General features: G+C 63.4%; 52 protein-coding genes, 1 other RNA gene and 1 riboswitch (2 of these 54 cut by a window edge). Of the genes, 27 read left to right on the top strand and 26 right to left on the bottom strand.

Annotation, left to right across the window (positions count from 1 at the left end; genetic code table 11):
• From AC1L34_RS02910 to AC1L34_RS02890, 5 genes are all read right to left on the bottom strand, one after another.
• Window positions 1-848, bottom strand: the 5' portion of a protein-coding gene (locus AC1L34_RS02910; protein ID WP_424297206.1) for a glycosyltransferase family 4 protein. The gene continues 271 nt to the left of window position 1, outside the view; only the first 848 of its 1,119 coding nucleotides appear in the window; the start codon lies at window positions 846-848; its stop codon lies off the left edge, out of view.
• Window positions 845-2,275, bottom strand: coding sequence for a peptidase MA family metallohydrolase (locus AC1L34_RS02905; RefSeq protein WP_424297205.1), 1,431 nt, complete (start codon window positions 2,273-2,275; stop codon window positions 845-847). The genes AC1L34_RS02910 and AC1L34_RS02905 overlap by 4 nt, the downstream gene beginning before the upstream one ends.
• Window positions 2,276-3,304 (bottom strand): C40 family peptidase, encoded by a 1,029-nt coding sequence (locus AC1L34_RS02900; RefSeq protein WP_424297240.1) that lies wholly within the window; start codon window positions 3,302-3,304, stop codon window positions 2,276-2,278. It abuts the gene before it with no gap.
• 108 nt (window positions 3,305-3,412) lie between these two features.
• Window positions 3,413-3,982 carry a C40 family peptidase gene (locus AC1L34_RS02895; protein ID WP_424297204.1) on the bottom strand — a complete coding sequence of 190 codons (570 nt, stop codon included), beginning with the start codon at window positions 3,980-3,982 and terminating at the stop codon, window positions 3,413-3,415.
• A gap of 18 nt (window positions 3,983-4,000) precedes the next feature.
• A riboswitch (cyclic di-AMP (ydaO/yuaA leader) is annotated at window positions 4,001-4,203 on the bottom strand.
• Between the two features lie 109 nt (window positions 4,204-4,312).
• On the bottom strand, window positions 4,313-4,522 hold the full coding sequence (locus AC1L34_RS02890; RefSeq protein ID WP_424322241.1) for a hypothetical protein: 210 nt from the start codon (window positions 4,520-4,522) through the stop codon (window positions 4,313-4,315).
• 300 nt (window positions 4,523-4,822) lie between these two features.
• On the opposite strand from AC1L34_RS02890, the gene AC1L34_RS02885 reads away from it, so the two are divergent.
• Together AC1L34_RS02885 and AC1L34_RS02880 are read left to right on the top strand one after the other, a co-directional pair.
• On the top strand, window positions 4,823-6,592 hold the full coding sequence (locus AC1L34_RS02885; protein ID WP_424322242.1) for a DEDD exonuclease domain-containing protein: 1,770 nt from the start codon (window positions 4,823-4,825) through the stop codon (window positions 6,590-6,592).
• A gap of 49 nt (window positions 6,593-6,641) precedes the next feature.
• On the top strand, window positions 6,642-6,920 hold the full coding sequence (locus tag AC1L34_RS02880; protein ID WP_424322243.1) for an Lrp/AsnC family transcriptional regulator: 279 nt from the start codon (window positions 6,642-6,644) through the stop codon (window positions 6,918-6,920).
• A gap of 20 nt (window positions 6,921-6,940) precedes the next feature.
• On the opposite strand, the gene trpD is transcribed toward AC1L34_RS02880, so the two are convergent.
• Together trpD and AC1L34_RS02870 are read right to left on the bottom strand one after the other, a co-directional pair.
• Window positions 6,941-8,029: an anthranilate phosphoribosyltransferase gene (gene trpD / locus AC1L34_RS02875; RefSeq protein ID WP_424323690.1), complete on the bottom strand. Its 1,089-nt coding sequence runs from the start codon at window positions 8,027-8,029 to the stop codon at window positions 6,941-6,943.
• Window positions 8,030-8,039: 10 nt separating this feature from the next.
• Window positions 8,040-8,519, bottom strand: coding sequence for a hypothetical protein (locus AC1L34_RS02870; RefSeq protein ID WP_424297041.1), 480 nt, complete (start codon window positions 8,517-8,519; stop codon window positions 8,040-8,042).
• 170 nt (window positions 8,520-8,689) lie between these two features.
• Between AC1L34_RS02870 and ctaE the strand changes: the two genes are divergently transcribed.
• The 5 genes from ctaE (at window position 8,690) to AC1L34_RS02845 (ending at window position 14,266) form a co-directional block, all read left to right on the top strand.
• Window positions 8,690-9,301 (top strand): aa3-type cytochrome oxidase subunit III, encoded by a 612-nt coding sequence (gene ctaE, locus AC1L34_RS02865; protein ID WP_424297040.1) that lies wholly within the window; start codon window positions 8,690-8,692, stop codon window positions 9,299-9,301.
• A gap of 78 nt (window positions 9,302-9,379) precedes the next feature.
• The gene (gene qcrC, locus AC1L34_RS02860) at window positions 9,380-10,315 is read left to right on the top strand and encodes a cytochrome bc1 complex diheme cytochrome c subunit (protein WP_424297037.1); all 936 of its coding nucleotides are present in this window, start codon (window positions 9,380-9,382) and stop codon (window positions 10,313-10,315) included.
• On the top strand, window positions 10,312-11,463 hold the full coding sequence (gene qcrA / locus AC1L34_RS02855; RefSeq protein ID WP_424297036.1) for a cytochrome bc1 complex Rieske iron-sulfur subunit: 1,152 nt from the start codon (window positions 10,312-10,314) through the stop codon (window positions 11,461-11,463). The genes qcrC and qcrA overlap by 4 nt, the downstream gene beginning before the upstream one ends.
• Complete coding sequence (gene qcrB / locus AC1L34_RS02850; RefSeq protein ID WP_424297034.1) at window positions 11,460-13,079, top strand: cytochrome bc1 complex cytochrome b subunit; 1,620 nt, start codon at window positions 11,460-11,462, stop codon at window positions 13,077-13,079. The genes qcrA and qcrB overlap by 4 nt, the downstream gene beginning before the upstream one ends.
• 239 nt (window positions 13,080-13,318) lie before the next feature.
• The gene (locus tag AC1L34_RS02845; RefSeq protein ID WP_424297032.1) at window positions 13,319-14,266 is read left to right on the top strand and encodes a poly(ethylene terephthalate) hydrolase family protein; all 948 of its coding nucleotides are present in this window, start codon (window positions 13,319-13,321) and stop codon (window positions 14,264-14,266) included.
• Between the two features lie 253 nt (window positions 14,267-14,519).
• On the opposite strand, the gene AC1L34_RS02840 is transcribed toward AC1L34_RS02845, so the two are convergent.
• Window positions 14,520-14,936, bottom strand: coding sequence for a cytochrome c oxidase subunit 4 (locus AC1L34_RS02840; protein WP_424297031.1), 417 nt, complete (start codon window positions 14,934-14,936; stop codon window positions 14,520-14,522).
• Between the two features lie 6 nt (window positions 14,937-14,942).
• Entirely contained in the window at window positions 14,943-16,028 is a 1,086-nt protein-coding gene (gene ctaC / locus AC1L34_RS02835; RefSeq protein ID WP_424297030.1) for an aa3-type cytochrome oxidase subunit II, read from the bottom strand.
• 355 nt (window positions 16,029-16,383) lie between these two features.
• On the opposite strand from ctaC, the gene asnB reads away from it, so the two are divergent.
• A complete protein-coding gene (gene asnB, locus AC1L34_RS02830) occupies window positions 16,384-18,309 on the top strand; it encodes an asparagine synthase (glutamine-hydrolyzing) (RefSeq protein WP_424297029.1) in 1,926 nt (641 codons plus the stop codon).
• A 94-nt stretch (window positions 18,310-18,403) separates the two neighbouring features.
• Here the strand turns inward: asnB and AC1L34_RS02825 are convergent, their stop codons facing one another.
• The 3 genes from AC1L34_RS02825 to AC1L34_RS02815 form a co-directional block, all read right to left on the bottom strand.
• Window positions 18,404-19,375: a carbohydrate kinase family protein gene (locus AC1L34_RS02825; protein WP_424297028.1), complete on the bottom strand. Its 972-nt coding sequence runs from the start codon at window positions 19,373-19,375 to the stop codon at window positions 18,404-18,406.
• Window positions 19,376-19,473: 98 nt separating this feature from the next.
• Entirely contained in the window at window positions 19,474-19,821 is a 348-nt protein-coding gene (locus AC1L34_RS02820; RefSeq protein WP_424297027.1) for a HesB/IscA family protein, read from the bottom strand.
• Between the two features lie 122 nt (window positions 19,822-19,943).
• Window positions 19,944-21,023, bottom strand: coding sequence for a glycerate kinase family protein (locus AC1L34_RS02815; RefSeq protein WP_424321821.1), 1,080 nt, complete (start codon window positions 21,021-21,023; stop codon window positions 19,944-19,946).
• A gap of 84 nt (window positions 21,024-21,107) precedes the next feature.
• Here AC1L34_RS02815 and AC1L34_RS02810 point away from each other — a divergent pair, with 84 nt between their 5' ends.
• From AC1L34_RS02810 to AC1L34_RS02800, 3 genes are read left to right on the top strand one after another with little or no spacing between them, the layout of a single operon-like run.
• The gene (locus AC1L34_RS02810; RefSeq protein WP_424321820.1) at window positions 21,108-21,797 is read left to right on the top strand and encodes a DUF3043 domain-containing protein; all 690 of its coding nucleotides are present in this window, start codon (window positions 21,108-21,110) and stop codon (window positions 21,795-21,797) included.
• A gap of 3 nt (window positions 21,798-21,800) precedes the next feature.
• Window positions 21,801-23,552 carry a nicotinate-nucleotide--dimethylbenzimidazole phosphoribosyltransferase gene (cobT, locus tag AC1L34_RS02805; protein ID WP_480035089.1) on the top strand — a complete coding sequence of 584 codons (1,752 nt, stop codon included), beginning with the start codon at window positions 21,801-21,803 and terminating at the stop codon, window positions 23,550-23,552.
• Between the two features lie 7 nt (window positions 23,553-23,559).
• Window positions 23,560-24,366: an adenosylcobinamide-GDP ribazoletransferase gene (locus tag AC1L34_RS02800; protein WP_424293109.1), complete on the top strand. Its 807-nt coding sequence runs from the start codon at window positions 23,560-23,562 to the stop codon at window positions 24,364-24,366.
• Between the two features lie 68 nt (window positions 24,367-24,434).
• Here AC1L34_RS02800 and AC1L34_RS02795 read toward each other — a convergent pair whose 3' ends face one another.
• Together AC1L34_RS02795 and gcvT are read right to left on the bottom strand one after the other, a co-directional pair.
• A complete protein-coding gene (locus tag AC1L34_RS02795; protein ID WP_424293110.1) occupies window positions 24,435-25,541 on the bottom strand; it encodes a branched-chain amino acid aminotransferase in 1,107 nt (368 codons plus the stop codon).
• Between the two features lie 70 nt (window positions 25,542-25,611).
• Complete coding sequence (gcvT, locus tag AC1L34_RS02790; RefSeq protein ID WP_480035088.1) at window positions 25,612-26,721, bottom strand: glycine cleavage system aminomethyltransferase GcvT; 1,110 nt, start codon at window positions 26,719-26,721, stop codon at window positions 25,612-25,614.
• Between the two features lie 96 nt (window positions 26,722-26,817).
• Between gcvT and AC1L34_RS02785 the strand changes: the two genes are divergently transcribed.
• The 9 genes from AC1L34_RS02785 to AC1L34_RS02745 all read left to right on the top strand — a co-directional run bounded on the left by AC1L34_RS02785 (window position 26,818) and on the right by AC1L34_RS02745 (window position 36,059).
• Complete coding sequence (locus AC1L34_RS02785) at window positions 26,818-28,380, top strand: leucyl aminopeptidase (protein ID WP_424293113.1); 1,563 nt, start codon at window positions 26,818-26,820, stop codon at window positions 28,378-28,380.
• A gap of 243 nt (window positions 28,381-28,623) precedes the next feature.
• Window positions 28,624-30,378, top strand: a complete 1,755-nt coding sequence (gene sucB, locus AC1L34_RS02780; protein WP_480035087.1) for a 2-oxoglutarate dehydrogenase, E2 component, dihydrolipoamide succinyltransferase — start codon at window positions 28,624-28,626, stop codon at window positions 30,376-30,378.
• A gap of 10 nt (window positions 30,379-30,388) precedes the next feature.
• Entirely contained in the window at window positions 30,389-31,273 is an 885-nt protein-coding gene (locus AC1L34_RS02775) for a TIGR01777 family oxidoreductase (RefSeq protein WP_424322512.1), read from the top strand.
• Complete coding sequence (gene lipB / locus AC1L34_RS02770; protein WP_424293395.1) at window positions 31,266-32,003, top strand: lipoyl(octanoyl) transferase LipB; 738 nt, start codon at window positions 31,266-31,268, stop codon at window positions 32,001-32,003. Before AC1L34_RS02775 ends, lipB begins: the two co-directional genes overlap by 8 nt.
• Window positions 32,000-33,055: a lipoyl synthase gene (lipA, locus tag AC1L34_RS02765; RefSeq protein WP_424293396.1), complete on the top strand. Its 1,056-nt coding sequence runs from the start codon at window positions 32,000-32,002 to the stop codon at window positions 33,053-33,055. The genes lipB and lipA overlap by 4 nt, the downstream gene beginning before the upstream one ends.
• A 56-nt stretch (window positions 33,056-33,111) precedes the next feature.
• On the top strand, window positions 33,112-33,870 hold the full coding sequence (locus tag AC1L34_RS02760; RefSeq protein ID WP_424293397.1) for a DUF4191 domain-containing protein: 759 nt from the start codon (window positions 33,112-33,114) through the stop codon (window positions 33,868-33,870).
• A 3-nt stretch (window positions 33,871-33,873) separates the two neighbouring features.
• Window positions 33,874-34,662: an SDR family NAD(P)-dependent oxidoreductase gene (locus AC1L34_RS02755; RefSeq protein ID WP_480035086.1), complete on the top strand. Its 789-nt coding sequence runs from the start codon at window positions 33,874-33,876 to the stop codon at window positions 34,660-34,662.
• Window positions 34,663-35,544: an LLM class F420-dependent oxidoreductase gene (locus AC1L34_RS02750; RefSeq protein WP_424293399.1), complete on the top strand. Its 882-nt coding sequence runs from the start codon at window positions 34,663-34,665 to the stop codon at window positions 35,542-35,544.
• Window positions 35,541-36,059, top strand: a complete 519-nt coding sequence (locus tag AC1L34_RS02745; protein WP_424322513.1) for a nuclear transport factor 2 family protein — start codon at window positions 35,541-35,543, stop codon at window positions 36,057-36,059. The genes AC1L34_RS02750 and AC1L34_RS02745 overlap by 4 nt, the downstream gene beginning before the upstream one ends.
• Here AC1L34_RS02745 and AC1L34_RS02740 read toward each other — a convergent pair.
• The 4 genes from AC1L34_RS02740 to AC1L34_RS02725 form a co-directional block, all read right to left on the bottom strand.
• Window positions 36,048-37,541 carry a flavin-containing monooxygenase gene (locus AC1L34_RS02740; RefSeq protein WP_424322514.1) on the bottom strand — a complete coding sequence of 498 codons (1,494 nt, stop codon included), beginning with the start codon at window positions 37,539-37,541 and terminating at the stop codon, window positions 36,048-36,050. The two genes, AC1L34_RS02745 and AC1L34_RS02740, sit on opposite strands and share 12 nt — an antisense overlap.
• Window positions 37,538-38,470 carry a patatin-like phospholipase family protein gene (locus AC1L34_RS02735; protein WP_424322515.1) on the bottom strand — a complete coding sequence of 311 codons (933 nt, stop codon included), beginning with the start codon at window positions 38,468-38,470 and terminating at the stop codon, window positions 37,538-37,540. Before AC1L34_RS02735 ends, AC1L34_RS02740 begins: the two co-directional genes overlap by 4 nt.
• Window positions 38,467-39,423 carry an SDR family oxidoreductase gene (locus AC1L34_RS02730; protein ID WP_424322516.1) on the bottom strand — a complete coding sequence of 319 codons (957 nt, stop codon included), beginning with the start codon at window positions 39,421-39,423 and terminating at the stop codon, window positions 38,467-38,469. Before AC1L34_RS02730 ends, AC1L34_RS02735 begins: the two co-directional genes overlap by 4 nt.
• Before the next feature lie 198 nt (window positions 39,424-39,621).
• On the bottom strand, window positions 39,622-40,170 hold the full coding sequence (locus tag AC1L34_RS02725; RefSeq protein ID WP_424322517.1) for an RDD family protein: 549 nt from the start codon (window positions 40,168-40,170) through the stop codon (window positions 39,622-39,624).
• 274 nt (window positions 40,171-40,444) lie between these two features.
• On the opposite strand from AC1L34_RS02725, the gene glnA (AC1L34_RS02720) reads away from it, so the two are divergent.
• The 4 genes from glnA (AC1L34_RS02720) to AC1L34_RS02705 all read left to right on the top strand — a co-directional run bounded on the left by glnA (AC1L34_RS02720) (window position 40,445) and on the right by AC1L34_RS02705 (window position 44,651).
• Window positions 40,445-41,878: a type I glutamate--ammonia ligase gene (glnA, locus tag AC1L34_RS02720; RefSeq protein WP_424295286.1), complete on the top strand. Its 1,434-nt coding sequence runs from the start codon at window positions 40,445-40,447 to the stop codon at window positions 41,876-41,878.
• 397 nt (window positions 41,879-42,275) lie between these two features.
• The gene (locus AC1L34_RS02715) at window positions 42,276-43,286 is read left to right on the top strand and encodes an alpha/beta hydrolase (protein ID WP_424295284.1); all 1,011 of its coding nucleotides are present in this window, start codon (window positions 42,276-42,278) and stop codon (window positions 43,284-43,286) included.
• 94 nt (window positions 43,287-43,380) lie between these two features.
• On the top strand, window positions 43,381-43,977 hold the full coding sequence (locus AC1L34_RS02710) for an FKBP-type peptidyl-prolyl cis-trans isomerase (RefSeq protein WP_424322519.1): 597 nt from the start codon (window positions 43,381-43,383) through the stop codon (window positions 43,975-43,977).
• Between the two features lie 26 nt (window positions 43,978-44,003).
• On the top strand, window positions 44,004-44,651 hold the full coding sequence (locus tag AC1L34_RS02705) for an FKBP-type peptidyl-prolyl cis-trans isomerase (RefSeq protein WP_424296719.1): 648 nt from the start codon (window positions 44,004-44,006) through the stop codon (window positions 44,649-44,651).
• 44 nt (window positions 44,652-44,695) lie between these two features.
• Here AC1L34_RS02705 and AC1L34_RS02700 read toward each other — a convergent pair whose 3' ends face one another.
• The 3 genes from AC1L34_RS02700 to glnA (AC1L34_RS02690) all read right to left on the bottom strand — a co-directional run bounded on the left by AC1L34_RS02700 (window position 44,696) and on the right by glnA (AC1L34_RS02690) (window position 50,359).
• Window positions 44,696-45,868: an esterase/lipase family protein gene (locus tag AC1L34_RS02700; protein ID WP_480035085.1), complete on the bottom strand. Its 1,173-nt coding sequence runs from the start codon at window positions 45,866-45,868 to the stop codon at window positions 44,696-44,698.
• A 130-nt stretch (window positions 45,869-45,998) separates the two neighbouring features.
• The gene (locus AC1L34_RS02695; RefSeq protein ID WP_424296722.1) at window positions 45,999-49,010 is read right to left on the bottom strand and encodes a bifunctional [glutamine synthetase] adenylyltransferase/[glutamine synthetase]-adenylyl-L-tyrosine phosphorylase; all 3,012 of its coding nucleotides are present in this window, start codon (window positions 49,008-49,010) and stop codon (window positions 45,999-46,001) included.
• Window positions 49,011-49,021: 11 nt separating this feature from the next.
• Window positions 49,022-50,359, bottom strand: a complete 1,338-nt coding sequence (gene glnA, locus AC1L34_RS02690) for a type I glutamate--ammonia ligase (RefSeq protein ID WP_424296724.1) — start codon at window positions 50,357-50,359, stop codon at window positions 49,022-49,024.
• A 216-nt stretch (window positions 50,360-50,575) separates the two neighbouring features.
• Between glnA (AC1L34_RS02690) and panB the strand changes: the two genes are divergently transcribed.
• From panB to AC1L34_RS02675, 3 genes are read left to right on the top strand one after another with little or no spacing between them, the layout of a single operon-like run.
• Entirely contained in the window at window positions 50,576-51,427 is an 852-nt protein-coding gene (gene panB, locus AC1L34_RS02685) for a 3-methyl-2-oxobutanoate hydroxymethyltransferase (protein WP_424296726.1), read from the top strand.
• A 52-nt stretch (window positions 51,428-51,479) separates the two neighbouring features.
• On the top strand, window positions 51,480-52,430 hold the full coding sequence (gene pip, locus AC1L34_RS02680) for a prolyl aminopeptidase (protein WP_424296728.1): 951 nt from the start codon (window positions 51,480-51,482) through the stop codon (window positions 52,428-52,430).
• Between the two features lie 28 nt (window positions 52,431-52,458).
• On the top strand, window positions 52,459-54,015 hold the full coding sequence (locus AC1L34_RS02675; RefSeq protein WP_424325913.1) for a CYTH and CHAD domain-containing protein: 1,557 nt from the start codon (window positions 52,459-52,461) through the stop codon (window positions 54,013-54,015).
• A gap of 26 nt (window positions 54,016-54,041) precedes the next feature.
• Here the strand turns inward: AC1L34_RS02675 and AC1L34_RS02670 are convergent, their stop codons facing one another.
• The 5 genes from AC1L34_RS02670 to AC1L34_RS02650 form a co-directional block, all read right to left on the bottom strand.
• Window positions 54,042-55,484: an RNB domain-containing ribonuclease gene (locus AC1L34_RS02670; protein ID WP_424324163.1), complete on the bottom strand. Its 1,443-nt coding sequence runs from the start codon at window positions 55,482-55,484 to the stop codon at window positions 54,042-54,044.
• Between the two features lie 53 nt (window positions 55,485-55,537).
• Window positions 55,538-55,955: RNase P RNA component class A (rnpB, locus tag AC1L34_RS02665), an RNA gene on the bottom strand.
• 122 nt (window positions 55,956-56,077) lie between these two features.
• Window positions 56,078-56,737, bottom strand: a complete 660-nt coding sequence (locus tag AC1L34_RS02660; RefSeq protein ID WP_424325914.1) for a histidine phosphatase family protein — start codon at window positions 56,735-56,737, stop codon at window positions 56,078-56,080.
• 9 nt (window positions 56,738-56,746) lie between these two features.
• Window positions 56,747-57,505: a zinc ribbon domain-containing protein gene (locus AC1L34_RS02655; protein ID WP_424296733.1), complete on the bottom strand. Its 759-nt coding sequence runs from the start codon at window positions 57,503-57,505 to the stop codon at window positions 56,747-56,749.
• Window positions 57,502-57,671: the end of a Nif3-like dinuclear metal center hexameric protein gene (locus AC1L34_RS02650; RefSeq protein WP_424325915.1), read on the bottom strand. The gene runs 961 nt beyond the window's last position; the window shows 170 of its 1,131 coding nt (coding positions 962-1,131); its start codon lies beyond the right edge, outside the window; its stop codon occupies window positions 57,502-57,504. Before AC1L34_RS02650 ends, AC1L34_RS02655 begins: the two co-directional genes overlap by 4 nt.

The following is a 57,671-nucleotide window of genomic DNA, read 5'->3' as shown; positions in this document are numbered from 1 at the left end:
TCAAGGCCCCCACCGCGCGTCCGGGTCGGCATCGCGAAGACGTCAGCCATCGCGTGATGCATCGGAAGTTCTTCAGCGGGGACACTCCCGGTGAAGGTCACCGAGTCTGTCACCTCGTACTTTTCCGCCAGGGCGTGCAGTGTATCCGCGTAGGGTCCGCCGCCAACGATCATCAGTCGCGCCCCCGGGACGGCTTCCCGGATCCTCGGCCACGACTCGATCAGCACGTCTTGCCCCTTGCGCGGCACCAACCGGGATAGGCACAGAACTGTCGGTGCGTCGCCCAAACCGTAGCGATCGCGGAGCATGGCTCGTGCGCTCGGGTCTGGCGCAAAGCGGTCGACGTCAACCCCGCACGACACGTACTCGAGGGCCGCTTCCCGGCCGAATGCCGCCGAGAATCGTCGCCGAGTGAAGCGACTGACGTAGGTGATGACATCGGTGTTGTTGCCGATAAACCGCAAGACCTGTCGAGCCCCCGGCAGCATCGACCATCCCACTTCGTGTCCGTGGGTGCTCGCAACGATATGTCGCGCTCCCGCACTACGCATGGCGGGCGCCAAGACTGCCAGGGGTGCTGCTGCCCCAAACCAAACGGTACGAATGTCGTTGTCACGCACCAATTTCGCTGCACGTCGGGCCACAGCGGGAGTGGGTAGCATCAGGCTGGTCGGATGCCGCACAATCTCGAAGGGCGCGGCCGCATCGTAGGCTTCACTACCTTTCCACTTCGGTGCGTAGACGATCACCTCGTCGGCCGGTAAGTACCGAATCAGATTTTCCAAGTACGACTGGATCCCACCGGGCCGCGGCGGAAAGTCATTGGTGATCAGGAGGGTACGCCTCACTTACCGACCTCCTTCTTGAGCCATGCGCGCCAATCGGCAACGACTTTGGCTTTCTCGACGCCCAACGACGCCTTCATTGCCGCATCCGTGGTGGCGGTGTCGCCGCCCTTACCGACGCCGACATACATCTTCTTCAGTTTCTCGTCGCCGTAGGTCTTGCCAACGTACGCCGCGAACGACCAAGCACTCTGATAGGCCACCCGCGCCGCATCGGTCTCCACGGAGAATGATCCGTCCGACGGCAGCGCCTTCGGCACGCTGCCTCCGGCGACGGCAGCCGCGAGTTCTGGTGCCGCATCGATCAGGTCACCGTACGTCCCTTTGCGACCCACATACTCTGGGACGCCTTCGGTGAGCCACAAGGGGGCGCTTGACGCGGTCGTCAGACGGGACGCCACGTGAGTGAGCTCGTGCCGAAGTACCACAGCAAGGGCCTCGCTTGAGAGTCCTCGGGCGGCGGGCGTCAACACGATTCGCTGGCCGACCACCTGCCCCGCCCTGGTGTCGATCATGGTGAACACGGTGGCCGCAGCGGCTGCGGCGGTGTCACCCGGACGGGTGCGGGTAAGGGCCGCAAACTGCTCGTTGGTTGCGGTGGCGATGACCGCGACTCGCTTCACCCAGTCTTTACCCCAGAACGCGGTCACTTCGTCCACTGCTGCGGGCAGGAGCTGCCGGACCTTCGCGGCCTCATTCTCGGCACCACGGTAGAACAGCACTGTTGACGTGCCGCCGCTGGTTTTGACGTCGGTCGCCGCGAGCCCCGGGAACTCCCAGGCACCCACATCCGGCGCTTTGGGGTTCTCCCGAGAGGCCTGCGTCGGATCGGGGGCCAACCCGCCTTCCCCAACAACCTTCCAGTCGTCGCCATAACGAGCGAACGTGAGGCTGCCATGCAAGGTGACAGTCGGCTCGTCGAGCCCCGGCTCAGCTTCGCCACCGAGTGCGTAGTCGAGGTCGACCGGCGTCACCCAAGTGTCTGTCGCGCCCTCGGCCTCCAGCTTTGCGACAAAGTCGTCTGCAAGCAGGTGCTCCGGGCCGTTCTGCGGTGCCACCCGGTAACGGAACTCTTTTACCTTGAGCGGACCAGCGGCCACGGGCGAGTGCTGGGGCTTGCGCCCCGCAGGCTTCTCGACGTCGGCAAAGTTGTCAGCAATCACTTCCAGGTGCTGACGAAACTCGGGACGTGCGGCCCCGTCTACCAACTCCGCCAACCCGCTTCGGTCACCGTTGCGGAGTGTCGATGAGAGTTGATCGAGGAGCGCGGTCACCCCGTCGTACCGCTGCTGCTCAAACGGATTCAGTTGGGTGGTCGCTACCGTCTCTGAGGACGATGATTCCGGAGTGGCATCGGAGCCGCAGGCTGCGAGCGGGAACGCGAAGGCCAGCAGCACCGGCACCACGCAGGCAACGCGACGTGTTCGCACTCAGTACCGTCGCGCGGAGTTGTACGGGCCCGCCTTATCGAGCGGAACAACGGCCACGGGGACTCCGAATGTCGACGCGTGGACCACATAGCCCTCACCGACATACATGCCAACGTGGGTTGCACCCGGGTAGTAAATCACGAGGTCGCCGGGCTTCAACTGGTCTCGTCCCACGGGGGTTCCGCCTGCGAGCTGTGCCTCGCTGGTTCGCGGAATAGTGCGGCCAGCCTGCTGGTATGCCCACAACATGAGGCCCGAGCAGTCGAATTGGTTGGGTCCGGTTGCACCCCACACGTAGGGGTCACCGATTCGCGAGATCGCCGCCTGAACCGCCACCAGTTGGGGCGAGGTCCCCTTCGGTACCGACTTGGGGTCAAATTTGTAGCGGGGACCACGGAGCGCCGCAAGCTGCTTGCCGGTCATCGACTGGTAGATCGCGCGGATCTGGACGGCTTCAATCTGCAGATCAGCCTGCTTGGCTTGCAGTTCGCCCCGCTTCTTCTCTGAGTCGTTGATGGCCCGGGTCGCGGTGTTTGCGGTCTTTTCGGCAGTAGCTTTAGCTACCTTGGCGGTCTGGGCGGTCTTGATGACACTGCGGATATCTGCCGCGCTCTGGCGCGACATCACTTCCAGTCCCGACATATTGTCGAGCAGGCTTTGCGGGGAGTCACTAACGAGCATCGCGTACAGGCGGTTAACGCGGGCGCCGCGGTAGCTAACACGTGCGAGCGCATCGACCTTGCGCTGGGCGGCATCAATCTGCCCCTGCATTGAAGCCAACTGCTTCGCGGCGACGGACGCCTTCTTGCGCTCGACGGACACGATCTTGCGCTGCTTGTCGTACTCGACCTGTGCGGCGTTCATCGCCTCGGCCGTCTTCTCCGCATTTTCCGACAGTGATTTGTACTTGACGAGCAGCTGATCCGCGGATCGGGTGGCCGGATCCGCGGTGGCAGGCGGGCTGACGATGACTGTCAACGCCGCCACCACGGCGACGAACAGTGCTGCGGCTCGCCTTAACGTCCGCATTGGTGCACTTGTTGAGCTCACTCGTACTCGGTCCTTAATACAGGCGAGGGCGGGTCGGCGATAAACGCCGTCCCGCCCTCGGTAAAAATCAGTTAGCAGTCGTCATGCTCAGTAGCGACGGATGCTCAGGAGGTTCCACTCCTTGACGCGGTCCTTCTTCACCGGGACGCCTTCGGTGGACGAGTGGACGAACATGCCGTTACCCGCGTAGATGCCGACGTGGCCGCCACCGTTGAAGACGAGGATATCGCCGGGCTTGGCGTTGCCGAGGCCCGCAACCGGGGTACCGCCGCCGAGCTGACCGTAGCTGTCACGCGGAATGGTCTTGCCAGCCTGACGGAAAGCCCACGAGGTGAGACCGGAGCAGTCAAAGGCATTGGGGCCAGCGGCACCGTAGACGTAGGGCGAACCAATCTTCGACTCAGCTGCGCGCAGCGCCTTCTCAGCGCGCGCCTGCTGCGAGTTACCGAGATTCAGGTTCGGAGCCTTGGGGGTTGCCTGCGGAGGCAGACCCGGAATGTCAAACGTGCCGACATTCGGAATGGTGATCGGCGCGGCGTCTGCTGCGGGGGCAGCTGCGAAAGCCAGCGATCCGCCAATGGCAATCGAGCCGGCGAGGACTGCGGACTTGGCGGCCTTGCGACCGACACTAGGCTGCTCCAAACGATGCTTAGCCACGAAAACACGTACTCCTTGTTGTTCTCCCTCATCGCCGACCGGGTTAGCTGTCGGGTTCGAGCCGGAAGAGATGGCCCTACGCACGCCAGCAAAAGCCGCGAGCGGCTTCACGTTGGTGCGATTCACCCCAATCCGCGTTCCGACTGAACTCGTCGGCCACACGGAGGAAGTGGGTCCCCGGTTCGCCCTCTTTGGTAAGGGCGATTAGGCGCGTCCTTCCGGGTCTCTCGGATTACTCCAAGAAGCCCTAACTGGAAGGTCTCGAAAAGATTACGAAACCCCACCCGCGATGTCTAGCCGTTCGTCACCGGCGTGCCATCGGCGCCCAAATCAGACGGCGCGAAGGGTGCGACCACTTTGGCCCAACAAATCGGCTTCACCTGCGAAAACTTCTTGCTTTGCGGCTTCCGCGACGTCTCCACTGATCAAATCTGTGTCAGCGAACACATCGATGGCATCGGCCAACTCGAGGCCGTTACCTTCGCATGGGCCGAACGACCCATACTCGCTGGTAGTACCAGCAAAGAAGATCTGCATCATGCAGTCATCACAGGCCCTCGCCCGCATCGGACAACGCCCACAATCAATCTTCATGTGATCTGCCTCTCATTTCCGTTCGGTGACCCTGATTCCCGGCCATACCGTCGTTTTGTCCGTCACCTCGTCGCGGATTCAACTTGGAGTGCAGACTACGAGCGCCCCCTGACAAAAGCGCCGTGGAGTGCGCGGGTCCTTGCGTAAGAACGCTCGTGGCGTTTTCCATGCCACCGCTATCTGGAATGCCACCTCATCTGTTTGTCGCTTCATCTGAGTGTCGGAGGGTCGTCGTACGGTGCCCACATGACTGTCGAACAGATGTCGTTCGCCGACCTCCCCGAGTCGGCCGAGTTTGCTACCGCGGCCCTCGCCCAAACCACGTTCGTCGTTGTCGACTTAGAAACCACCGGCGGTAGCTCGGAGACTGATGCCATCACCGAGATCGGTGCCGTCAAGATTCGCGGCGGGGAAGTGCTCGGCGAGTTTGCCACGTTGGTCGACCCCGGCCGTGCCATCCCGCCCCAAATCGTGGCGCTCACCGGCATCACCACCGCGATGCTCTACGACGCGCCCCGCGTGGAAGAGGTGCTGCCCGCATTCTTCGAGTTCGCGCGCGGCAGCATTCTCGTCGCCCACAACGCGCGATTCGATATGGGGTTCCTTCGAAAGGGCGCGGCCCGGATGAATCTGCCGTGGACGTTCACCACATCCCTGTGCACCGTGGTGATGGCACGTCGCATCCTGAGCAAACAGGAGGCACCCAGCGTCAAGCTTTCGGCCCTCGCCGAACTCTTCGACGTGTCTGTCCGGCCCACACACCGCGCCCTGGACGACGCCCGCGCCACCGTCGACGTCTTTCATCGGTTACTCGAACGCGTCGGCAATCAAGGCGTGAGCACTGTCGGCGACTTGACCACGTTCCTCCCTCGCGCAACGGCCGCCATGCGCGCCAAGCGGTCCCTGGCCGCGGCACTGCCACACCGGCCCGGCGTCTACATTTTTCGTGGCCCCGGCGACGAAGTCCTCTATATAGGGACCGCTGTCGATTTGCATCGTCGGGTGACGAGCTATTTCAACGGCAGCGACTCACGCGCACGGATGGCCGAGATGGTGGGGCTGGCCGTGCGTGTCGACCACATTGAATGCGCGCACGCACTTGAGGCAGGCGTCGCCGAGCTCACGCTCCTCGGTGTCCATAAACCCAGTTACAACCGACGATCACGCAATCCTGCGCGCGGTTGGTGGATCACCCTGACGGCTGAGCGCTTTCCCCGACTCAAGGTCACCCGCACTCCCGGCATCGACTCCCTGGGGCCGGTTGCCAACCGCGGACTGGCCGCAGACGTCGCCGATGTCATCTCCGGTGCCGCCGGCCTCCGCACCTGCACCGCCGAGCTCAAGAAGGCCTCCCATCACTTCTGCGAGGGCGGCGGCGCCGCTGATGCCCTGCCAGATCCGTTGGTCGCCGCTTTGCCTGGCGTGTGCCGCGCCGCCAGCGAGCGCCCCCAAACCCTGCCCGACTACCTCTGCCGCGTCGAAGCGGCCCGCTCACTCCTCTCTGGTCGGGCGGACACGCTGTTGACTGCTCTCCGCGACCGCGTCGACTTGCTTGCCGAGCAGCATCGGTTTGAGTCGGCGGCACGTGCGCGCGATCGACTATCGGCGACCATCGAGGTATTGGCGCGTAGCCAACGTCTCGCTGCCGTAGCGGCACGACCCGAGGTGATTGCCGCCAAGCCCGACGGTGCTGGCGGATGGGAACTGGCGTTGGTCCGCTTTGGCCGGCTGGCGGGAGCGGCGTGTGCCGCCCGTGGCGTCTCGCCGATGCTCATTGTTGACAGGATGCGGGCAGCAGGAACCACGGTGCTGCCACCGGCCCCGGAATTGGGTCCGCTGTCGGGCGCACCGGCCGAGGAAATCGCCCTCATTGAGCGTTGGCTATACGAGCCGGGTACCCGCCTCGTCGACGTCACCGACCAACTGTCTCTGCCCGTTGGTTCGGCAGAACGCTGGCGACACTTCGCGCAGACGGCCCGGTTGGCACGAGAAGCTGTGATGTCCGCCGGGGTTTGATCAAAGGACCTACCGGGCCCAAGAGCCGCGAGACATTACAGTTGGAGACATGATCACCGCCATCGTCCTCATCGGAGCCGATATCCACCAGATCCCCGAGACCGCGCAAGCTGTCGCGGACATCCCCGGGGTCACCGAGGTCTACTCGTGCGCTGGCGACGTCGACCTCATCGCCAAGGTCCGAGTCCGCGACCACGAAGAAGTCGCGACCGTCGTGACCGGTGCCATCAATCGCATCCCCGGTGTTCTCTCAAGCGCCACCCACATCGCGTTCCGGAGCTATGCGAGTTCAGAAGTCGACGGTGGCTTCTCGATTGGTGAGGCGTAGCCGACTAGGTCGGCCGCACCCTACTGCTGTTGCGCCGCGAGCCGAGTGCTCGCGGCGCTCCACCGGTCGAGCAATTCGCTGGCGCGACCGGAATCGATCACGTCCGCAACGCGCACCAAGCCGTCTCGCATTGCCTCGTTGAACTCCTCCTGCGACATCAATGCCTGCTGTTCAAAAGCCACGACTGCCGCCGCCGCGTTCAGCAGCACCGAATCCCGAACGGGGCCCGCGGTGCCGGCGAAGAGGTCACGCGCCACCTGGGCATTAACGACCGCGTCACCACCTTGAAGCGCCGACAGTTCGACGAGTCCGATTCCCAGGTCGCGCGGGTCAAGTTTCAGATTGCCGACCTCACCGTTCACCACCTGCCACACCGTCGAAGTGGTCGTCGTTGTTAGCTCATCGAGCCCGTCATCGCCGCGCACCAGCAGCACCCGGTTTCCACGTTCGGCGAATGCTGCTGCCAGGACCGGTGCCAGGTCACTAAACGCGCATCCGATAAGCCCGGCTTCGGGCGCGGCCGGATTCGTCAACGGCCCCAGAACATTAAAGACGGTGGGGATGCCAATCTGACTGCGTGGCGGCCCGGTAAAACGGAAGGCCGGATGGAACACCGGCGCAAAGCAGAAGCCGATCCCAACCTCGGCGACGCATGCTTCCACCGCTGCTGGCTTCAACGTGATGGCAACGCCCAGTGCTTCCAATACGTCGGCACCGCCGCTCTTCGACGATGCCGCACGGTTGCCATGCTTCACCACGGGGATCCCTGCCGCCGCAACAACCACCGAGGTCATCGTCGAAATATTCACCGTGTGCGATCGGTCGCCACCGGTACCGACGATGTCGATAGCCGCGCCATCGACGCGAACGCGGTTAGCGAGGGCCAGCATCGCCTCCGACAGACCGCGCAACTCTGCCGCCGATGCGCCCTTCATCTTGACGCCGACGCCAAATGCGGCGATCTGAGCGCCCGTGGCCGCATCGGACATGATCTCGCGCATCGCCCACGACGCTTCGTCGACGCTGAGATCAATCCCGTCGGTAACTTTGCCCAGCACGTACGGCCAGGTGTAGGCGGAATCAGAACCGGTTGCGTTGACTGCAGTCACGCGAACCAGACTAACGGGCACGCCTCTTCTTCGTCACCGGAGTATCCGCGTCGGGTCCAGCCGACGAATCTGCTTGCAGTACAGCCCACCCCAGAACGCGTCCGGCCGCTCGCGAAGCGACGCTGCCCATCCAGGCGCGTTCCCGCGACAGACTCAAGGCATCGACACCCATCACCCGGGCCAGAACAACCACGGCGTGCCCAGCGTCAGCTACCGTTTCGACTCCGAGCGGGCTCCGAGAGCTGTCATCGACGCGGTAGTCGTCGCCCGCACACCGTGCGACGACCCCATCGACTGCGGACTCCGGCAACGACAGCACCATCCGCAACACCACCGGAACCTGCTCGGTGAACCCGGCCTCGGTCAACACCGTCGAACTTGCAGAGGTCTCATCGGTACTCGACACCGTGACAACCAACGTCGGATCCCCAATCGCCGGTAACGGGGGCGCCATCGCCCGTCCACGCCACGGAAGCCGCAGAGAAATCATCAAGACACCTCCCGCAAAGTCATCATGGGCCACACAATAACGCTCATCGGAGTCTCAGGACACGCCGGTATCCTTGAAATCGTCGTCTCCCACCTGCGGATATCCGACGAGTTCCATCAATTTTCCGACCCGAGTGGTCATTGGTTACTACGAACCGTCATACTTCTCTTGTGACTAGCGCTGTGGGTAACTCAGAAACCGCCATCACCTCACGCGTGCACTCGCTGAACCGTCCGAATATGGTCAGCGTCGGCACCATCGTGTGGTTGTCGAGCGAATTGATGTTCTTCGCTGGCCTCTTCGCGATGTATTTCGTCGCGCGGGCCAACGCTGCGGACGGTTGGCCTCAGCCACCGACGCATTTGAACCTTTGGCTCGCCGTACCGGTGACAACAATCCTGATTCTTTCGTCGTTCACCTGCCAGGCTGGCGTCTTCGCCGCCGAACGCGGTGACGTCTTCGGGCTTCGTCGTTGGTACACGCTGACACTGGTGATGGGCACCATTTTCGTAATCGGCCAGGCCAGCGAGTACGTCGCGATGGTCAGCGAGGGCACCACGCTCTCGTCGAGCGCCTACGGTTCCGTCTTCTACATGGCGACCGGATTCCACGGACTGCACGTCATCGGCGGTCTTCTGGCCTTCGTGTTCCTGCTGATCCGTACCCGCCTGTCGAAGTTCACTCCTGCTCAGGCGACCGCCGCCATCGTCGTGTCTTACTACTGGCACTTCGTTGACGTCGTGTGGATCGCCCTGTTCGTCGTCATTTACTTCATCCGGTAGCCCCCGGCGGCCGAAGATCCGGTCATAGCCCACCGGTTCAAAAACAACCAGTCCAAACCGCTTAGTAGAGAGTCACAGATGAGATCATCTCCACCGAGTTCGCCGGAAGGCTCTGACGCCGCCGACAACTCCGAACAGCGAAGCTCGACCGTCGGATCAGACAAGACCGCAGGCGCACGCGCCAAGTCGCGTCGCAAGCTGCGTCGTCGCGCAAGCGGCACGATCTTCCTGCTCCTCGGCCTTCTTGCTGCCGGCCTCATCGCCGCCCTGATTTCGCCCAAGCCGCAGGTTGCCACCGCAGACGATAAGAGCGTCAGCTCCGTCGCGGCAGGCAAGCAGCTGTACGACACGTCATGCATCACCTGCCACGGTGCCAACCTCGAAGGCGTCAAGGACCGCGGTCCGTCGCTTATCGGTGTCGGCGACGCGGCCGTCTACTTCCAGGTCTCTTCCGGCCGTATGCCTGCCGCGCGCAACGAAGCACAGGCTGCCCGCAAGCCCGCGAAGTTCACCGAGGCTCAGATCGACCAGCTCGGCAGCTACATCCAGGCTATGGGTGGCGGCCCCAGCGTCATGTACGAGAAGGACGAGAGCGGCAACATCGTGTACAAGGACGGCTTCCCCGTCCTGGCGATGGATTCGCTCCGCGGCGACAACATCGGTCGCGGCTCGGAGCTGTTCCGCCTCAACTGCGCTTCGTGCCACAACTTCACCGGTCGTGGTGGCGCACTCTCGAGCGGTAAGTACGCTCCCCCGCTGACGGACGTCAACCCGCAGCAGCTTTACACAGCCATGCTGACCGGTCCGCAGAACATGCCTAAGTTCTCGAACCGCCAGCTGTCGGTTGAAGAGAAAAAGGACATCATCGGCTACGTCCGCTACGTTGACTCCGCTAACCCCAGCGGTGGCTATGGACTAGGCGGATTCGGCCCGGTTTCTGAGGGCATCGTCATGTGGGTCGTCGGCGTGACCGCGGTTGTCGCCGGCGCAATGTGGATTGGATCACGAAATTGAGCGACTCGAGTAAGGACGTCCCGTCCGACGACCAGCTCGCCGCTATGTCTCGCGACGAGAAGGTCAGGCTTGGGACCAACTTGGACGGGGTGGAGATCATCCACCGCGCCGAGCGGTTCCCCGAGCCCGGTACCAAGGCTGAGAAGCGCGCCGAGTTCGCTGTCGCGATCTGGTTCGTGCTCTCCGGAATCTTCGCCATCGCAGGCCTGGTCCTGTTCATCTGGAACGAGTGGGAATTCCGGATGCCAGACGAGGCAGGCTACTGGGCGTACACGTTCTACACCCCGCTGCTGGGCGTCACCTTCGGACTGTCGATTCTGGCATTCGGTTTCGGCGTCGTTCAGCTGACCAAGCGTTTCATCCCGGCTGAGATCTCGGTCCAGGAACGCCACGACGGCGGTTCGTCGGAGGTCGACAAGCAGACGATCGTCGCTGAGCTCGACGAGACGTTGGAGACCACCACTCTCCCCCGTCGCAAGATGCTTATTGGCTCGGCAGTCTTCGGCATCGGCGCATTGTCGGTTGCCGGTGGCGTCGCCGCACTCGGAGGCTTCATCAAGAATCCGTGGGCCAAGGGCGATGACTCCGAACTGTGGCACACCGGTTGGTCCCCGATCTACAACGAGACCAAGGGCGAGACCGTCTTCATGCGTCGCGACACCGGCAACCCGTACCAGGTTGCTCTCGTCCGGCCCGAGGACCTCGACGCCGGCGCCATGGAAACGGTGTTCCCGTGGCGCGTATCGGACGGCTACGGCGAGACCGAAGAGTCACGTCACAAGCTGCTCGAAGGTCTGCGCAACGTCCACAACCCCGTCATGCTGATTCGCCTGCGCCCGTCCGATGGCCAGCGCGTCATCAAGCGTCGCGGCCAGGAGAGCTTCAACTACGGCGACTACTACGCGTACACGAAGGTCTGCAGCCACCTCGGTTGCCCGACGTCGCTGTACGAGCAGCAGACCAACCGAATCCTTTGCCCGTGCCACCAGTCGCAGTTCGATGCGCTGCAGTACGGCAAGGCGATCTTCGGACCGGCGGCACGTGCGTTGGCACAGCTGCCCATCACTGTAAACAACCAGGGCTACATGGTCGCCGGTGGCGACTTCCTTGAGCCCGTCGGACCGGCATTCTGGGAGCGTAAGTCATGACGATCGCTGACCGCCTCGCCACGCAGGCAGAGGGCGTCGACTCGCGGTACCACCTAGCGCCGGGTCTTCGCCGCCAGATCAATAAGGTCTTCCCCACCCACTGGTCGTTCCTTTTGGGTGAGGTCGCGCTGTACAGCTTCATCATCCTTTTGGTGTCGGGCACGTACTTGACCTTCTTCTTCGACCCGTCGATGGCGCACGTCGTTTACGACGGCGCTTACCAGCCGCTCAATGGCGTCACGATGAGTCGCGCCTACGAGACCACCCTGAACCTTTCATTTGAGGTTCGCGGCGGGCTGTTCGTACGCCAGATCCACCACTGGGCAGCACTGCTGTTCGCTGCGTCGATCATCATCCACATGATGCGCATCTTCTTCACCGGTGCGTTCCGGCGCCCACGTGAGGCGAACTGGGTTATCGGTTGCTTCTTGCTTCTGCTGGCCATGTTCGAGGGCTTCTTCGGATACTCGCTGCCTGACGATCTGCTCTCGGGTACCGGTGTTCGTGCCGCAATGTCGGGCATCGTCCTGGGCATTCCGGTCATCGGTACGTGGATTCAGTTCGCGCTCTTCAACGGCGACTTCCCGGGCGACATCATCATCCCGCGGCTGTACGTGCTGCACATTCTGATCTTCCCGGCAATCATCCTGGGTCTGATCGGCGCGCACTTGGCTTTGGTTTGGTACCAGAAGCACACGCAGTTCCCCGGCCCCGGCCGCACCGAGAAGAACGTCGTTGGCGTTCGTATTCTCCCGGTGTTTGCCGCTAAGGGTGGCGCGTTCTTCGCGATCATCACCGGATTGCTGGCGCTGATGGCGGGTGTCTTCCAGATCAATGCCGTGTGGAACATTGGCCCGTACAACCCGGGTCAGGTGTCGGCGGGTTCGCAGCCAGATATTTACATGATGTGGACGGACGGCTTCGCCCGACTGATGCCGCCGTGGGAGCTCTACCTCGGTAACTACACGATCCCCGCGATCTTCTGGGTTGTCGTTGTTATCGGTGTCATCTTCGGGTTGCTGTTCACCTACCCGTGGATCGAGAAGAAGCTCACCGGCGACAACGCGCACCACAATCTGCTGCAGCGTCCTCGTGACACTCCGGTTCGTACCGCTGTCGGTGCCATGGCCGTCGCTTTCTACGCCATCTTGACGATCAGCTGTATGAACGACGTGATCGCGCTGAAGTTCCACATCTCGCTGAACGCGACAACGTGGATGGGCCGCATTGGTCTCCTCGTGATTCCGCCGCTGGTGTACTTCATCGCTTACCGTTGGGCGCTCTCGTTGCAGCGCAGCGACCGCGAGGTGCTGGAGCACGGCATCGAGACGGGCATCATCCGCCGTCAGCCGAAGGGCGAGTACATCGAGATCCACCAGCCGCTCGGCCCGGTTGACGAGCATGGTCACCCGATCCCGCTGCCTTACGAGGGTGCTCCGCTGCCGAAGCGGATGAACAAGCTCGGATCGGCCGGCTCGCCCGGTACCGGCTCCGCGCTTATCCCGGACAGCCCCGAAGAACAGGCACTCAACGAGCAGCTCGCTCACGAGCGTCACCTGGAAGAGAAGAAGGCTCTCATCCAGCTTCAGGAAAAGGGCGGCGACCCGTTCGCCTAAGGTCTGCAGATCTAACGAAAGAGCCCGCCTCGCATTCGCGAGGCGGGCTCTTTCGTATCTTCGCCCGTACCGCTCCCCTCCCCCACAGAACCACCCCTGCCCCCTTCCCCCTTTTCTGTCACGATTCGACCAGACCATCACCGATCACCCCGGTTGGTGACGGTCTGGTAGGGGCACGACCACGATTCGTGACAGAAAAGTTGACGCGCGCTGACGGTTTGTGACGAGCCGCGATAATCGTGGCACTCACAGGGCCTTCGCTCTCCGGTATTGCGCAGGCGCAGCCGCAGTCGAGTCCACGAGCTCAGCCAGAGACCATCCAGGCCAAGTACGGCAAGGCTGGGCCTTGGGAGGTCTCCACACGCGAGGGCGCCGGATGCTGCGACGCGGCGGGCCAGAAGTTCGACGTGTGGTACCCGAAGGACCTCGCGGGTAACGGCACTCCGCGGCCGGTCATCACCTGGGGCGACGGCGCTAATGCCGTTCCGCAGCAGTACGACTACCTGCTCACCCACCTAGCCTCGTGGGGCTTCGTGGTGGTTGCCGCCCACAATAGGAACACTGGATCGGGCCAGGAGCTTCTCGACGGCGCACGGTTTGCGCGGACGCAGAACGCGAAGCCGTCGAGCATCTTCTACAAGCGTCTCGACACCGACAACGTTGGTGCGATGGGCCACTCGCTCGGAGCGGTGGGCGCTATCAATGCGGCTGCGAAATCGAACGGGCTCATCAAGTCTGCTATCCCCATTGAGCCGCCAGGTCAGATCGGCTGCGGACCGAAGCAAGCGGGCGCGCTGTGCTCCGAACCGGACAAGATCACCGACGTCTCGATGCTGTACATCAACGGAACGAAGAGCTCCATGCCGCCGGCGAACCAGGCGAAGCCGGTTCGCGAGATTGGTATCGCCTCGCTGCGCGCCTATTTCGACATGACTCCACATTCGGTGAACAAGGCGATGGCCACCGCCGTCGGCCTCAAGCACAACGACATTCAGGGGCAGCCGAGCTGCACACCGGACAATTTTGAGTGCGTCGTCGGCGTGAAACCGTATCTGGGACTGCTCACCGCATGGAATATGGGTGTGTTGGCGGGCAATGCACGTGCATTGTCGGCATTTACCTCCAACACGGGCGAGTTCTACAGCTACAAAGACTGGGCTAACCAAGCCAGCAACATCACCAACTGAGGCTCTCCCCGACGGACAGTCACCGATCAGGTCGATATCAGTGACTGTCTGTTGTGGTTATCGCACCTCTTTGGATTATGACACTATGTCGCAACCTGTTGCCCACAACCAGAGTGGGTGCGGTAGTGACAAACGGTGCGACGGCAGCCGGGCAATGCGCGCACCCACCCGAGAGGGGAAAATACAGATACGCAAAACAAAGCCGCCCCTGGGGCTCCCAGGGGCGGCTTTGGCGGATCTCAGTGCAGTTGCGTCAGTGCTTCTCGGGTCCGACGTGGTACTCGAAGACCAGGCCAGCAACACAGGCCACGATGATCGGCACCACACCGACCGCGAACCACCAGTTGGCGGATGCAAAACCTATGGCGAACAGCGCGGCCGCACCGGCGATCAGGATGGGCCAGTAGCTGTGCGGCGAGAAGAAACCAAGTTCGCCAGCGCCGTCTTCAATCTCCGCGTCGTCGAAGTCCTCCGGGCGGATCTCCACCCGTCGAGCGACAAACCGGAAGTACGTACCGGCAAGGAGGGCGAGCCCACCGGAGAAGAACATCGCCGTAGCGCCTGCCCACTCAACACCGGTCCGGTAGTAGAACGTAGCGATCGTGTACACCACGCCGACCACGAAGAAGAAGAGAGCGATTACTTCAAAGATTCGAGCTTCGACCTTCATAGCGTCCTAAACCTCCGGGGTGCAGCCAGCAATAGTGGTGTTGCTCTTATCGCCGAGGTTCTCCGGGGTGGTCCCGTTGTGGACACGGCGAGTATCGAACGGCACCGTGGTCACCGAATCAGGAACCTGGCACACTGCCTGCAGCGCCTGGGCGTTGCTGGCGTCCGGGTGGCCTTGACGGAACTTGATGTAGTTCACGAAGGTTTCCGGGCTAACCGCACGGATCTCGAAGTTCATCATCGCGTGGAACGTGCCGCACATTTCTGCACAGCGTCCAACGAAGGCGCCTTCACGATCGATCTTGGAAACCTGGAACGACGGATCCTGGTGGTTCTGCTCCGGGAACGGCATCACGTCGCGCTTGAACAGGAACTCCGGAACCCAGAACGAGTGCACGACGTCGGCGGCAGCCAGATTGAACTGAATGCGCGTGTTGGTCGGCAGAACCAGAATCGGGATCTCCGAAGAGGTACCGAGGGTCTCGATCTTGTCGTAGGCAAGGTAGTTGCGGATGTCAGCGGAACGACCGCCAGCGGCGCCGAGGACTTCCTCCTGCTTACCGTCAGCTTCGCGGTACTTCTTGATCTGATCCTCGAACGGAGCACCCTTGACCGAGTCGGTCTTCGGATTAACCAGCTGGTTTCCGTCGATGGTGACCGAGTTGTAGCCGAACTTCCAGTTCCACTGGAAGGCGGTCACGTCAACGGCGACGGCCGGGTTATCTTCCTTCTTTTCGACCGTGTTTTGCACGACGACAGTGAAGTAGAACATCACGGCGATCAGCACGAACGGAATGGCCGTGTAGGCCAGTTCGAGCGGAACGTTGTAACCAGTCTGCCGCGGGATCTCCTCTTCGGGAGTGGTGTTCTTCTTGCGGCGGTGGAAGGTGATGGTCCAGAAAATCAGGCCCCACACCATCGCACCCATGGCCAAGGCGGCAATTACCGACCAAGTCCAGAAGTTACGCATTTCCTGGCCCTCTGGGGTGATGCCTTCGGGCCATCCGAATCGCAATGCTTCTTCAGCACTGCAACCGGATGTCATCAGGACACCGACGCCGAGAACCGCAAGTCCACCTAGCCTCTTGATCATGCGAGATCGAGAGCCCTTTCGTCGCGGCGACGGCTGTACACCGTTCGTCAATTTCACGCCTTCCTGCTGGCAGGGAGCTGTTCATCAAGGTCTGCCACGACGAGCAGACACTCCTCGCAGCAATTCTTGCACCTAGTACTACGCAGCGTAGACCAAGACGGGGAACTGTTCATGATTGGGGTTCGTTGTTTTGCAGACATTTTTTGGCGACCTGCACATTCGCGGCAATGCGGGACGTGTTTCGTCACTCATCGCGGTGCGCCGGGGTCGCGGCCGGTAGGGCATCTGCGGCATAGTGGAACGGCCCGCGCCTTCGCGCGTGACGTCCGTACCTGTGAAATGAGGCCCTAACACCGTGTGTGGCTTGCTCGGAATTCTGACCAGCGACGGTTCGGCGTCGACTACGACCGACCTTGTCGCTTCAGCGGCAACTTGTATGCGGCACCGGGGTCCCGACGATTTGGGCACCTGGAACGACGACGACCTGGTGTTCGGTTTCAACCGTCTGTCGATCATCGATATCGAGCACTCGCACCAGCCGTTGCGGTGGGGCCCGCCGGAGAGTCCCGGGCGATATGCGCTCGTTTTTAACGGCGAGATCTACAACTACTTGGAGTTGCGCGCCGAACTTGAGCGCGATCACGGTGCCGTCTTTGAGACCGAGGGTGACGGTGAGCCGATCGTCGCGGGGTTCCACTACTGGGGCACCGAGGTGGTCAAGAAGCTCCGCGGCATGTTCGGGTTCGCAATCTGGGATACCCAGAACCGCGAGCTGTTCTTGGCACGCGACCCGTTCGGCATCAAACCGCTGTACCTGGCGACCAGCCCCAAGGGCACCGCTTTCGGCAGCGAAAAGAAGAGCGTTCTGGAATTGCTCGACCGCCTCGAGTTGTCAAAGGACCTCGACGATCGAGCAATTGAGCACTACACGGTTCTGCAGTACGTCCCGGAGCCCGAGTCGCTTCACAAGTCGATCACGCGACTGGAGTCGGGCAGCTATGCACGACTGCGTCCCGGCACCGCCCCGGAAACGACCCGCTACTTTATCCCCCGCTTTAACGTTCGACCGTTCGCCTCGGCCGGCGACCAGAAGCGATACGACGAGATCGCGGACGTGATGCGCGATTCCGTGGCCAAGCACATGCGTGCCGATGTGACCGTCGGTTCGTTCCTGTCGGGCGGTATCGACTCGACGGCGATCGCGGCGCTGGCAATTCAGCACAATCCGAACTTGATCACGTTTACCACCGGCTTTGAGCGTGGCGGGTATTCCGAGATCGACGTGGCAGCAGAGTCGGCCGAGGCCATCGGTGCCCGTCACATCACGAAGGTTGTGACCCCGCAGGAGTACATCGAAGCCCTCCCGAAGATCATCTGGTATCTGGACGACCCCGTCGCGGACCCGGCTTTGGTGCCGTTGTATTTCATTGCGGCGGAAGCGCGCAAGCACGTGAAGGTGGTGCTGTCGGGTGAGGGCGCAGACGAGTTGTTCGGCGGCTACACCATCTACAAGGAGCCGTTGTCGCTGAAGTCCTTCGACAAGCTCCCCCGCGGTGTCCGCCGGATGGCAGGCAAACTGTCCGAACGTATCCCCGAGGGCACACGCGGCAAGAGCCTGCTCCATCGCGGCTCGCTGACGCTTGAGGAGCGGTACTACGGTAACGCCCGCAGCTTCGACGACGCCCGCTTGCGGGCCGTGCTGCGGAACTTCCGTGAGGATTGGATGCACCAGGACGTCACCGCACCGATCTACGCGATGAGCGAAGGCCTCGACCCGGTGGCCCGCATGCAGCACCTGGATTTGTTCACGTGGCTGCGCGGCGACATCCTCGTCAAGGCCGACAAGATCACGATGGCAAACTCCCTCGAGTTGCGCGTTCCCTTCCTCGACAAGGAAGTCTTCGCGGTTGCTGAACAATTGCCGTTCGACGAGAAGGTCAGTCACGGCACCACCAAGTACGCCCTCCGCAAGGCCCTGGAGCAGATTGTGCCCGCGCACGTGCTGCACCGGAAAAAGTTGGGGTTCCCGGTGCCGCTGCGGCATTGGCTGGCCGGTCCGGAAATGTACGACTGGGCTTACGAGACGATCACCGCCTCCGACACCGACCACATTTTCAACAAGGCATTTGTTTTGGAGATGCTGCGCGAGCATCGGGCGGGAACGGTCGACAACAGTCGCCGTATCTGGACCGTGCTGTGCTTCATGATCTGGTACGGCATCTTCGTCGACGGCTCCGTGGTCCCGGAGATCGAAGACCACACGTACCCGGTTCGTCTCTAGCTTCCGACACCGACCGCTTCCGACACCGACAGGTTCTAAATGGGGCAAGCCCGGATTCTCAAGTGAGGATCCGGGCTTGCTTCGCTGAACTGACTTACAGGACGCTCTTGATCTCTGACGCTGCGTCTGCGCCGTAAGCAGCGGTCAGGCGGTCGACGGCCACATCGACGTCCCAGGACCATCCCTGCGTCGACTCTGACTCCAGGACCAAGGTGGCGACCATCGCACCGAGTTGCGCGGCGCGCTCGTATCCCAGGCCTCGCGAAAGTCCGGTGAGGAAACCGGCGCGGAAGCCGTCGCCGACACCGGTCGGATCAACCTGCTCGTTGACGGGCACAACACCGACGTGGGTGCGGGTTCCGTCGCGCTCAATGATGTCGACTCCCCCGCTACCGAGGGTGGTGATCCGAGTTCCGACCATTTGCGCAACCTGGTCGGCGCCCAGCCCGGTCTTCTGCTGCAGCAGGCCCCACTCGTACTCGTTTGTGAACAGGTAGCGCGCACCGTCGATGAGATCTTTCGCGGTCTCGCCGTCGAGTCGGGCCAACTGCTGCGACGGGTCGGCGGCGAAATCGATACCCTGTTCACGGCACGAGCGCGTGTGGCGGACCATGGCGTCCGGATCGTCTGCGCCGACGAGGACAAGGTCGGGACGACCGGTGGTGGCGAAGACGCTGGCGAGATCAATGTCGCGAGCTTCGCTCATGGCACCGGCGTAGAAGGTGGCGAGTTGAGCCATCGTCTCGTCGGTGGTGCACATGAAGCGCGCGGTGTGCTTGGTGGCTGAGCGGGAGACGCCACGGCAGTCGACACCGTGCTCAGCGAGGAACTTCTCGTAGTCACCAAAATCGCCGCCCGCGGCAGCCACCAGCAGCGGGTGTTCGCCGAGCTCACCAATCGCGTACGCAATGTTGCCGCCGACTCCACCCCGGTGAATGACGAGTTCTTCGACGAGGAAGCTCAGCGAGATGTGCTCGAGTTGGTCGGCGACCAGCTGTTCAGAGAACTTTCCCGGGAACTTCATCAAATGGTCGGACGCGACCGACCCGCAAACAGCAATAAACATTCATCCAACGCTACTGCGTCCACAAAACAACAAAGGTCGCGGCCCCACCCGACTGGGAAGTCGGTGGAGTCGCGACCTGTGTCGGTCGATCCAGCGATCTAGTTAAACGAGTCGCCGCAGGCGCAGCTACCAGTGGCCTGGGGGTTGTCGATTGTGAAGCCCTGCTTCTCGATGCTGTCGACGAAGTCGATGGTCGCACCCTGAACGTAGGGAGCACTCATCCGGTCGACGGCGAGCTTGACGCCACCAAAATTCGAGATCACGTCGCCGTCAAGGCTGCGATCGTCGAAGAACAACTGGTAGCGAAGGCCAGCGCAGCCACCGGGCTGAACGGCAATGCGCAGCGCGAGGTCGTCGCGGCCTTCTTGGTCCAACAGGGCCTTGGCCTTGGCGGCGGCGGTGTCGGTCAACAGCACACCGGTGTCGGTTTCGTTCTCAACGGTCATGGGCGCTCCTCATGTCGCCGGTCGCAGATGTCCTCGGCGACCAGATACGTAGTAATCGGCAAGAGCACTGGATTGAGACGACCCGGTGCACACCAACTGAGTCAACGGTACTCGCCATCGGCCTATTCCCGCATCTGCCCCTCAAGTTTTGCGACCTGAGTCGCTAACTCGGTAAGCACCTTCTCCGGCTCGTCCATCGATCGTTGCACCGACCCCGCGGCGTCGGACATCGAGTACGCCGCACGCACCCCGGCAACGTGGGTACCCGGCGACACTTGGCCGGCGATGACGACCACCGGCACGTCGGCCGAGTGGGCATCCGAGGTCACCGAAGCCACGACTTTGCCGAAGGCAGTCTGCTGGTCAAAGCGACCTTCACCAGTAATCACGAGGTCGGCGGCGGCGATGCGCCGGGCGCGATCAGTGGCGTTGCCCACCACGTCGGCCCCCGCTTCCCGCCGGCCACCAAGGGCAAAGAGCAACGCGCCGAGTCCGCCTGCGGCTCCGGCACCCGGCAGTTCGCGAACTGATGGCCCGTCCGCTTCCAGTTCGTCTGCCCACGCCGCCAATCGTGCCTCCAGTTCGACGATCGCGGCCGCGTCGGCACCTTTCTGCGGCCCGAAGACAGCGGCGGCACCGGCATCTCCGAGGAGTGGATTCGTGACATCGGTTGCCGCGATCAGCTCGATCCCTCGCAGCAGTGTCTTGGCGCGCGCCAATCCGCCGATCGCCTCCACCGCCCCACGACCACCGTCTGTGGTGGCACTCCCACCAAGTCCGACGACGATCCGCGACACGCCGGACTCCGCGGCCACACGCAAGAGGCTGCCTACCCCGGCCGTACTGGCCCGACGGGCCGTGTCAGTGTCAGCTTGTCGGCCGTCGGCGCGCACCAGGTGCAATCCGCAGGCTTGCGCGGTCTCGAGGTATGCGGTGCCGTCGACCACGAGGATCTCCGCGGTGGTCGCAGTACCCAGTGGCCCTGGCACGCTCACCTGCTCGCGGCGCCCACGTTCACCCATGGCTGCACTGAGCACATCGACAAAGCCCGGACCCCCATCCGACTGCGGTAGCAGCGTCAGGACATCGTCCGGACGGGCTCGATGCCATCCACTGGCAATCGCCCGCGCCGCGATGGCAGCACTCAGCGTGCCACCGAACTCGTCCGGGGCAATCACGATGCGTCGCACATGGCCAGTCATTACCGGTCACAGTATCGGCTGTGCTGGTGGAGCTGGGCTCGCCCGATGTCCACGTCTCGCCGTTGATCGAATAGTCTCGTAGTCGTGAAGTTGCCCTGGAAATCCGACGCCGACAACAGTTCCGAGTCTGATTCAGCCGCTGCCGCGACCGATTCGTCGAACGGCACCGACAAGGAGTCCGACGCATCAGCCACCGTGAAGGGCGGAGCGACGACACCCGGCAAGGGTCGTCCGACGCCTAAGCGACGCGAAGCCGAACGCCGCCGCGGACCGGTGGCACCGCCGCCGACCAACCGCGCCGAGGCACGCGCCCGCAAAAAAGAGCTGAAGTCGTCGATGACGAAGGCTGAGCGCAAGGAATTGTCGGCCGAACGTCGGCGTATTCGCCTTGAGCAGCGAGAAAAGATGATGGATGGCGACGAGAAGTTCCTCGCCACCCGCGATAAGGGTCCGGTGCGCCAGTTCGCCCGCGACATTGTTGACTCGCGACGCAACTTCGCTGGCCTGTTCCTGCCGTTTGCGATCTTCCTGCTCGTGGTGCTGATGGTGCCGGGGTTGGCGGTCATCGGAAACCTCGTGCTACTGGTGTTTGTCCTGTTCGTGGTCCTTGATTCGGTGTACCTCGGCTACACCGTCAACAAGCGGGTGCGTGAGCGCTACCCCGACACCACCGATACCGGCTTCAAACTCGGCTGGTACTCGTTCACCCGCGCGATGCAGCTGCGGATGATGCGTGCGCCTCGCCCGCAGTTCAAGCCCGGCGACAAGGTCTAACGGGTGCGCACACTGGTCCTCGGCGGTATCCGCTCGGGCAAGTCCGCGCATGCCGAACAACTCCTGAGCGGTGCGCCCCGTGTTCGATACATCGCGACCGGCGAAGCCCAACGCGACGATGCCGAATGGCAGGCTCGTCTCGACGCGCACCTCGAACGACGCGGCGAGCGGTATCGGACTGTCGAGTCCCGCGATCTGGTGGGGTTGCTGCGCGAACAACCCGCCGAACCGACGCTTATCGACGATCTCGGAAACTGGCTCACCGCTGTTCTCGACAGCGCGCAAGCGTGGGACCTGCCCGCCGGTGAGCTCCCCGCTGTGGCCGATCAGATCGACGAGTTGTGCCTGGCGATCGCGGCCTTCGACGGCGACCTTGTCCTGGTCAGCCCGGAAGTAGGCCTGTCGCTCGTTCCAGCGACGGCTGCTGGACGACGGTTCGCCGATGAACTCGGTCGGCTCAACGCCGCAGTGGCCCGCGTCTGCGACACCGTGCGACTCGTCGTCGCTGGACGCACCATCGATCTGCCGGGCGAGCCTGACGCGGCCGTCGCAGTTACGGCAGTTGCCCCAGTTTCTGTTGCCGCCCCGGTTCCTGTCACCCCGGCTCCTGTCACCCCGGTTCCGGCCGAACCCGCGACTCCGGTCGCCCCGGCCGAGCAGTCACCGGAACCTGCCCCCTCATCCGCGGTTGAGCACGGCGCCCTCGACGGCATCGACGCCGAGATCTTCCCGATCGTCGAAATGCCCGACCACGAGGTCGCCGAGCAAGCCCGCGCCCGGCAGTTGCAGTTGACCAAGCCCGCCGGATCCCTTGGCCGACTGGAAGACCTCGGTGTGTGGATGTCAGCGTGCCAAGGCGTGTGTCCACCCCGACCACTGACGGCACCCGCGATCGTCGTGTTTGCTGGCGATCACGCGGTCGCCTCCGACGGCGTGTCCGCCTATCCGCCCGAGGTCACGGCGCAGATGGTCGCCAACATCGCCGGTGGTGGGGCGGCCATAAACGTGCTGGCCCGTCGTGCGGGTGCCACGGTGCATGTTCTCGACATGGCGGTGCTGGCCGACACCGACCCTTACATTGCCCGCTACAAGGTGCGCAATGGCAGCGGCGACCTTCGGCGCGGTGAATCACTGACGATCGCTGAAGCCCGCAGGGCCGTTGCCGCTGGCCGCGCGATTGCCGATCAGTTGGTCGACGAGGGCGTCGACCTGCTGATCGCGGGCGATATGGGTATCGGCAATACGACGCCCGCATCGGTGTTGGTCGGCACCCTAACCGATCACGAACCGGTGGTTGTGGTGGGCCGCGGCACCGGGATCGACGACTCGACGTGGATCCGCAAAACCGCCGCCATCCGCGATGGCATGCGGCACGCACGGCGCTACCGTAACGAACCGCTCGCTCTGATCGCCGCGGTCGCCGGAGCCGACCTGGCAGCCATGGCTGGCTTCCTCGCGCAGGCCGCCGTCCGCAAGACCCCGGCACTCCTCGATGGATCCATCACGACCGCCGCCGCCCTCGTCGCACGGCAGTTGGCGCCGGGAGCAGAAGCCTGGTGGCAGGCAGGCCACGTGTCGACCGAACCGGCACATCGGTTCGCGCTCGAAGCCCTCGACCTCACCCCCATCGTCGACCTATCGATGCGTCTTGGCGAAGGCACCGGTGCCGCCGCCGCGCTGCCCCTGGTGGCATCGTCGATCGATGTACTGACCGATATGGCGACTTTCGACGAAGCCGGCGTCAGCGCAGGCTGATCGATCAGTGAGTAACCAACCACAGGTGGTCACGACGGCCGGGCGCGGGCTGCGTGGCATTCACGACGCTTTCAGTTGGCTGACAGTGCTCCCGCTCCCCCAACCGCGCGGCGAGTTCGACCGTCGTCGCGCCGCGACCATCATGGCGGCGGTCCCCACCGTGGGGATTGTGCTCGGTGCCGTCGTCGCCGTCATCGGCTGGGGATTGTCGTACACGCAGCTACCGAGCGCGCTAATCGGGACGATCCTCGTTGCCGTGCTCGGTCTCGGGACACGTGGGATGCATCTCGATGGCCTTGCCGATACCGTCGACGGTCTCGGCAGCTATGGCGATCACGAGCGTGTCCGACAGATCATGCGCAGCGGCGACGTCGGCCCCTTCGGTGCGGCCACACTGGTTTTGGTGCTTCTCGGTGAGGCACTCGCGTTTGGCGCGCTGATCGCTGATCACCGCTTCTACGCGATCGCCCTCGTGGTATTTCTGAGCCGCGCGGTAGTCCCGCTCGTGTGCCGTCGCGGAGTTAAGGCGGCACACGGCGATGGATTCGGCGCGATGGTCGCCGGATCGCAGCGGTTCTCCATCGCCGTCTGGTCGTTGATCTCGCTAGCCGCGGCCATCGCCGTCGGAATCAGTAATCCCGGCGACGGGCCGTCAGCGGTGTTGCTGCCGGTCGTCGCAGTGCTGGTGGCTGGCGTGTTCGCGTGGGCGTTCAGTCGTCACTGCATCCAGCGGAACGGTGGTCTCGCTGGCGACATCATCGGTGCCACGATGGAACTCACGACGGTTCTCACCGCCGTCGTCCTTCTCCTCTAACGCTTATCGCACCCCTTGTGTTTGTCGGATAGTGCGACAACACCGGGGTGCGATAAGAGTTGGTTTAGCTACGGAGCCTCGCGAAGCGTGGTCATCCATCCGTGAATGTCCTCGAAGGTGCCGCGCTGCAGTCCGGTGAGGGTGTCGCGGAGCGCCTGGGTCACCGGACCGGTGGTACCGTCGCCGACCAAGTAGTCGTCGGTATCGCTCTGGATCCGTCCGACCGGCGTGATGACCGCAGCAGTGCCGCAGGCGAAGACCTCGGAAATATCGCCCGAGCGGACACCTTCGCGAAGTTCGTCAGTCGAGATGCGACGCTCGTCGACCTTGTATCCGGCATCGGCGGCCAAGGTAAGCAGCGAGTCACGCGTAATGCCGGGCAGCAACGAGCCGCTAAGTTCCGGCGTCACCAGTTGAGCGTCCGAACCGGTCCCGTAGACGAAGAACAGGTTCATTCCACCCATCTCTTCGATGTAGCGGTGTTCAATCGCGTCCAGCCAAACCACCTGGTCGGCACCCTTGTCTGCGGCCTGGGCCTGCGCCAGGAGCGACGCTGCATAGTTGCCACCAAACTTGGCGGCACCGGTGCCACCCGGGGAGGCCCGCACATACTCGGTGCAGAGATAGACGCTGACCGGCTTGAGCCCGCCGCTAAAGTACGCACCGGCGGGAGAGGCGATCAACGTGTACAAGTACTGATCGGCCGGGCGCACGCCGAGGCTCGCCTCCGTCGCAATCATGAACGGACGCAAGTACAGCGACTCCTCGCCACCGGCGGCCGGAACCCACGCGTGATCGGCCTCGAGCAAGGCCTTTAACGACCCAATGAAGTCTTCGACGGGGATCTCTGGCATCGCCAACCGACGGGCTGAATTGTTGAGGCGGTCGGCATTCGCCTCCGGGCGGAATGCTGCGATGGAGCCATCGGGCTGCCGGTAGGCCTTGAGTCCTTCAAAGATTTCCTGCGCGTAGTGCAGGACCATCGCCGCCGGATCCAGCGCGAGCGGGCCGTAGGGAGTCACGCGCGCACTGTGCCACCCGCGTGCTCGGTCAAAATCTACGGTCACCATGTTGTCGGTGAAGTAGTTTCCGAAGCCCGGCGCGTCGAGAATCTCGGCGCGACGAGTCTCCGAAACCGGATGCGGATGCTCGGTACGGGTGAACTCCAAGGTCATGGAAATGATGGTACCGCCGACGGTCAACCGGGTTTTTGCCCCGGCCCGTCGACGGTACCGATACGACTACCTAGACGTGACTTTCGACGAACGGAGGCAGCACAACCTCGCAGGTCAGCGCCCGACCGCGCACATCGACGACAACCTCGGCTCCCTTCTTGATGCCGGAGTCGGTGTCGATGAAGGCAAGCGCGATGCCCTGCTTCAGGCTCGGCGAGAAGGTCCCGGAAGTGCAGATCCCGATCTGCGGACCGCCAGCTTCGGCATGCACGGTGCAGTCGGCGCGAGGCACACCGCGGCCGGTCGCCTTCAGTCCATAGATGCGACGCGACGGCCCAGCTTCGCGTTCGGCAATCAATGCCTCGCGACCGAAAAAGGCGGGCTTGTCCCAGCCGACGGCCCACGACGACCGCGCCTGCACCGGGCTGATGTCGACGCTCAGTTCATGACCGTGGAGGGCGTAGCCCATCTCGGTGCGGAGCGTATCTCGTGCGCCGAGTCCGGCGGGTAGTCCGTCGCGCTCAGTGATCTCGGCCAGCAGCGCATCGAAGACAACTCCGGCGTCGTCCCAGCGCGGCAAGACTTCGTAACCGTGCTCTCCCGTGTAACCCGTGCGACAGACGCGGGTTTCAACTTCGCGACCGTCGATGGTGATCGTCGCATCACGGTAGGCCATGTAATCCATCTCGGTGGGCAGCCCGAGCGCGGCGAGGACCTCGGTCGACTTCGGGCCCTGCACCGCAAACACCGCGTAGTCGCGATGCTGATCGACCACGGTGATATCGGCGGGAGCCGCGGCTGCCAGTGCGGCAACGACCGCGGGGGTGTTTGCCGCGTTAGGGACGAGGAACACCTCGTCGTCGCTCACCAGGTAGGCAATCAGGTCGTCGATGACGCCACCGCGTTCGTTGCAGCACAGCGTGTACTGGGCCTTGCCCGGTTCAATCTTCCGAATGTCGTTGGTGAGCGTCGAGTTGATGAAGTCGGCTGCGCCGGGACCGCTGACGAGGGCCTTGCCGAGGTGGCTGACGTCGAAGATCCCGACGGCCTCACGGACCGCGGTGTGCTCGGCGACGGTTCCCGAGTACGAGACGGGCATATCCCATCCACCGAATTCGGCGAAGGTGGCACCAAGGGCAATGTGGCGATCGGCGATCGGGCCAGCGAGCAGTTCAGTCATGGCGTCCAGCGTATCGTCTCGCTCCACACGCTCTCCCGACGCTCGCCGTCGATCCGTCCTGTGGCGAAGGCCCGTCCTATGGCAGAGTTGACAGGCGTGAGCGCCAACGACTTCTCCGACCGCGTCCGCGGTCCCCGTATCGACCTAACCACTGCACTTTCGGCAGACGACGATGCCTTGATCATCGGCCTGATTGCGGCGTCGACCGACGACACCAACGAGGTCGCAGCCGACGCGGCTGCCGAACCGACCCTGTTGCTCGTCGACGATTTCCTCGACGACGCGGCCGCCGAATACCTCAGTTCGGCACTCAAGGCCGTTGGCGCATCCGGATCGGTGGGCGAGATTACCCGGCTGCCGGCGCCCGAGTCGCTGCCCGTCGGGCTCGTGCTGACCGTGGGGCTGGGCGCGGCCCCCGACGACGACGCCGAATGGGACAACGAGGCAATTCGGCAGGCATCGGGATCAGCAATCCGCGCCCTCGACGGTTCCGCGCGTGTCGTCAGCACCCTCGGTGCGGCCGGCCTGGCTGCCGCCGCCGAAGGCTCATACCTCGGTGCCTACCGCTTCAACGAACTCCGCACCGACAAGTCCAACTCGTCGAAGCCGGCCCCCGACACGGTCTTGCTGGCCGTCGACGCCAAATCGAAGCAAGCCAAGGCAGACATCGATCACGCGGTCATTGTTGCCGACTCGGTAGCTATCGCCCGCGATTTCGTGAACACGCCGCCCAACCTCCTCTACCCCGCCGAGTTCGCCGAACGAGCCCGAGTCCTCGGCGGCAAAGCTGGCCTGCGCGTGGAAATCCTCGACGAGGTCGAACTCGCCAAGGCTGGATACGGCGGCATTCTTGGCGTAGGCCAGGGTTCGTCCCGCAAGCCGCGTCTAGTCCGCCTGACGCACGAGGCCAAGGGATCCGACCGCACGGTCGCGCTCGTCGGCAAGGGCATCACATTCGACACCGGCGGCATCTCCATCAAGCCCGCTGCCGGAATGGAGCAGATGACCTCCGACATGGGTGGTGCAGCGGCCGTGATCGGCTCGGTGATCGCCGCAGCCCGCCTCGATGTACCCGTCACCGTTATCGCGACCGTGCCGATGGCCGAGAATATGCCGTCTTCGACGGCACAACGTCCCGGTGACGTCCTCACCCAGTACGGCGGCACCACCGTCGAGGTCCTCAACACCGACGCCGAGGGCCGCCTGATTTTGGCCGATGCAATTGTCCGCGCTTGCGAAGACAACCCGGACTTCCTGATCGATACCGCCACGTTGACCGGGGCACAGATGGTGGCCCTCGGAACTCGCACACCCGGTGTCCTGGGAACCGACGACTTCCGAGATCGGGTCGCGGAAATCTCCCAGGCGGTCGGCGACAACGGGTGGCCGATGCCGATGCCTTCAGAGCTTCGCAGTGACCTGAACTCGCGGATCGCTGACCTGGCGAACGTCACCAATCATCGGTGGGGCGGGATGCTGTCGGCCGCGATGTTCTTGCGTGAGTTCGTCAGCAAGGACCTTGACTGGGCGCACATCGATGTCGCCGGACCTGCCTTCAACGCCGGAAGCCCGTGGGGGTACACCGGAAAGGGCGGTACGGGTTCGCCAGTCCGCACCATTGTCGCCGTGATCGAAGACATTGCGAAGCAAGGCAAGTAGCAAAGAACGTGCTTAACCAGGCTTGCGGATGGACGGTCACGACCGTCAGTGGTGTCCGCGTTCACGGTTCAGCAGACTGCCCGGGACACAGTCAGCATTGGGAGTAGGCTGAGTCACGGGCGTCGGCCTACCAGGTCGACATCGCGCGATTCCGCACACGCTGGCGGACCCGCGTCACAACCACAGCATCGACCGATCGACCGAACAGTACAGTTCACGAGTTTGTTAGGGAGTCACATACAAATGGCCTTCTCTGTCGAGATGCCCGCATTGGGCGAGAGCGTCACCGAGGGAACCGTCACCCAATGGCTGAAGCAGGAAGGCGACACGGTTGCGGTCGACGAGCCGCTGCTGGAAGTCTCCACCGACAAGGTCGACACGGAAATTCCGTCGCCCGTCGCGGGTGTGCTGGTGAAGATCGTTGCCGCCGAGGACGACATCGTTGAGATCGGTGGGCAGTTGGCCCTGATCGGTGAAGCTGGCGAGGCCGTTGCCGACGATGCGTCCGCCTCCACCCCCGAACCCGCCTCCACCCCCGAACCCGCTGCCGCTCCCGAGCCCGAGGCCGCACCCGAGCCCGCTGCTCCGGAGCCTGCCGCTGCCGCCCCAGCCGCCGCTGCAACCGGCGTCGACGTGGTGATGCCGGAGTTGGGCGAGTCGGTCACCGAGGGCACTGTCACCAACTGGCTGAAGGAAGTTGGCGACACCATCGAGGTCGACGAGCCGTTGGTTGAAGTTTCCACCGACAAGGTCGACACCGAGATTCCGTCGCCCGCAGCTGGCGTACTGCTCGAAATCGCCGCCAATGTCGACGACATCATCGAGGTGGGCGGCAAGCTCGCCGTGATCGGTGATGCGAGCGTCGCGGCTCCTGCCGCACCCGCAACCCCGGCACCCGCCGCTCCCGCACCTGCCCCGGCACCCGCTGCCCCGGCGCCCGCACCGGCGGCTCCGGCTCCGGCCGCGGCTGCACCGGCTCCGTCCGCCCCTGCACCGGCGCCCGCCGCACCTGCCGCGTCAGGCACCGCTACGACCTCGGCAAGCGAACTCCAGTCGACCCCGTATGTCACACCCCTGGTGCGAAAGCTCGCAGCCGAGCACAACATTGACCTCGCTGCCGTTAAGGGCACCGGCGTTGGTGGACGCATCCGCAAGCAAGACGTGATCGCCGCTGCCGAGGCAGCGAAGTCTCCGGCCGCTGCTGCTCCGGCACCGGCCGCCGCACCCGCTGCTCCGGCCGCTGCCGCACCTGCGGTCAATCCGCAACTCGATGCCCTGCGCGGAACCACGCAGAAGATCAACCGCATCCGGCAGATCACCGCGGCAAAGACTCGCGAGTCGCTGCAGTCGAGCGCCCAGTTGACGCAGGTCCACGAGGTCGACATGACTCGCATCGCGGCACTGCGCACGGCAGCGAAGGCCTCCTTCAAGGCTGCCGAGGGCGTCAACCTGACGTTCCTACCGTTCTTCGCGAAGGCCGTCGTCGAAGCCCTCAAGGTGCACCCGAATGTGAACGCGTCGATCAACGAGGAAGCCAAGGAGATCACGTACCACGCGAACGTGCACCTGGGCATCGCCGTCGATACCGAGCAGGGACTGCTGTCGCCGGTCATCCACAACGCCGACGATCTGTCTCTCGCCGGTTTGGCTCGCGCCATCGCCGATATTGCCGACCGTGCACGCTCAGGCAACTTGAAGCCCGACGAACTCGCTGGCGGCACCTTCACCATCACCAACATCGGTAGCCAGGGTGCCCTGTTCGACACCCCGATCTTGGTTCCGCCACAGGCCGCGATGCTGGGGACGGGCGCGATCGTCAAGCGCCCGGTGGTCCTCACCGCCGAGGATGGCACCGAGTCGATCGCGGCACGATCCATGGCGTTCCTGCCCTTGACCTACGACCACCGTCTCATCGATGGGGCCGACGCTGGCCGCTTCGTGACGACAGTGCGTCACCGTCTTGAGAACGCCGAGTTCGCTGGCGATCTTGGTCTGTAAGCACAGATAGATGCAGATCGCTGTTGCGGGTAGTAGCGGGCTAATTGGCTCGACACTCGTCCCCGCGTTGCAGCAAGCGGGGCACGACGTTCACCGACTGGTGCGTCGTGCTCCCGCTTCTGCAGGGGAAATCGCTTGGGACCCGGAAACTTCCGGGATTGATCCGCAAGCCTTGGCGGGGTTCGACGCCGTCATCGGGTTGGGCGGGGAAAACATCGGTGCCCACCGATGGAGCGGCCAAGTGAAGCAGCGACTGCGCAATTCCCGAATCATTGGGACCACATCTCTCGCCGACGCGGTAGCCACCGCTGGCGTCGGCATTTTCATCAATGCCAGCGCAACCGGGTTCTACGGCGACACCGGTGAACGGATCGCCGATGAGGATTCACCGGGTGGTTCCGGATTCTTGGCCGACCTGACAGCGGATTGGGAAGCTGCCACCGCGGCCGCGGCGGCTACTGCGCGGGTGGTAACCCTTCGCACCGCCCCGGTGTTGTCCCCGCGCGGCGGAATGCTCGCCAAACTACTTCCCGTTTACCGCCTCGGTTTGGGTGCACGACTCGGGGATGGTCGCCAGTGGTTCTCGTGGATCAGCCTCGCCGACGAGGTCGCGGCGATCACCCACCTGCTCACCGCAGACGACGTGACCGGACCAGTGAACTTGACGGCACCGGAACCGGTGCGAGCCGCGGACTTTTCCACCGCACTCGCGCATGCGGTCAAACGCCCGGCGTTCATGCGTATCCCTGCTGCTGCGGTGCGTCGGGTGGGAGGCGAGATGGTCGAGGAAATGATCCTTGCCTCATCCCGCGTCGTTCCCAAACGCCTGGAATCGAGCGGGTTCACCTTCACCCATCCATCTTTGACATCTGCACTGGAGTATTGCCGTGCGTAATGCGCCCTCGCGCGAAAGTAGCGCGCCGATCGAAGTACGCAAGCTTGGAACCGTCGACTACGTCGCCGCGTACGAGATGCAACACCAACTGGCTGAGCAACGCGCGTCCGGCGAACTCGACCACGATCTCCTGCTCCTGCTGGAGCATCCGTCGGTGTACACCGCGGGCAAGCGCACCGAAGACTCCGAGCGACCTGTCAACGGTGCCCGCGTGATCGACGTCGACCGCGGCGGCCACATCACTTGGCACGGCCCGGGCCAACTCGTCGGCTATCCCATCATCAAACTCGCCGAACCGCTCGATGTCGTCGACTACGTCCGCCGACTCGAAGAAGCCCTCATCCGGGTTTGCGCCGAGCACGGTGTCGCGACCGGTCGGGTGGAGGGGCGTTCCGGCGTGTGGATCCGCGACGCCTCGGGCGAACGCAAGCTCGGCCAGATTGGCATTCGCGTCGCCAAGGGCGTCGCCTTCCACGGGTTTGCCCTCAACGTAAACCCCGACATGAGCGTCTTCGACGCGATTGTGCCGTGCGGAATCGCCGACGCCGGCGTTACCTGTCTGGCCCGCGAAACCGGTACAGAAATCACCATCGCCAGTCTGATCGACACGACCGCAGCCCTGGTCGAGGCCGCTCTGGACAGCCAGTCAGATCCGACTGTAGCTTCTGCTGACGCCCTGAACAGCACCAATGGGGCTTCGGCACCAACACCCGTAGGATCGTCCAAGTGACCACCACGCCCGTTAATCCCGCATCTTCAGGTTCCGCTGACGCACCCGAGGGGCGCAAACTGCTGCGACTGGAAGTTCGTAACGCGCAGACGCCTATTGAGCGGAAGCCGAAGTGGATCAAGACACGCGCAACGATGGGCCCGGAGTACACCGAACTCAAGGGCCTGGTGCGCAGCGAAGGTCTGCACACGGTATGCGAAGAAGCAGGCTGCCCCAATATCTACGAATGCTGGGAAGACCGCGAAGCCACCTTCCTGATTGGCGGCGAACAGTGCACCCGCCGCTGCGACTTCTGCCAGATCGACACCGGTAAGCCGTCGGCCCTAGACCGCGACGAACCCCGCCGCGTCGCCGAGTCGGTGCAGGCGATGGGTCTGCGCTACTCCACCATCACTGGCGTGGCCCGCGACGACCTGCCCGACGAAGGTGCCTGGCTGTACGCCGAGACCGTCCGCAAGATTCACGAACTCAACCCCGGCACGGGCGTCGAGAATCTGATCCCCGACTTCCACGCGAAGCCCGACCTCCTGGAAGAAGTCTTCGACTCGCGCCCGGAAGTCCTGGCACACAACCTCGAGACGGTGCCGCGCATCTTCAAGAGCGTGCGCCCGGCTTTCCGTTACGAGCGGTCGCTGGAAGTCCTGACTCGGGCACGCGACTTCGGTCTGGTCACCAAGTCAAACCTCATCCTCGGCATGGGTGAGACGCCCGACGAGGTCCGCGAGTCGTTGCGCGACCTCCACGAGGCTGGCTGCGACATCGTGACGATCACCCAGTACCTGCGACCATCCGTGCGGCACCATCCGGTCGACCGGTGGGTCAAGCCCGAAGAGTTCGTCGAGCACTCAAAGTTCGCCGAGGAGATCGGTTTCGCCGGCGTCATGGCAGGTCCGCTTGTCCGCTCGTCGTACCGCGCAGGACGCCTGTACGCCAAGGCCATGGCCCGCCACGGACGCGAACTGCCGGAAGCGTTGGCGCACCTGGCGCAGGAGGGCACGGCCTCGCAGGAGGCATCGTCGCTGCTGGAACGCATGGGAGCCAGCGCGAAGTAAAGCGCCACTCGCGCCGCCGCGTCACGTGCTGAAGGCCGCACCGTAGAATGGCAGCCATGGCAAAGGCGCAAGATAACGCGAGTAAAGAGGCAAAGCGGGCGGCGAAGGTCGCGCGCAAGGCAGCGAGCAAGGAACGCAGGCAGCAAATCTGGCAAGCGTTCCAGATGCAGCGCAAGGAAGACAAGGCTCTCATCCCGCTGATGGTGGCGACCATCCTGGTCACCACCTTGATCTTTGGGCTACTCGGCTACTTCGTTTTCAAGAGCCTCTGGTTCGGTATCCCGCTCGGCATCATCCTGGGCGCTCTCCTCGCCTTTGTCCTGTTCGGTCGCCGGGTGCAGAAGAGCGTTTTTAAGAAGGCTGAAGGGCAGCCCGGTGCCGCAGGCTGGGCACTGAGCAATATTCGCGGCCAGTGGCGTGTCCAGCAGGCCATCACCGGCACCTCACACCTCGACGCCATCCACCGCGTCATCGGCAAACCGGGCGTCATTCTGGTCGGCGAAGGCTCCCCCACGCGCGTCAAGCCACTGCTGGCGCAGGAAAAGAAAAAAGCTGCCCGCGTAGTGGGAGACACCCCTATTTACGAGATCCTCGTCGGCGATGCTGAAGGGCAAGTGCCGCTCGCAAAGCTTGAGCGGCACATCCGGAAGCTTCCATCCAACATTGATAAGAAGCGGATGGATGCGCTGGAAGGTCGCCTAGCGGCACTGAAAGCCAAGGGCAACGCGGGTGCCGCGATGCCCAAGGGCCCGATGCCGCAGGGCGCCAAGATGCGCAACATCAGCCGGACAACACGTCGACGTGGAGGAGCATAAGCAGTGACCGATATTGCCAAGTACGGACCGTGGGCCGTTATTGTCGGCGGATCAGAGGGCGTCGGCTCGGCATTTGCCCGCCAATTGGCGGGCGATGGTTTCGGTGTCGTGCTGGTAGCTCGGAATGCTGAGCGCCTCGAAGAGACGGCCAGCGAAGTTCGGGCCGCGGGCGCCGAAGTGCGGACCGTCCCCCTCGATCTGCTTTCCGAGACGGCCGTCGCCGACTTGATCGCCGCAACCGACGATCTCGAAGTCGGACTCCTAATTTTGAATGCCGGTGCCAACATGCACGGCGGTCCATTTGTCGGCAGCGATCTGGACCAACAGCAGGAGGTACTGACGCTCAACGTGCTTCGCCAACTGCCGCTGGTACATCACTTCGCAGGCAAGATGGTCGAACGGCAGCGCGGTGGCGTCATGCTCGTCGGGTCGCTTTCGGGCTACAACGGTTCACCGATGGAAGGCATTTACGCCGCCTCAAAGTCGTTCCTTCGGATCTTCTCCGAGGGTCTGTGGGTGGAATGCAAGCCCAAGGGCGTCGACGTTCTGCACCTCGTTTTGGGTGTCACCCGAACTCCCGCGATGGAGCGCAAGGGTCTCAACTTCGACATCCCCGGCATGGCGGTCGGCGAACCTGACGACGTTGCCGCGCAGGGCCTGAGCAACTTGGCCAACGGGCCCGTCAGCATCGTCGAAGGCAATGAGCAGACCGCTCGCTGGAAGTCAGGCGCCGACCGCGCCAAGATTGTCCAGCAAGCCGCCGACGCCGTCGCGAAGATCGTCGGGCACTAGATGCGGATCGGTCTCGGTCTTCCCGTCGTCACCGCGTTTCCGCCAACCACCCAGGCGTGGGAACGCGGCGCCGGGATCACCGAGGTCGCTGCGGTCGCCCAGGTTGCCGACTCCCTCGGCTTCGACTACCTCACCTGCAGCGAGCACGTCGCGGTCCCGTCCGATGTCGCGACCGTACGGGGCGGCACCTACTGGGACCCGCTGGCCACCTTCGGTTACTTGGCTGCGGTGACGCACCAGATTCGGTTTGCGACGAGCGTTGTGGTGCTTGGCTATCACCACCCGCTGGCGATCGCCAAGCGGTACGGCACCCTCGACCAGGTCTCTGGCGGACGTCTCATCCTCGGTGTTGGCGTCGGCAGCTTGAAAGAAGAGTTCGACTTGATCGGTGCCGAGTTCGACGACCGAGGCAAGCGTGCCGACGACGCTCTGGAGGCGATCAGATCGGCCTTCAGCACCGGCACCCCGTCGCACGACGGCCCGTTCTATTCCTACAGCGGCGTCACCGTCGAACCCCATGCCCAGCAGGCCACCGTGCCGGTGTGGGTCGGTGGTCGTAGTAAGCGGGCATTGCGGCGAGCCATCGAACTCGGCGACGGTTTCAACCCGTTCGCACTGCCCGCTACCGAGGTCAAGACCATGCTCGCCGGCGTTGAGGTCCCGCACGGGTTCGACGTCATCCTGGCGACCGCGCCGCTCGATCCGCTCGGCAACCCCGATCGAGTGCGACGTCAACTCGACGAACTCCGCGACGGCGGCGCCACCCGAATTACTGCGGCCATCAACGCCACCAGCGTCGACCACTACGCCGACCAACTCGTCGAACTCCAATCCATAGCCCGCGCCCACGGCGCACAGTTCACTCCCCCGGAGAACGCATGACTACCGCATCCAACAGCACCGAAGAACGTCTCGCCACCCTGGAAGCACGACTGCGCAGCGTCGAAGATCGGCTGGAAATCACGGACGTGATTTACCGCTACGGCCCGGCCGTCGATGCCGGTTCCGCCGACGATGTGCTGGCCCTTTTCACCGACGATGGCGTATACGACGTCGATACCGGAGTCCTCACCGGCTCCGATGAGATTGCCGGCATGGTGAACGGTCGTGCCCATCAAGGCATCGTGCACCACGGTTGCAGCCACGTGATGAGCGCACCGCAGATCAGTATCGACGGTGACGCCGCCACCGTGATCAGTTACTCGCAACTCATTCTGCGCAACAACGACGACCGCGCGTTCACCGTGCTGCGTTCGACGGCCAACTTCTGGAAACTGACGCGGACCGACGCCGGCTGGCGCGTTTCGCATCGCACGGCCCGCAAGTTCGACGGATCCGATGAGGTCCTGTCGTTGTTGCGTTCGCACTCCTCCGCCGGCGTCGCCTCAGTCGACTGATTCGGCTGCCTTCGCGCGCACACTCGTCCGATAGTGCGTCGAATTCGGGCACGTGAGCATGGCATCGAGAGTTTTACGGTCGAAGGGCCACAGATCGACAACGCCGGACTCGTTGAAGTACCAGGAATTGCATCCACCGGTGTTCCAAATTGTCGGTTTCAACGCGGCCACCACCTCCTCGTTAAATGCGGCGGTCGCTTCCTCGGTCACTTCGACCTGATCGATGACACCCTGACGGAACTGCTCAAACCAGGTCAGCAGATACCCGGCCGTCTTCTCGGCCGTGTGTTGCAGCGAAATAGATCCGGTTGGCGAATTGGGGCCCAGCACCGTGAACAGGTTTGGGAAACCCGGGATTGCCGTCATCGCGTAGGCGCGCGGCCCGTTGGCCCACGCTTCGTCGAGCGTGAGACCATCGCGACCGGTGATCGTCATTGGCCGCATGTAGTCGTGCGCGCGGAAGCCGGTGGCCATCACGATGGCATCCATTTCGTGGAGTCGTCCATCGTCGGTGACGATTCCTTCCGGACAGATCTGGGAAATGCCCGCGGTTACCAGTTCCGCATTCGACGCCGTGATCGCACGGTAGTAGGTCCCCGACACCACCTGCCGTTTGCAGAGCGGTTCGTAGTCCGGGGTCAACTGTTTGCGGAGTTTGCGATCGCGGACCTGGACGCGAAGCGATAGTCGTGCATAGGTTTGGACAGCCCGACGACGCCACGTGTCGTTGATGACAATGTCGGGCAGGATTCCCGCACCCCACATGAGGGTGCGGTACAGCGCCGAGTGCGCTGCGGGCAACTTACCGAGCACGGACTTCGCCAACAGCGGCTGCCGCAATGTCATCGGGGCCCACAGAATCCACTGCGGCGTTCGGGTGAAATGAGTCAGATGGGCAGCGGTTGGCTGCAGCGCCGATACCACCTGCACGCCGGTTGAGCCGGTCCCGATCACCGCGATCCGGCGATCGGCGATTTCCAGATCCGGATCCCAGCGCGCAGTGTGGACCACGGGGCCCGCGAACGAAGACAGGCCCGGGATGTTGGGGATCGCCGGGTTTTCGAGGACGCCCGTCGCGCACACCACAAAGTCGGCAACCAACTTCTCGCCGTCCGCCAGGGTTACCGTCCACTCGCCCGAAGCGTCGTCGAACGTGGCATCTGTGGCTTCCGCATTGAGGCGGATCCGGTCAGACAGGCCGCAGTCGTCGACCACGTCCCGGTGATACTGCTGAATCTCGGTGCCGCTAGCCCAGATCCGCGACCAGTCGGGCTTGGGGGCGAAGCCGAATTGGTAGAGCTGCGAGGGGACGTCGCAGGTGAGGCCGGGATAGCGGTTCCAATGCCACACGCCGCCGACGTCACTGCCCTTCTCGAGAACCGTGAAGTCAGTGAAACCGGCCTGCTGCAGAACGTAGGCGGTGGTGATTCCCGCAACGCCCGCGCCAATAACAATGATGCGCGGCTCACGGATTGGCCTCACAGGACCGACTCCTGCGCGAGCGCCTGCCTGACGGTGTCGGGAACTGTACAAACCGATGCGGCGAATGCCGCCGCCCGGTGCTTGCGGTTCATGAAATGAGATCGCAGCGCCGCCATATCGGCCGAACTCGGTGCGATGTGAACCACCCGGGTGCCGCGACTGCGGACGCGGGCAATCTCGGCGTCGAGCACGGCAGACATCGGTCGCCGCAGAATCAGCGATTCGGCGAGACCACCCAAACCCGGAGCCCGTACCGGCGGGGCCGATGCCATCGGCGTGATCACATAGATGAGGTCCGCCTCGTTCGGGCCAATGAGGTCCACCGACGCCGTCGAGGCCGTTCCCCCGTCCAAGTAGTCTTGGCCGTCGATCGTGACCGGAGGCATCCAGCCGGGAATGACCCACGACGCTCGCAGGGCCTCCCCAGCGGTTGCTCGAGGAGCACCGGGTGCCCCGAAAGCTACCCGCTGGCCGTCACTCGACCGGTAGGCGACGCGGCGAGCACCGGGATGGCGCAGGTCGCCGCCATTCTTCGCAATCACGGCATCGGCAAGGTCCTGCAACCACGAGGCATCTCCGCGGCCGCGCGGTGCGATGCCCGACAACGCCGCGTGCCCACCCGATCGGGTCCACAAGGTGGACACTTGCAGCTTCCCAAAACCAGGGACGGTCGGCAGGCTCGCCGGGGTACGTGCCACATGCCTTTCCAGGATTGGATCGGTCGGTCGGCCCGCCTGCATGTCGGCAAGCTCTGCGGCGGTAAAGCCTCCCGCCTGCATGGTGATTATTTCTGCGCCAGCCGACGTCCCCTGCAGCACGCTGGCCTTCATGGGGTCCCACCCGGTTTGTCGGGTCAGTTCGTCAAGTGCGGCAATAGCCCACGCGCCGCCAATGGTTCCGCCGCAGCCAATCGCCAGTGCCGTCTTCACGACTTGCTCACCGTGGGAGTCGAATTCGTCGTCGGTTCGACGGTCGTCGGTTCAATGCGGGAATGGTCGCTGGCCTGCCTGCGAATTCGGGTCAGATACGACGCCCTCTGGACAGCGTCGAGTGCCATCGCCTGGCGGTGGCCAACGAGTTCACGGACGACGCGCTCAACCGGCTCGGGCACCGCGGTATCCGACAGCATCCATCCGGGCAGCACCCATCCAGGTACCGAAGTGCGTGCGGCGCGTGTCTTTACGGTGCGGATAATGGCGCGAGCGACGTCTTCGGGGTCGACTGTCGGCAGGACGCCACCGAGATCAGCACCCGACGAGAGTTCCGTACGCACCGCGGCGGGAAGGATCGACGAGACCGTGACCCCCGTCCCGTCGTACTCCCGGCGGGCAGCCATCGATGCCCCGTACGCGGCAAACTTGCTGGCGTTATAAGTGATCATTCCCGGGAGCGGCAGCAGACCGGCCATCGAAGCCACGTTCACGATGTGGCCGCGACCAGCGTCGACCATCGACGGCAACACCGCACTCATCCCGTTCAGAACGCCCTTGACGTTAACGTCCACAATGAGGTCCGTCGTCTCCGTCGGCTCGTCAAGGAACGGTCCCACCGGCATCACGCCAGCGTTGTTGACCAGGATGTCGATGCGCCCGTGCTCGGCGAGCACCGCCTCGACGAAGATCCGCCAGTCGGCGCGGTCGGTCACGTCGAGACGTGCAGACCTCGCCCCCGGCATCGACGCGGCGGTCGTAGCTGCCACGTCGGCGTCGACATCGCCTATCCACACGTTCGCGCCCGCCGTCACGAAATCTCGCGCTACCTGTGCGCCAATCCCCCGCGCCGCGCCAGTCACAATCACCACCGCGTCGGCGAGTTCGATGCGCGGATTCGACCGGGCATAGGCACCGGGAATCAGTGAGGCGAGCATATCGACCATCCGCATAGTGTTCCCTCTCATAGTTAGGGAACAAACTATCTCACCATCGACCGACGTTAACAACCACCATTGTTACGGTCGCGTCCTCCGCTTCCCCCTTTTCTGTCACATCCGCGTGATGCGACACGACCGTTCCGTCACCGATCACGGCGTGTCGTGATGGAACGGTCGAATCGTGACAGAAAAGGGAAAGGCCCGAAGGGTCTACGCGCGGGTTTTTCCAGGCGCGAGGACGATGGCGGTGCCGGTGGCGCGGTCGTGCATGGCACGACCGTTGTAGTCATTAATAAGGGCGGGCACGACGAACAGCATGATCGCCATGCGACCAAGTGCGCGAACAATCCCGACCGCTGCGCGAGGCTCTTCGCCACTGGCTTCCGCGGCGCCACGTTCACGACCAAAGTCGACGCGGACGGTCCGAGTTCCCGCAAGGAACTGTCCCGGGGTAAACCCGAAGATCGTCACGGCGAGCACCCCAATCGCAATCCAAATAAGGAACTGCGGGGTCGACGCCGAACGCATCGTCATTTCGAGGCTCGACGCGGCACCCTGGGCAGGCTTGATCCCGAAGATAATGACGGCCAGACCGCCGGCAATGATCCAGTCCAACAGCAACCCGAGGACACGCTTCCATCCGCCAGCCAACGAACCGGGCCCCGTCTCCGGGAGGCCCAGGTCTTCTCCGCGGTACGCATTCTCGGTGGCCCCCGGGAACTCCGGCCCCGACAACCACGAGCCAGTTGCGCGTCCCACTACTTGCCTCCTCGAGAAACGATCATGGGTCCATCGTAGTCAGCAAACGCAGCCACCCCAATCAAGTGACTCTCACCACACGACAACCCCGCAAACGCGGCCTTTTGTAACGCTGTCGACAACGACGTAACAAAGGAGAAACATTGGTTTAGCGCGCGAGCAACGTCATCTACGTAATCTAGCTATCGAGATTCGTGCCGCCGCAAGGTCGGCGCGGGTTCCGCGTCAGAGAGTTTCTGAGCGGATCTTCACCTAAGAAGGAGTCAGGCGAACCGTGTACAACACGAACGAGGAACTGCTCGAAGGAATCAAGGCCGAAGGTGTCGAGTACGTCGACATCCGCTTCTGTGACCTGCCGGGAACGATGCAGCACTTCTCCATCCCCGCAGCAGCATTCACCGAAGACGTCTTTGAAGAAGGCTTGGCATTCGATGGTTCGTCGGTTCGCGGCTTCCAGTCGATCGACGAGTCCGACATGATGCTTCTGCCGGATCCCGCCACCGCGCGGATCGATCCGTTCCGCAAGGCCAAGACGATGAACATCAGCTTCTTCGTCCACGACCCCTTCACCCGCGAGGCGTACAGCCGCGACCCGCGCAACGTTGCCCGCAAGGCGGAGGAGTACCTGCGCTCGACCGGCATCGCCGACACCTGCTTCTTCGGTGCCGAAGCCGAGTTCTACATCTTCGATTCCGTCTCGTACAGCTCGGAGATGAACTCGACGCACTACAAGGTCGAATCAGAGTCCGGCTACTGGAATGCCTCGTCGGAGACCAATCCCGACGGCACACCCAACAAGGGCTACAAGGTTCGCCCCAAGGGCGGCTACTTCCCCGTCGCACCGTACGACCACTACGTGGACTTGCGTGACGAGATGTCGACCAACCTCACCAACTCGGGCTTCATCCTCGAGCGCGGTCACCACGAGGTCGGCACCGGCGGCCAGGCCGAGATCAACTACAAGTTCAACACGCTGCTGCACGCCGCAGACGACGTCCAGTTGTTCAAGTACGTCATCAAGAACACCGGCTGGCAGAACGGCAAGAGCGTCACGTTCATGCCGAAGCCGCTGTTCGGCGACAACGGCTCGGGCATGCACGCCCACCAGTCGCTGTGGAAGGACGGCAAGCCGCTGTTCCACGACGAGTCCGGCTACGCGGGACTGTCGGACATGGCACGTCACTACATCGGCGGCATCCTGCACCACGCGCCGTCGCTGCTGGCGTTCACGAACCCGACCATGAACTCGTACAAGCGTCTGGTTCCGGGCTACGAGGCTCCGATCAACCTGGTTTACAGCCAGCGCAACCGCAGCGCGTGCGTCCGTATCCCGATCACGGGCAACAACCCGAAGGCCAAGCGCATCGAGTTCCGTTGCCCCGACAGCTCGGGCAACCCGTACCTGGCGTTCGCAGCGATGATGATGGCCGGCCTCGACGGCATCAAGAACCGCATCGAGCCGCACGAGCCCGTCGACAAGGACCTGTACGAACTCCCGCCGGAGGAAGCCAAGAGCATCCCGCAGGCACCGACGTCCTTGGCTGCCACCATCGACCGTCTCGAAGCCGATCACGACTACCTGACCGCAGGTGGCGTCTTCACTGAAGACCTCATCGAGACCTGGTGTGCGCTCAAGCGCGAGAATGAGATCGAGCCGATCCAAATTCGCCCGCACCCGTACGAGTTCAACCTCTACTACGACTGCTGATCGCTGGCCTTTCGGCAAGCGAACTTCGTCACCAAACGGTCCGTCCGGCATTTGCCGGGCGGGCCGTTTGTTGTGGGGCTGGTGTCGGTTGTTTCTCGCCCCTCCGACTCCCGCGGTGCCACACCGGACGGCAGCTGCAAATTGACGACAATTCACCGGGTCATCTGGTCGGATGAACCTGTTTGATGCCGAGTGTGCCGGTAGGGTGCCGGAACTGTCCGAGTCCTCGACACTTCCGTGCCAGCGGCATCAATCTGTGTAGGTAGCTGCACTTTATTCGGTGCTATGACTGACGGTGAGTCTGACTGTTCTGGTTGTCAAACTCACAGTCCCGCGCCGCCCCAGGCCCTGACACACGAGTTGTTCTTCGCGATTCGTGGAAGTGGAAAGTACTCGTATGAAGCCCCGCTCCTTCGCCGGTGTCCTCGCCGCCGCCCTCATGCTCGCGACCGGTGCCGTTGGCACGTCGCTGATGCCCGGCCAGGCCGATGCAGCGACGCCGTCGAGCATCGTGTCGGTCGCCGACGGCAATAGCCCGCAGCACAAAGTGGTGACCGTCTACTCGGAATCGATGGACCAAAACATTCCGCTCGACGTCCTGCGTCCCGCGGACACCAGCAAGCCTGCACCGGTCCTCTACCTGCTTAACGGCGCAGGCGGCGGTGAAGACTCGGCAAGCTGGGCACTGCGTACCAACTACGTCGAGTACTTCCGCACCAAGAATGTCAACGTCGTGACCCCGTTGAAGGGCATCTTCTCGTACTACACGGACTGGGAGAAGGACGACGAGGTCCTCGGCAAACAGAAGTGGCAGACGTTCCTGACGAAGGAACTGCCTCCGCTGATCGACAAGGAGTTCAAGACCACCGGCAAGAATGGAATCGCCGGCATCTCGATGTCGGGCACGTCGGTGCTGAACCTGGCAATCGCCGCTCCCCAACTGTATGAGATCACCGCCTCGTACAGCGGCTGCGCGCAGACCAGCGATCCGGTCGGCCAAAAGTACATCCGCCTGGTCGTCGAAGACCGCGGCAAGGCGGACACTCGCAACATGTGGGGTCCCTACAACGGCCCCGGTTGGCGCAAAAACGATCCGTACCTAAACGCAGCCAAGCTGCGCGGCACCCAGGTTTACCTGTCGTCGAATTCCGGCCTCCCGGGCCAAGACGAGTCGGTCAATGTCGGTAGTACCACTGCCGAGGGCGTAGCGCTCGCTGACCGCGTGGCTGTCGGCGGCGCCATCGAGGCCGCCACCAACGTCTGCACGCAGCGCATGGCGGAGCGTTTGGCCGCTCTCCGGATCCCGGCCACCATTCGTCTGCGCCCGCAGGGTACCCACTCGTGGGGCTACTGGGAGCGCGAACTGCACTACTCCTGGCCGACGATCGCCAAGGCAATCGGCGCCTAATAAATAGTCCCCCCAGGGATGCTCCGGTGGCGCGGCACAATCGTGTGCCTGCGCCACCGGAGTTTTTTCAGGACCGCCTGCTAGTCTCGCGCCAATGAAGGTCAAGTCTGCGATCCTGATCCCTGTCGCCGCGAGCGCTCTCCTGGTGGCTGGGTGCTCCTCGGGCAGCTCCGACAGTGTTCCCACGAGTCTGACGATCACCCAGGCAACCCCGGCCATGGAGGGTGGCGTGTGCCCCGAGGCTGATCCAGCAGTCACCACCGGGCCGCAGTGGACGATCTCCGGTGCCACCGGAAAGCTAGCTGTCGCGGCGGCCACGGACACCGCTGGCCCCCTCATCAAGGTCACCGCCCCGTTCAGCGTCGACGAAACTCAGGTCAAGACCCTCGAGGCCGGGACGGGCAAAGAGATCACCGACGAGATGGCGGTGAATGTCTGTTACGAGGGGGTCGACGGCCGTGACGGACAGGTTTTCGATAGTTCGTTCCAGCGCGGCACACCCCTGCGCTTGCGCACTGACGGAGTGGTTCCCGGGTTCCGCCGCGCACTCGTCGGGCAGCGAGTTGGGGCCAGTGTCGCCGTCGCGATGACCCCGGACGACGGCTATCCCGATGGTTCTCCGGACGGCACCATCAAACCCGGCGACACCATCATCTTCGTGCTCAAAATCATGGCCGCAGAAAAGGTCTAGCTGCTGGGCCGATAGGCTGGACGACCATGAAGCTAAAGGCACTGATCCTGGTCCCGATGGCCGTCGGAGCGTTCGCGCTCGCAGGCTGCTCGTCGACCGATTCCAGCGACCCCTCATCGACGTCAGACTCCGTTGCAACGCAGACGGACGCGACGGAAAGCTCACCCCAAGCGGCCGAGTTGAACAAGACTGCGACCGAGGTCAACGACGGCTGCCCCGTCGTTCCAGCCAAGTACGCGGCGCAGCAGTCGTGGACGGTCAAGGGCACCGAAGGTTGCGCAACCTTCACCGTCACCGACGATGCCAAGAACTTGGCTCCGATGGTCCAGATCGTCACACCGTTCAAGGTGGACGCCACCGAAGTCCACACGCTGATCCCGGGTAATGGGGCCACCGTCGCCGAGACCACCACCGTCGACGTGTTCTACGAGGGTGTCAACGGTACGACCGGTGCCGTCTTCGATAGCGGCTACCAGCGCGGCGAATCGACCCAGTTCCCGGCTAACGGGGTAGTCGAAGGCTTCAAGAAGGCCCTCGTCGGGCAGAAGGTCGGCTCCACGGTTGCCGTCGTGATCCCCACTTCCGAGGGCTACCCGCAGGGCACCCCGGACGGATCCATCAATGCGGGCGACACCATCGTGTTCGTTTTGAAGATCGTCGGAGCACAGAACTAGACAGCGCCAGAGTTCAAACCGGCTACGTCTTGCACCTTCGGGTGCTAGACGTGGCCGGTTCTCATTTCTGGGTTGTTCGAGACCTGGGTGGCGGCTGTGGACGAATCGATTTCGCTGGCTTCTGCCTGCGGATGCAACGGCACAATCACGTCGGGCAGGCCGCCGGTGCGACGCAAGAGCGGTGAACCGAAGAACGGCGCTACCCACTGGCACGGCACATTGCGGACGTCGCGGCCTTCGAGCGCGTTCAGCACCAACGCCGCCGCGCGGGGTGAGCCACAGATCCCGAGATGGTCGGACAGGTCTTTGCTGCACCCGTCTTGCAAGACAATGTTCGTCACGTCCATACCGTCGCCGCCCGGTACCTGCCCGGAGGTGTAAGGGCGAACAAGTTCATCGTGCTCGGTGGAGATGTTGGTGTACTCGATGCCCTCGACGTACGGTGTGCCGCCGGAATTCATCTTGTCGATGAAGTGCGATCCGACCATCATCTGCGGTAGTGCGTGGCAGGGAATAACCGCACCCGGTTCCACACCGTAACGATCTCGCAATTCGATCGCTGCCGGACGCGTGCGGGTCAACGTCGACGTCCCCTCCCATAGCGGCGCGAGCGACACGTACCGGCGGATCTTGCCTTCTCCCCCAAGGAATTTCGCCCAGTAGCCCGGAATGAGGGTGCCCTGGGAATGACCAACGACATCGATCTGCGACGCGCCCGTCGCAGCCAACACGTTCTCCGCGAACGCACCGAATTCGGCCGCACTCTCTTCGATGCGCTTCATTCCACCCAAGGCCGAGATTGGCCATCTGGCACCCTCAATCGCCCCGTAAGTAAGGGTGAAGACCGAAAAGCCTGCGTCGACAAGGAGGGGGACATAGGTACCCCAGTTCGTTTGCGCACCGCCAGCGGTGCCGTGCACCAGGATTACCGGAACGGGATGCTCATCGTTTGGCTTCACATCCCACTGATTTGCGCCGGGCAAAGATCCGCCGGGATGCGCGAGTTCTGGCCCGATCCCCGAGAAGAAGTCATAGACAACACGGCTGGTTGCGCGCTGCTTTTCCGGAGTGCGTTCCACGAGTTCGCGGAGATGCACCTTTCCGACGAGCGTTTGTGCGCCGCGCAGGGCCGGACCCGCGACCTTTTGACCCACCCGGAACCCAGCTGTCACGACCTCGGCGACAGGCCGACCCCAATTGCTATGAAGAATGCTCACGCTGTTGCCCCTCCGCAAATCGACGCAGCAGCGCGTCCACCCAGCAACTTACCCGATATGTCGGGTCGACCTCGCGGTCACGCATCTCCAAGCTTTCGCAATGCCATGGATCTCCTTAAATAAGGGGTCGTCAGCTTTCAAAAACTTCCACCACAACGGCCTTCGCCCGCCGCGTCACACGCATGTAGTGCTCTAAGAACTCTTGCGCCTGATCCTGCGGCCAGCCTGCGGCGTACGCAACCGATCGCAGCATGCGACCGGGGCCGGGCAGCTGGTCGACGGGCTTGCCGCGAACCAAGACCAGCGCGTTGCGGGCCTTTGTTGCGGTCAGCCAGGCGTCCATCAGCATCTCGACCTGTTCCTGCGTGAGTAGTCCCAGCTCGCCGATGGCGTCCAAGGTTTCAAGGGTCGAAGTGTTATGCAGTTCCGGATGTTTGTGCGCATACCGCAGCTGGGTCAGCTGCACTGTCCACTCGACGTCGGCGAGCCCACCGCGCCCGAGCTTCGTATGAGTCGCTGGGTCTGCGCCGCGCGGTAGTCGTTCCGAGTCGATGCGGGCCTTGATCCTTCGGATCTCCTTGACAGCATCCGACGACACTCCCCCTTCGGGATAACGCGTCGCGTCGATCATGTGCAGGAAACGCAGACCCAAATCCGGATCGCCCGCCACGGTGTGGGCACGCAGCAGCGCCTGAACTTCCCACGGCAGCGCCCATTGGCGGTAGTACGACTCATACGAGGCCAGGGTCCGAACGATCGGGCCGTTCTTACCTTCTGGCCGCAGACCCACATCGACTTCCAGGGGCGGATCGGCACTCGGCGTGCCGAGCATCTGCCGAACTTGGTCGGCCACCGACTGTGCCCACCGCATTGCGGTCTCTTCCGCCACGCCCGCACTGGCTTCGCAGACAAACATCACGTCGGCGTCCGACCCGTAGCCGAGTTCGCCACCGCCGAGCCTGCCCATACCGATGACTGCGATCTTCGCGGGTAACGGCTCACCAGGCACCAGAGTGGTCGCAATAACCTTGTCGAGAGAGGCACCGAGAACGGCCGCCCAGACTGTCGACAGCGCTCGGCAAACTTCCCGCACCGACATCAAACCCAGAAGGTCAGCGGACGCAATGCGCGCGAGTTCCGCGCGCCGATGCGACCGGGCCACTGCCACCGCACGATCCAAGTCTGCCGCCCGCATCGTCGACGCGACGAGCCCCTTCACCACATCGGCGGAGTCCACTTCGGTCAGCTTGGGTCCGGTGGCCCCCGACGAATACAGCTGGATCACATCTGGCGACCGCATCAGCAGGTCCGCGATGTACTCGCTGGTGCCGAGCACATGCATGAGGCGTTCGGCTACGACGCCATCGTCGCGCAGGAGCCGCAAAAACCAGTCGACGCCGACCACTTCGTCACACAGGCGCCGATAGTTCAGCAGCCCGGCATCTGGGTCTGGCGTTTGGCTGATGTGCTCGAGCAGACCAGGCAAAATCAGGAGTTGGATCTGCCCGCTGCGGCCGGCGGCCGAACCCAGCGCCCGAATGTGGGCGAGCGCCCGGTCGGGGAACGACCACCCCAACACGGCCAACTGACGCTTGGCCGACTCGTCCGACAACCGCAGTGCGCCCTTGTCCAGTCGCGCCACCGATTCCAGGAGCGGCCGGTAGAACAGCTTCTGATGCAGCTGCCTAACCCGGCCGCGTTGCTTGCGAAGTTCTTCATTGAGCACCTGCCGCGCATCCTTGTCGCCCTGTGGGCGAACGTGCGCTGCGCGGGCCAACCAGCGGAGCCCGGCCTTGTCGGAGGGCTCGGGCAGCAGGTGTGTGCGCTGCAGTCGTTGCAATTGCAGTCGGTGTTCCAGCAGTCGCAGAAACTGGTAGGACGCCGAAAAGTTCGCCCCGTCGTCGCGGCCGATGTACCCGCCGTCGGTCAGTGCTGCGAGAGCGTCGACCGTCGACTGCACATGCAGATCGGGGTCGACGCGCCCGTGAACCATCTGCAGCAGTTGGACGGCAAACTCCACATCGCGCAGGCCGCCGCCACCGAGTTTGATGTTGCGGGACTTTTCTTCCGCCGGGATCAATTCCTCGACCCGGCGCCGCATGGCCTGTACTTCTGGCACAAAGTCGTCTCGTTCGGAGGCATCCCACACCATCGGCGAAGTAGCTGCGATGTACTCCGCTCCGAGAGTCATCGAACCGGTCATGGCGCGCGCCTTCAACAGGGCTTGGAACTCCCACGTCTTGGCCCACCGCCGGTAGTAGGTGATGTGCGATTCCAAGGTGCGCGTCAGCACACCTCGTTTGCCCTCTGGCCGTAGGCCCGCATCGACGTCGAAGAAGGCCGACGACCCGATGCTCATCATTTCGCCCGCGATCCGCGCCGACACCGAATCCGCGGGTTCAGCAACAAACACCACGTCGACGTCGCTGACGTAGTTGAGTTCTCGTGCACCGCATTTGCCCATCGCGATCACTGCGATTTGCCCCTCGAGCGGTTTGTCGTCGAGCACCGTGGTGATGGCGACAGCGAGGGCTGCGGTCAAGGCCGCATCCGCGAGGTCCGACAGTCGCCCGCCCACTTCCGGCAGATAGAGCACCGGCTCGTCTTCGACGGTCGCAGCCAGATCGTGAGCGGCCAGGATCAGCACCTGATCGCGGTAGGCCCGGCGCAACGCGGCCACAGCGTTCGGTCCGGTGAGCCCCGCCCGATACAGCAGGTCGCCCGGTTCGACGGCACCATCCTCCACCGGCTCTGCGTCAACCGCTTCCAGCAGCGACGTGCGGACGGCTGCGGCATCTGGCAGTTCATCGGCCAGCAGCAGTCGCCACACCCCAGGTTCGGCGGCGAGGTGGTCACCGAGTGCATCCGACCCGCCAAGGACCGCGAATAGTCTGCCGCGAAAGTGCTTGTCGGTCCGCACGTGCCGGTCGATCTCCGACCATCCGTCCGGATCGGCGTCGCGCATCCGAATCAGCGCGGCTAAGGCCAGGTCGGCGTCCGCGGCGCGCGAGAGCGACCACAGGAGCTCAACTTCGTCGACCCCGGTCCACCCGAGGGTGCCGAGGCGTTCACGGGCATCATTCTGCAGGAGACCGAGACGTCCGGGACTGGGGACGACTGACCGGCCACGGGACACTGTCACTTATGCCCCTCCTAAAGCGGCAGATAATGCTCAAGTTCGTATGGCGTCACCCTACTGCGGTATGCATTCCATTCGGCACGCTTATTGCGGAGGAAATACTCAAAGACGTGCTCGCCGAGCGTCTCTGCCACCAGTTCTGACTTTTCCATTTCGACCAGCGCCTCCGACAACGAACCCGGAAGTTCGCTGTAGCCCATCGCGCGGCGCTCAGCTTCGGTCAACGCCCACACATTGTCTTCCGCCTCTTCGGGCAGCTCGTATTCGTTTTCGATGCCCTTGAGTCCGGCAGCCAGCAGGACAGCGAACGTCAGGTACGGGTTGCAAGCCGAGTCCGGTGTTCGAATTTCGACGCGACGCGACGACGCCTTGTTCGGCGTGTACAGCGGCAGTCGAATCATGGCCGAGCGGTTGGCCCCGCCCCACGTGGCCGCAGTCGGTGCTTCATCGCCGTAGATCAATCGCTTGTAACTGTTGACCCACTGGTTGGTGACGGCGCTGATCTCGTTGGCGTGGCGCAGGATGCCAGCGATAAACCGCTTCCCGGTAGTCGACAACTGCATCGGATCATCGGGATTGTGGAAGGCATTGGTGTCGCCCTCGAACAGGCTCATATGGGTGTGCATTGCCGAGCCCGGGTAGTCGCTGAACGGCTTGGGCATAAACGTTGCGCGGACCCCGTCGCTGAACGCCACCTGTTTCACCAGGTAGCGGAAGGTCATCACGTTGTCGGCCATTGACAGCGCGTCCGCGTAGCGCAGGTCGATCTCCTGCTGGCCCGGTGCCCCCTCGTGATGGGAGAACTCGACGGAGATACCCATGGCTTCGAGGGCGTCGATCGCATGCCGACGGAAGTTGGGTGCGAGAGCGTGGAAAGCCTGGTCGAAGTAGCCGCCGCGGTCTGCGGGCACCGGCGTCGTGCCGTCGATAGGCCGGTTTTCAAGCAGGAAGAACTCGATCTCGGGATGTACGTAGCAGGTGAAGCCGAGGTCGGCGGCCTTGTTGAGCTGACGTCGCAGCACGTTGCGGGGATCGGCCCAGGAGGGCGAACCGTCGGGCATCGTGATGTCGCAGAAGATGCGCGCCGAGTACAGCTCACCTTCGTCGCGCCACGGGAGAATCTGGAACGTTGACGGATCCGGCTTAGCCACCATGTCGGCTTCCGAGACCCGGGAAAAGCCCTCAATCGCGGAACCGTCAAAACCGATGCCCTCGGCGAAAGCTCCTTCCAGTTCTGCGGGTGCGATGGCGACCGACTTCAAATAGCCAAGAATGTCGGTGAACCACAGTCGGACAAAGCGGATGTCCCGCTCTTCGAGGGTGCGCAGCACGAATTCCTGTTGGCGATCCATACTGCGAACCTTAGAGGCCAACGGTTACATGCGTGTTACACCAACGCAGATGCCTCCGAACGGTGTCGCCACCGCGGCCAGCACTCGCCACCGCGCTCTGTGACCAATCCCACCGGAGTGCGGGTACTCGTGCGCGCACGCCAGTGGGACAATTGGACTGTCCACACCAACCCGGGTACCCGACTTTCGGGACTCGAGGCAGAAATGAGGCAGACCATGTCAGACGTATCCGTGTACGGCTCCGCTCCCGCCGCCGACGCGCAGGCCGCTCCGCGCCGCGCGACCCGCGTACACCACCTCGCCCAGTGGAAAGCCGAAGGCCGCAAGTGGCCGATGCTCACCGCGTATGACTTCTCCACAGCCCGTCTCTTCGACGAGGCCGAGATCCCCGTGTTGCTGGTTGGTGACTCTGCCGCCAACGTCGTCTACGGCTACGACACCACCATCCCGATCACCAATGACGAGCTCATTCCGCTGGTCCGCGCAGTGGTGCGCGGTGCACCGCACGCACTCGTCGTCGCTGATCTGCCCTTTGGCACTTACGAGGCCAGTCCTCAGCAGGCGATGGAAACTGCGGTGCGCTACTTCAAGGAAGGCAACGCGCACGCGGTCAAGATCGAGGGCGGCGAACGCGTTGCCCCGCAAATTGCCGCACTGACAGCCGCAGGCATTCCGGTGATGGCCCACGTCGGTTTCACCCCGCAGAGTGTGAACGGTCTCGGCGGTTTCCGCGTGCAAGGCCGCGGCGAGGCTTCCGAGCAGTTGGTCGCCGACGCGATTGCCGTTCAGGAAGCTGGCGCGTTCGCCGTTGTCATGGAAATGGTTCCCGCCGACATCGCCGCACAGATCACCCGCAAGCTCACCATCCCGACGGTCGGGATCGGCGCGGGCAACGAGACCGACGCGCAGGTCCTCGTCTGGCAAGACATGGCGGGCTACACGCATGGCAAGACGGCGAAGTTCGTTAAGCGCTACGCCTCGATCGGCGACGACCTGCGTCAAGCAGCTCGTACCTACGCCGCCGAGGTTGCTAACGCAACGTTCCCCGGCCCCGAACACTCTTACTGATCCGTGCGTCGCGACCGAGTGAGAGTGCTGTGACGGCACTAGAGTTGGGTGCATGCGAAGCCTGTACCCAGCCATCGACGCGTACGACTCCGGCCACCTCGATGTAGGCGACGGCCAAGAGATCTACTGGGAGTGCTCGGGCAATCCTGACGGCAAGCCGGTCGTCTTTGTGCACGGCGGGCCGGGTGGCGGAACAGGACCGCGTCAGCGGCAGTTCTTCGATCCGGCCCGCTACCGCATTGTGCTTTTTGATCAGCGCGGTTGCGGGCAGTCGCGTCCCCACATCGCCGAAGGTGCCGACCTATCGGTAAACACCACGGCTCACCTCATTGCCGACATGGAGAAGATCCGCGAGCACCTCGAGATCACCAAATGGCAGGTCTTCGGCGGATCATGGGGTTCTACCCTCGGACTGTCGTACGCGCAGGCCCATCCGGACCGGGTCACCGAACTCGTCTTGCGCGGAATCTTTCTGCTGCGGCGCAGCGAAATCGACTGGTACTACAACGGGGGTGCCGCCAACATTTACCCGGACCTGTGGGAAACCTACCTCGATCCAATTCCGGTCGACGAGCGTGACGGCGACCTTGTTGCGGCCTACCACCGACTCCTGACCGGTGATGATCGGGCACTCGCGCAGCGCGCGGCAACCGCCTGGAGTACTTGGGAGTCGAAGACCAGTTACCTTCTCCCCCAGCCTGACGAGAATCAGACGACGCGTTTCGATCTCGCGTTCGCGACAATCGAGAACCATTACTTCGTCAACCACGGGTTCATGGACGACGGCCAACTGCTCGCGAACATCGGGACCATCGCGGACATACCAGCGGTAATCGTTCAGGGCCGATACGATGTGGTCTGTCCGATGCGCAGTGCGTGGGACCTTCATCGGGCTTGGCCCGCCGCTGATCTTCGTGTAGTCGACGACGCCGGTCACGCTTCTTTCGAACCAGGCATCGTCCACCACCTTGTTGAGGCCACTGATCGTTTTGCCGACCACTGACCGTCATCCCGGGTAGGAGCAGTTGAACATGAGTCCGTCCGACACCATTGAAATCGAGTTAAAGTTCGACGTCGAAGCGGGACTTCCAGCGCCTGAACTCTTTGAACTCGTTGCGGCACCGTCCAATTCGGAACAGTCCACAGCAGCTACCGAAGAAGGCCGGGCTACTGAAGAAGGCAGGGCCACCGAAGGAAGCATCGGCGACCCGGAAACGTACTTGCTCGAGGCCACCTACTTCGACACCGCCGACACGCTGCTGGCGAAGAACAAAATAACCCTGCGCCGCCGGACCGGTGGCACCGATGCTGGCTGGCACCTGAAGCGGCCGTCGTCGGTGGCTGGCGGGCGCCGAGAAACAGCCATCAGTTTCGAAGACGGCGGCGACTCCGAGGTGCCAACAGCGTTGCGAGAGCAGATCCTGACGGTCATTCGGTCAGCAGAGTTAGTGCCGGTGGCGACGATTACCACCGATCGCACGGTCACCATCGTCCGCGATGAACAGGGTCGGTCGCTCGCCGAGTTCTGTGAGGACGTCGTTTCGGCGGAATCGCTGTTGCCCGGCGGATCGACCAATCGCTGGGCGGAGTGGGAGTTTGAACTCACCGGAGGCGATCACAAACTCTTGAAACGGGCCCGGAAGTTGCTGTTGGCTGCCGGTGCTCGGCGAGCGTCCAGTGAGTCAAAGTTGGCTCGCGCCATCGGGACTCAACCGCACGACGATCTGGTTCGAGCATTGCCGAAGAAGGCATCGGCGTTGGGTTTGGTGCAGTTCGATCTGGCGATGCACCGCGATGCCCTCCTGATGTGGGATCCGATTGCGCGGGAGAACGGGCACGACGCCATTCACCAGATGCGGGTCGCGGCGCGCAAGATTCGATCAATCCTGCAGTCGTACCCGGGTGCCATCGCTCCCGAGATGTCGGCACCGGTCGCCGACGAATTGCGCCAACTGGCCGAAGTTTTGGGTGACGCCCGCGACCGCGAGGTCGCGCTGGCTGCCAACGAGCATCTCCTCGCCCGCGAAAGCGCTCCCGCTGACCTCGTTAAAGTTTTGATCGAGGACGAGCAAGTGCGTCATGAGCGAAGCCTCAAGGCTGTTCGATTCGCCATGTCGACCCCGCGATACCTGCAAATGCTCGACGATCTCGACCGTCTAATTGAGGCCCCGATCCCCGGGCATGCGGCGACTCAGGATGCGCGGAAGGCCGCCGCCGAGGCGGTGGGGCTGTCTTATGCGGGGATGCGCCGTGCGGAGAAGAAGCTCAAGAAACTGTCGGCGTGGTCACCGGAATGGGTGGAACAACTTCACACAGTCCGTAAGCGCGCCAAGGCCGTTCGATACACCGCCGAGTCAGCCGACCCGTTGGGTCGCCGCGCCCTGGCGAAGGCGGGTGCGGAAGCCAAGTCGGTGCAGACTCACCTCGGGATCTTCCATGACACCGTCCTCAACCGGGAACATCTCGCCAAGGCCGCACGCAACCTCGCGCTGAGTCGCGATGCCCTGTTTGTCTTGGGTCGCATGGACGCCCACGAAGAATCTCGCGGTCGCCGCGCCGTACGGAAGTACCGCCGCAGCCGACGGTAGCCGAATCTCCGCCAACGTTCGCGCGGCTACACCGCTCGGAACGTCACCTTGGGAATCGACGGATCGGCAGCTGTGACTTCCACGGCACATTCGGTCCCCGGTGCCGGTGCGTTGGCACACTTGGCGACAATCGCCGGAGTGTCGATAAAAATTTCCGCCGGACGCTTACCGTTCTCCGCGCGCATCACGACGGCATCGAATTTGGTGCCCACCTGATCGGCGAGCACGACCGCCTCGGTGAGGTCGACACTCTGGCGTTCAGCCTTGGACGCCAAAGCATCCGAGCTGCTCATCGTCTCCGGGAGTTTCGGTAACACTTCGCGCACCCATCCCGGTACCTCGCTGCCTGCCGTGACCGCCAAGCAGACCTCGGTGGCGTACCGGTCGGCCAATCGACGCAGCGGTGCGGTGACGTGTGCATAGATGCCACCGACTCCGGCATGCCCCAATTTGGCGGGGCTTTCGGCCGCTGTCGTCTCATCGAGCGAGAGGTACCCGGCACCCCGCATCAGATGCGCGCCGACGGTCATCAACGCGAGCGTGGTTGGCGCATCGGGTTCCAGGGTCGACAGGAACTCGCCGGGCGTTGCCCCTTCGGGCCACCCAATCTTCAGATGTTTCGCCGTCCGACGAAGCTCGGTGATCGCGCCCTCCGATGCCGGTGGCAGGGTCCGCAAGAGACCAATCCCGGCGTCAACCTGAATCTGCCCGGCTGCCATGCCGACCAGCAATGACACCTGCGCATTCCATTGGTCCGCGGGCGTCCGCGGCGCAATCTGCAGCGTCCACGCTCGGCCCGGCTCGTGGGGCACGATCTCCTGGTCCGGCAGATCCAGATGAACGGCGCCCCGCGCAAGGGACCACGCCAATCTCGTCCGACCGAAGTCAGGGAAAGCACTTATCGCCGGATGCAATGTATTGGCTTTCACGTCAGCCATGACTCCCGCGTAATCGAGTCGGGCGCGGGATCGCACCAATGCTCGCTCCACATGCACGCTGCGGGTGCCACCATCGGGGCCCACGTCGATAGTCCACAGCACAGCTGGCCGAGTCTGATCACCGAGAAGCGATCCGGCGCCTTCGGACAGCGCCCGCGGGTGGAGCGGCACGCTCCCGTCGGGAAAGTAGATCGTCTGACCCCGACGTCGACTTTCGATGTCGATCGGGCTGCCCGGTTCGACGAGCGCTGCGACGTCCGCGATGGCGTAGTAGACGAGGAATCCGTCGCCGTCGCTCCCCCGTTGGCCTGCTGTCTTCGGGACCACGCGCAGTGCTTGGTCAAGATCCTTCGAACCGGGAGGGTCAATGGTGACCAGTTCAAGGTCGGTTCGGTCGACCCGGTCAGCAGCAAAGCGGTCGGTGACGGCCGCGGCTTGTGCTTCGGCGTCGGCGGAGAACTCGGTCTCAATGTCCATGTCGGCGCGCAACTGCGCAAAGTCGATTGCCGGTGCCCGCATCCTGAATTGCATGTCCCGAGCATATTGCCGACACCGCCGAAGCGCGGCACGAGGCACGTCTAGCGCGAACGAGTCGGCGTATAAGCCGGATCCTGTCCCAGTCCAACGGACCGGTGGCGACCATCCATCTGGGCACACCGTTGCCGGGTACCTCAAGCAGCCAACCCGCGAGTATCGGACGAGCAGTCCTCAAACACTCGCGCACGCGCACACGCCTCGCAGCGGTGCGAGCTTCGACCTTGCTCCGGGTGGGGTTTACCTAGCCAGCACGGTCACCCGTGCCGCTGGTGCGCTCTTACCGCACCGTTTCACCCTTACCTGCACGTCAAACGTGAGGCGGTTTGTTTTCTGTGGCACTGTCCCGCGGGTCACCCCGGGTTGCCGTTAGCAACCACCCTGCGTCTGTGGAGTCCGGACTTTCCTCGACTCAGGCCTCCACGATGGATCGTGGGGTTCCCTCGCCGCGGCCGCCCGGCCGACTCGTTCGCGAGTTCAGCGTAGCGGCAAAGGTTCCGTCGGTGTTAAACGATGGGGTGTTAAACGATGGGGCGTTAAACGCTGGGGGTTAGCGCTGGGGTATCTCAGATCCGGGGCATCGGCTCGATCTACTGCAGGTGTGCGGTGTCGTTGACAAGCCGCACCACCGCACCACCGTCGGGGAAAAACTCAACGATGGAGATCGACGCCAGATCCAATTGCAGGCGAAACAGCAACTGCGGGCCCACCTCAAGCGCCTGCCGCAACATCGTCTTGATGGGCGTGACATGCGAGACGGCGAGGATGGTCTTTCCCGAGTAGGCCTCGACGAGAGCGGTGCGCGTCTGCGCGATCCGTTCGCCAACTTGCGCGAAACTCTCGCCACCCGGCGGTGCCACATCGATATCGCCGAGCCACTGCTTGTGCAGTTCGGGGTCGCGAGTGGCGGCTTCGCGGAAGGTCAGCCCCTCCCACGCACCAAAATCGGTTTCAATCAATCCGTCGACAACGCTGGGGCTGCTGCCGAGTCCGTCGGCAACAGCACGCGCAGTCGCCATCGTCCGCGTCAACGGCGACGAAACGACCGCATCGATAGTCCCGAACGCGCCGGAAGTAATCCGCTCGGCAGCCGCTCCCGCCTGCTCGCGTCCCAGCTCAGACAACTCCGGGTTCCCACGCCCGGAGTAGCGACGGTCCACCGACAGTGCCGTCTGGCCGTGACGCAACAGGATGATCCGAGTGGGAGCCGCCATTTGCCCTTGCCAGGACGGGGCCTTATCGCTGCTCATCGCTGCCCGTCACTCGTCGGCGGCAGGCGTCGGCAGGCCCGACTGCGCAGTTCGAACCATGATGGCGGTGCACTCTTCACATCGAAGTACCTCGTCTTCATCGGCCGCGGCAATCCGGGCCAACGAGCGGGGATCAAGCTCCATCCGGCACGCACCGCAGCGCCGCTGCCGCAGCAGGCCGGCACCCACCCGACCCTGCTCGCGGAGCTTCTCGTAGATCGCCACCATCGCCGCATCGATGCCCTCGATCAGGGCAGCGCGCTTGGTCTGGGCGTCGGTGACCTTTTCTTCGACGGCCACCAGCGCCGCGTCGCGATCGGCGACCATTGCCAGTTCCTGCTCGGTCGCGGCCAGCAGGGCAGCCTCGGTCCGCTCCAGTTCAGCGGCCGTCGCCTCCTGCTGCTCCATAACCTCCATCAGTTCAGCTTCGAGTGCCTCATTGCGTCGTTCCAGGCCACTGACCTCATGCTGAAACTCTGCCAGCGCCTTGTGGCCGACGGCCCCGGACTCGATCTGGTCCCGATCGCGCTTGAGGTGCTCGGCGGTGCCGGTCAGCTCCTTATCGACGCGCTCAAACTCGTTCTGCAGATTGTCGACGGCCACCTGCGCCCGCGAACGGTCGTCGCGGATCTCCTCAAGCTTCTGCGCCTGCTTCGTGAGTTCGGCATCTTCCGGCAGGTTGCGCAACTCGTGCCGCATCTTGGCCAGTTCGGCGTCGAGGTCGGCGACGTCGAGCAGTTGTCGCTGTTGTGCGCTGGGAACCTTCACTGTTGCTCCTTATGTCCGCCGACCACCGTGAAGGGGTCGGTCGGGTCTTGGAAAATGGTTGCCCGGCAACCGAACTCCGTCAGGATATCGGCGACGGTGCCGCACCAGGGGAACTCGGTCGCCCAATGTCCGGCATCGACGAGTGCGGGCGACCCCGCTCGCAATG

This window comes from Gordonia sp. 34D, from assembly GCF_056682775.1.
Note: the sequence above shows the minus strand (reverse complement) of the source record. Positions and strands in the feature narration are given on the sequence as shown.

What these genes read in the sequence shown, in the direction of transcription:
- AC1L34_RS02900 (WP_424297240.1), bottom strand. Translation starts at nt 3,304, where the DNA reads ATGCGGACGTTAAGGCGAGCCGCAGCACTGTTCGTCGCCGTGGTGGCG.
- AC1L34_RS02890 (WP_424322241.1), bottom strand. Translation starts at nt 4,522, where the DNA reads ATGATGCAGATCTTCTTTGCTGGTACTACCAGCGAGTATGGGTCGTTC.
- AC1L34_RS02885 (WP_424322242.1), top strand. Translation starts at nt 4,823, where the DNA reads ATGACTGTCGAACAGATGTCGTTCGCCGACCTCCCCGAGTCGGCCGAG.
- AC1L34_RS02880 (WP_424322243.1), top strand. Translation starts at nt 6,642, where the DNA reads ATGATCACCGCCATCGTCCTCATCGGAGCCGATATCCACCAGATCCCC.
- AC1L34_RS02870 (WP_424297041.1), bottom strand. Translation starts at nt 8,519, where the DNA reads ATGATTTCTCTGCGGCTTCCGTGGCGTGGACGGGCGATGGCGCCCCCG.
- qcrC (WP_424297037.1), top strand. Translation starts at nt 9,380, where the DNA reads ATGAGATCATCTCCACCGAGTTCGCCGGAAGGCTCTGACGCCGCCGAC.
- qcrB (WP_424297034.1), top strand. Translation starts at nt 11,460, where the DNA reads ATGACGATCGCTGACCGCCTCGCCACGCAGGCAGAGGGCGTCGACTCG.
- AC1L34_RS02840 (WP_424297031.1), bottom strand. Translation starts at nt 14,936, where the DNA reads ATGAAGGTCGAAGCTCGAATCTTTGAAGTAATCGCTCTCTTCTTCTTC.
- ctaC (WP_424297030.1), bottom strand. Translation starts at nt 16,028, where the DNA reads ATGATCAAGAGGCTAGGTGGACTTGCGGTTCTCGGCGTCGGTGTCCTG.
- AC1L34_RS02825 (WP_424297028.1), bottom strand. Translation starts at nt 19,375, where the DNA reads ATGTTTATTGCTGTTTGCGGGTCGGTCGCGTCCGACCATTTGATGAAG.
- AC1L34_RS02820 (WP_424297027.1), bottom strand. Translation starts at nt 19,821, where the DNA reads ATGACCGTTGAGAACGAAACCGACACCGGTGTGCTGTTGACCGACACC.
- AC1L34_RS02815 (WP_424321821.1), bottom strand. Translation starts at nt 21,023, where the DNA reads ATGACTGGCCATGTGCGACGCATCGTGATTGCCCCGGACGAGTTCGGT.
- AC1L34_RS02795 (WP_424293110.1), bottom strand. Translation starts at nt 25,541, where the DNA reads ATGACCTTGGAGTTCACCCGTACCGAGCATCCGCATCCGGTTTCGGAG.
- gcvT (WP_480035088.1), bottom strand. Translation starts at nt 26,721, where the DNA reads ATGACTGAACTGCTCGCTGGCCCGATCGCCGATCGCCACATTGCCCTT.
- sucB (WP_480035087.1), top strand. Translation starts at nt 28,624, where the DNA reads ATGGCCTTCTCTGTCGAGATGCCCGCATTGGGCGAGAGCGTCACCGAG.
- AC1L34_RS02775 (WP_424322512.1), top strand. Translation starts at nt 30,389, where the DNA reads ATGCAGATCGCTGTTGCGGGTAGTAGCGGGCTAATTGGCTCGACACTC.
- AC1L34_RS02760 (WP_424293397.1), top strand. Translation starts at nt 33,112, where the DNA reads ATGGCAAAGGCGCAAGATAACGCGAGTAAAGAGGCAAAGCGGGCGGCG.
- AC1L34_RS02750 (WP_424293399.1), top strand. Translation starts at nt 34,663, where the DNA reads ATGCGGATCGGTCTCGGTCTTCCCGTCGTCACCGCGTTTCCGCCAACC.
- AC1L34_RS02745 (WP_424322513.1), top strand. Translation starts at nt 35,541, where the DNA reads ATGACTACCGCATCCAACAGCACCGAAGAACGTCTCGCCACCCTGGAA.
- AC1L34_RS02730 (WP_424322516.1), bottom strand. Translation starts at nt 39,423, where the DNA reads ATGCGGATGGTCGATATGCTCGCCTCACTGATTCCCGGTGCCTATGCC.
- AC1L34_RS02715 (WP_424295284.1), top strand. Translation starts at nt 42,276, where the DNA reads ATGAAGCCCCGCTCCTTCGCCGGTGTCCTCGCCGCCGCCCTCATGCTC.
- AC1L34_RS02710 (WP_424322519.1), top strand. Translation starts at nt 43,381, where the DNA reads ATGAAGGTCAAGTCTGCGATCCTGATCCCTGTCGCCGCGAGCGCTCTC.
- AC1L34_RS02705 (WP_424296719.1), top strand. Translation starts at nt 44,004, where the DNA reads ATGAAGCTAAAGGCACTGATCCTGGTCCCGATGGCCGTCGGAGCGTTC.
- glnA (WP_424296724.1), bottom strand. Translation starts at nt 50,359, where the DNA reads ATGGATCGCCAACAGGAATTCGTGCTGCGCACCCTCGAAGAGCGGGAC.
- panB (WP_424296726.1), top strand. Translation starts at nt 50,576, where the DNA reads ATGTCAGACGTATCCGTGTACGGCTCCGCTCCCGCCGCCGACGCGCAG.
- pip (WP_424296728.1), top strand. Translation starts at nt 51,480, where the DNA reads ATGCGAAGCCTGTACCCAGCCATCGACGCGTACGACTCCGGCCACCTC.
- AC1L34_RS02675 (WP_424325913.1), top strand. Translation starts at nt 52,459, where the DNA reads ATGAGTCCGTCCGACACCATTGAAATCGAGTTAAAGTTCGACGTCGAA.
- AC1L34_RS02670 (WP_424324163.1), bottom strand. Translation starts at nt 55,484, where the DNA reads ATGCAATTCAGGATGCGGGCACCGGCAATCGACTTTGCGCAGTTGCGC.
- AC1L34_RS02660 (WP_424325914.1), bottom strand. Translation starts at nt 56,737, where the DNA reads ATGAGCAGCGATAAGGCCCCGTCCTGGCAAGGGCAAATGGCGGCTCCC.